This is a genomic window from Cobetia sp. UIB-001, from assembly GCF_044789135.1.
GTDB lineage: Bacteria > Pseudomonadota > Gammaproteobacteria > Pseudomonadales > Halomonadaceae > Cobetia > Cobetia amphilecti.
The window spans coordinates 3,222,144-3,279,814 of sequence record NZ_CP058244.1; the positions used below are offsets into that span (position 1 = coordinate 3,222,144).

The 57,671-nt window shown below is 64.0% G+C and carries 45 protein-coding genes and 1 pseudogene (1 of these 46 only partly in view); 19 read left to right on the forward strand and 27 right to left on the reverse strand.

Translation table 11 applies throughout. The features are described from left to right. The 4 genes from HA399_RS13450 to HA399_RS13465 form a co-directional block, all read right to left on the reverse strand. A protein-coding gene (locus HA399_RS13450) for a pyridoxal-phosphate dependent enzyme (protein WP_404325249.1) crosses the window boundary here: on the reverse strand, positions 1-422 show its 5' end (the start). Its footprint begins 688 nt before the window's first position; the window shows 422 of its 1,110 coding nt (coding positions 1-422); the start codon lies at positions 420-422; its stop codon lies off the left edge, out of view. A gap of 3 nt (positions 423-425) precedes the next feature. Further along, positions 426-1,886 (reverse strand): aminotransferase, encoded by a 1,461-nt coding sequence (locus HA399_RS13455; protein ID WP_404325250.1) that lies wholly within the window; start codon positions 1,884-1,886, stop codon positions 426-428. Between the two features lie 99 nt (positions 1,887-1,985). Next, positions 1,986-3,539, reverse strand: a complete 1,554-nt coding sequence (locus HA399_RS13460; protein ID WP_131432614.1) for an NAD-dependent succinate-semialdehyde dehydrogenase — start codon at positions 3,537-3,539, stop codon at positions 1,986-1,988. A 237-nt stretch (positions 3,540-3,776) separates the two neighbouring features. Next, entirely contained in the window at positions 3,777-4,325 is a 549-nt protein-coding gene (locus HA399_RS13465) for a hemerythrin domain-containing protein (protein WP_043331576.1), read from the reverse strand. A 312-nt stretch (positions 4,326-4,637) separates the two neighbouring features. On the opposite strand from HA399_RS13465, the gene HA399_RS13470 reads away from it, so the two are divergent. Further along, on the forward strand, positions 4,638-6,005 hold the full coding sequence (locus tag HA399_RS13470) for a replication-associated recombination protein A (protein ID WP_404325251.1): 1,368 nt from the start codon (positions 4,638-4,640) through the stop codon (positions 6,003-6,005). 131 nt (positions 6,006-6,136) lie between these two features. Here the strand turns inward: HA399_RS13470 and lolA are convergent, their stop codons facing one another. Both lolA and HA399_RS13480 read right to left on the reverse strand, forming a co-directional pair. Continuing rightward, a complete protein-coding gene (lolA, locus tag HA399_RS13475; protein ID WP_404325252.1) occupies positions 6,137-6,805 on the reverse strand; it encodes an outer membrane lipoprotein chaperone LolA in 669 nt (222 codons plus the stop codon). Between the two features lie 200 nt (positions 6,806-7,005). Next, complete coding sequence (locus tag HA399_RS13480; protein ID WP_404325253.1) at positions 7,006-11,076, reverse strand: DNA translocase FtsK 4TM domain-containing protein; 4,071 nt, start codon at positions 11,074-11,076, stop codon at positions 7,006-7,008. Between the two features lie 170 nt (positions 11,077-11,246). Between HA399_RS13480 and aat the strand changes: the two genes are divergently transcribed. The 3 genes from aat to infA all read left to right on the forward strand — a co-directional run bounded on the left by aat (position 11,247) and on the right by infA (position 13,415). Further along, entirely contained in the window at positions 11,247-11,963 is a 717-nt protein-coding gene (gene aat / locus HA399_RS13485; RefSeq protein ID WP_043333849.1) for a leucyl/phenylalanyl-tRNA--protein transferase, read from the forward strand. A 36-nt stretch (positions 11,964-11,999) separates the two neighbouring features. Beyond that, positions 12,000-12,803: an arginyltransferase gene (locus HA399_RS13490; protein ID WP_054555616.1), complete on the forward strand. Its 804-nt coding sequence runs from the start codon at positions 12,000-12,002 to the stop codon at positions 12,801-12,803. A gap of 393 nt (positions 12,804-13,196) precedes the next feature. Then, positions 13,197-13,415 (forward strand): translation initiation factor IF-1, encoded by a 219-nt coding sequence (infA, locus tag HA399_RS13495; RefSeq protein ID WP_024953359.1) that lies wholly within the window; start codon positions 13,197-13,199, stop codon positions 13,413-13,415. Positions 13,416-13,989: 574 nt separating this feature from the next. On the opposite strand, the gene clpA is transcribed toward infA, so the two are convergent. The 3 genes from clpA to icd form a co-directional block, all read right to left on the reverse strand. Then, positions 13,990-16,254 carry an ATP-dependent Clp protease ATP-binding subunit ClpA gene (gene clpA, locus HA399_RS13500; RefSeq protein ID WP_043333850.1) on the reverse strand — a complete coding sequence of 755 codons (2,265 nt, stop codon included), beginning with the start codon at positions 16,252-16,254 and terminating at the stop codon, positions 13,990-13,992. A 33-nt stretch (positions 16,255-16,287) separates the two neighbouring features. Continuing rightward, positions 16,288-16,689, reverse strand: coding sequence for an ATP-dependent Clp protease adapter ClpS (gene clpS / locus HA399_RS13505; protein ID WP_082388342.1), 402 nt, complete (start codon positions 16,687-16,689; stop codon positions 16,288-16,290). A 472-nt stretch (positions 16,690-17,161) separates the two neighbouring features. Continuing rightward, the gene (gene icd, locus HA399_RS13510) at positions 17,162-18,424 is read right to left on the reverse strand and encodes an NADP-dependent isocitrate dehydrogenase (protein ID WP_131432618.1); all 1,263 of its coding nucleotides are present in this window, start codon (positions 18,422-18,424) and stop codon (positions 17,162-17,164) included. Between the two features lie 100 nt (positions 18,425-18,524). Between icd and HA399_RS13515 the strand changes: the two are divergent. The 12 genes and pseudogenes from HA399_RS13515 to HA399_RS13570 form a co-directional block, all read left to right on the forward strand. Beyond that, positions 18,525-19,139 (forward strand): annotated as a pseudogene (locus tag HA399_RS13515) (pseudouridine synthase); the annotation flags it as partial. A 170-nt stretch (positions 19,140-19,309) separates the two neighbouring features. Continuing rightward, positions 19,310-19,759, forward strand: a complete 450-nt coding sequence (locus HA399_RS13520) for an NUDIX domain-containing protein (RefSeq protein WP_043333853.1) — start codon at positions 19,310-19,312, stop codon at positions 19,757-19,759. A 201-nt stretch (positions 19,760-19,960) separates the two neighbouring features. Next, on the forward strand, positions 19,961-21,142 hold the full coding sequence (mnmA, locus tag HA399_RS13525) for a tRNA 2-thiouridine(34) synthase MnmA (protein WP_054555617.1): 1,182 nt from the start codon (positions 19,961-19,963) through the stop codon (positions 21,140-21,142). Next, positions 21,139-21,774, forward strand: a complete 636-nt coding sequence (gene hflD / locus HA399_RS13530) for a high frequency lysogenization protein HflD (protein WP_404325255.1) — start codon at positions 21,139-21,141, stop codon at positions 21,772-21,774. Before mnmA ends, hflD begins: the two co-directional genes overlap by 4 nt. Positions 21,775-21,923: 149 nt before the next feature. Next, positions 21,924-23,291: an adenylosuccinate lyase gene (gene purB / locus HA399_RS13535; protein WP_404325256.1), complete on the forward strand. Its 1,368-nt coding sequence runs from the start codon at positions 21,924-21,926 to the stop codon at positions 23,289-23,291. A gap of 263 nt (positions 23,292-23,554) precedes the next feature. After that, positions 23,555-24,799: a cupin domain-containing protein gene (locus HA399_RS13540; protein WP_054555618.1), complete on the forward strand. Its 1,245-nt coding sequence runs from the start codon at positions 23,555-23,557 to the stop codon at positions 24,797-24,799. Then, on the forward strand, positions 24,796-25,227 hold the full coding sequence (locus HA399_RS13545) for a GNAT family N-acetyltransferase (RefSeq protein ID WP_404325257.1): 432 nt from the start codon (positions 24,796-24,798) through the stop codon (positions 25,225-25,227). The genes HA399_RS13540 and HA399_RS13545 overlap by 4 nt, the downstream gene beginning before the upstream one ends. A gap of 338 nt (positions 25,228-25,565) precedes the next feature. Further along, complete coding sequence (locus HA399_RS13550) at positions 25,566-26,318, forward strand: hypothetical protein (RefSeq protein WP_404325258.1); 753 nt, start codon at positions 25,566-25,568, stop codon at positions 26,316-26,318. 197 nt (positions 26,319-26,515) lie between these two features. Next, on the forward strand, positions 26,516-27,826 hold the full coding sequence (gene aceA / locus HA399_RS13555) for an isocitrate lyase (RefSeq protein WP_153636429.1): 1,311 nt from the start codon (positions 26,516-26,518) through the stop codon (positions 27,824-27,826). A gap of 371 nt (positions 27,827-28,197) precedes the next feature. Next, a complete protein-coding gene (locus HA399_RS13560) occupies positions 28,198-28,371 on the forward strand; it encodes a hypothetical protein (RefSeq protein ID WP_153636430.1) in 174 nt (57 codons plus the stop codon). Then, positions 28,368-28,871, forward strand: coding sequence for a glycine zipper 2TM domain-containing protein (locus HA399_RS13565; RefSeq protein ID WP_052384587.1), 504 nt, complete (start codon positions 28,368-28,370; stop codon positions 28,869-28,871). Before HA399_RS13560 ends, HA399_RS13565 begins: the two co-directional genes overlap by 4 nt. Before the next feature lie 551 nt (positions 28,872-29,422). Then, positions 29,423-30,400 (forward strand): lipid A deacylase LpxR family protein, encoded by a 978-nt coding sequence (locus HA399_RS13570; RefSeq protein WP_404325259.1) that lies wholly within the window; start codon positions 29,423-29,425, stop codon positions 30,398-30,400. A 158-nt stretch (positions 30,401-30,558) separates the two neighbouring features. Here the strand turns inward: HA399_RS13570 and HA399_RS13575 are convergent, their stop codons facing one another. Then, positions 30,559-30,843, reverse strand: a complete 285-nt coding sequence (locus HA399_RS13575; RefSeq protein ID WP_043333859.1) for a hypothetical protein — start codon at positions 30,841-30,843, stop codon at positions 30,559-30,561. A 493-nt stretch (positions 30,844-31,336) separates the two neighbouring features. Here HA399_RS13575 and HA399_RS13580 point away from each other — a divergent pair, with 493 nt between their 5' ends. Beyond that, positions 31,337-31,819: a peptidylprolyl isomerase gene (locus HA399_RS13580; RefSeq protein WP_043333860.1), complete on the forward strand. Its 483-nt coding sequence runs from the start codon at positions 31,337-31,339 to the stop codon at positions 31,817-31,819. 191 nt (positions 31,820-32,010) lie between these two features. Here HA399_RS13580 and HA399_RS13585 read toward each other — a convergent pair whose 3' ends face one another. The 5 genes from HA399_RS13585 to HA399_RS13605 form a co-directional block, all read right to left on the reverse strand. Beyond that, entirely contained in the window at positions 32,011-32,709 is a 699-nt protein-coding gene (locus HA399_RS13585) for a DUF3047 domain-containing protein (RefSeq protein WP_404325260.1), read from the reverse strand. A gap of 94 nt (positions 32,710-32,803) precedes the next feature. Continuing rightward, a complete protein-coding gene (locus tag HA399_RS13590) occupies positions 32,804-33,445 on the reverse strand; it encodes a CDP-alcohol phosphatidyltransferase family protein (RefSeq protein ID WP_404325261.1) in 642 nt (213 codons plus the stop codon). Between the two features lie 59 nt (positions 33,446-33,504). Next, entirely contained in the window at positions 33,505-35,268 is a 1,764-nt protein-coding gene (locus HA399_RS13595) for an ABC transporter permease (RefSeq protein ID WP_404325262.1), read from the reverse strand. Further along, positions 35,244-36,527 (reverse strand): ABC transporter substrate-binding protein, encoded by a 1,284-nt coding sequence (locus HA399_RS13600; protein ID WP_404325263.1) that lies wholly within the window; start codon positions 36,525-36,527, stop codon positions 35,244-35,246. Before HA399_RS13600 ends, HA399_RS13595 begins: the two co-directional genes overlap by 25 nt. Positions 36,528-36,594: 67 nt before the next feature. Further along, the gene (locus tag HA399_RS13605; RefSeq protein ID WP_404325264.1) at positions 36,595-38,817 is read right to left on the reverse strand and encodes an FAD-dependent oxidoreductase; all 2,223 of its coding nucleotides are present in this window, start codon (positions 38,815-38,817) and stop codon (positions 36,595-36,597) included. Between the two features lie 297 nt (positions 38,818-39,114). Here HA399_RS13605 and msrA point away from each other — a divergent pair, with 297 nt between their 5' ends. Continuing rightward, on the forward strand, positions 39,115-39,792 hold the full coding sequence (gene msrA / locus HA399_RS13610; protein ID WP_404325265.1) for a peptide-methionine (S)-S-oxide reductase MsrA: 678 nt from the start codon (positions 39,115-39,117) through the stop codon (positions 39,790-39,792). Between the two features lie 89 nt (positions 39,793-39,881). Here the strand turns inward: msrA and HA399_RS13615 are convergent, their stop codons facing one another. Continuing rightward, complete coding sequence (locus HA399_RS13615) at positions 39,882-41,201, reverse strand: MFS transporter (RefSeq protein WP_404325266.1); 1,320 nt, start codon at positions 41,199-41,201, stop codon at positions 39,882-39,884. 204 nt (positions 41,202-41,405) lie between these two features. Between HA399_RS13615 and HA399_RS13620 the strand changes: the two genes are divergently transcribed. Continuing rightward, positions 41,406-42,380, forward strand: coding sequence for a LysR family transcriptional regulator (locus HA399_RS13620; protein ID WP_404325267.1), 975 nt, complete (start codon positions 41,406-41,408; stop codon positions 42,378-42,380). Positions 42,381-42,499: 119 nt separating this feature from the next. Here the strand turns inward: HA399_RS13620 and HA399_RS13625 are convergent, their stop codons facing one another. From HA399_RS13625 to dnaX, 11 genes are all read right to left on the reverse strand, one after another. Then, positions 42,500-43,099, reverse strand: coding sequence for a C40 family peptidase (locus tag HA399_RS13625; protein ID WP_213114414.1), 600 nt, complete (start codon positions 43,097-43,099; stop codon positions 42,500-42,502). Positions 43,100-43,410: 311 nt separating this feature from the next. Next, positions 43,411-46,038 carry a YbeU/YbeR family protein gene (locus tag HA399_RS13630; protein ID WP_404325268.1) on the reverse strand — a complete coding sequence of 876 codons (2,628 nt, stop codon included), beginning with the start codon at positions 46,036-46,038 and terminating at the stop codon, positions 43,411-43,413. A 241-nt stretch (positions 46,039-46,279) separates the two neighbouring features. Continuing rightward, entirely contained in the window at positions 46,280-49,363 is a 3,084-nt protein-coding gene (locus HA399_RS13635; RefSeq protein ID WP_404325269.1) for an efflux RND transporter permease subunit, read from the reverse strand. Between the two features lie 3 nt (positions 49,364-49,366). Further along, positions 49,367-50,635, reverse strand: a complete 1,269-nt coding sequence (locus HA399_RS13640) for an efflux RND transporter periplasmic adaptor subunit (RefSeq protein ID WP_404325271.1) — start codon at positions 50,633-50,635, stop codon at positions 49,367-49,369. An 84-nt stretch (positions 50,636-50,719) separates the two neighbouring features. After that, on the reverse strand, positions 50,720-51,346 hold the full coding sequence (locus tag HA399_RS13645; RefSeq protein WP_404325272.1) for a TetR/AcrR family transcriptional regulator: 627 nt from the start codon (positions 51,344-51,346) through the stop codon (positions 50,720-50,722). Between the two features lie 369 nt (positions 51,347-51,715). Then, complete coding sequence (locus HA399_RS13650) at positions 51,716-52,195, reverse strand: YcgN family cysteine cluster protein (RefSeq protein ID WP_054555633.1); 480 nt, start codon at positions 52,193-52,195, stop codon at positions 51,716-51,718. Between the two features lie 69 nt (positions 52,196-52,264). Further along, positions 52,265-52,621, reverse strand: coding sequence for a YcgL domain-containing protein (locus HA399_RS13655; RefSeq protein WP_404325273.1), 357 nt, complete (start codon positions 52,619-52,621; stop codon positions 52,265-52,267). A gap of 115 nt (positions 52,622-52,736) precedes the next feature. Beyond that, entirely contained in the window at positions 52,737-53,918 is a 1,182-nt protein-coding gene (rnd, locus tag HA399_RS13660; RefSeq protein ID WP_404325274.1) for a ribonuclease D, read from the reverse strand. 200 nt (positions 53,919-54,118) lie between these two features. Beyond that, complete coding sequence (gene recR / locus HA399_RS13665; protein WP_043333870.1) at positions 54,119-54,745, reverse strand: recombination mediator RecR; 627 nt, start codon at positions 54,743-54,745, stop codon at positions 54,119-54,121. Further along, complete coding sequence (locus HA399_RS13670) at positions 54,745-55,077, reverse strand: YbaB/EbfC family nucleoid-associated protein (RefSeq protein ID WP_043333871.1); 333 nt, start codon at positions 55,075-55,077, stop codon at positions 54,745-54,747. The genes recR and HA399_RS13670 overlap by 1 nt, the downstream gene beginning before the upstream one ends. Before the next feature lie 181 nt (positions 55,078-55,258). After that, entirely contained in the window at positions 55,259-57,445 is a 2,187-nt protein-coding gene (gene dnaX, locus HA399_RS13675; protein WP_404325275.1) for a DNA polymerase III subunit gamma/tau, read from the reverse strand. Positions 57,446-57,671: the final 226 nt, after the last annotated feature.

Below are 57,671 nucleotides of genomic sequence, written 5' to 3' on the forward strand. Positions count from 1 at the left end.
TCACCCAGCGCCTCGATGGCACGCACCTTGTTGGCGGGCACCTGCTCGGAGAGACAGATGACCGCCCTCAGGCCACGGCGCATCGCGGCGTAGGCCAGGGCGCGACCATGGTTGCCGGTGGAGGCGGCGGTCACGCCGCGCTGGAGGCGCTCGAAGGCCTCCCCAAAGGCCTGCTCGGCCACGGCGGCCAGCAGATTGCTGGCCCCGCGCAGCTTGAAGGCGCCGGTGGGCTGGCGGGTCTCCAGCTTGAGCAGAATCTCGGCATCGAAGCGTCGCGACAGCGCCGGTGAAGGCACCAGCGCCGTGCGTTCGACACCCGTGGCCGTCGATGAATGAAACAGCCGCTGGCGCGCGGCATAGATATCGGCCAGCGCCAGCGGCGTTTCCCGTGTGCTCTTGAGCGGGGGTAAGGTCAATGCCATGACTTACTGATCACCAGAAGAGAGATCGCCATTGTCGACAAGCTCCTGATGCACCTTGTCCACGGCGCGACGCGCGCGGGCGACGATGTCATCGATTTCCTCGGGCGTGACCACCAGCGGCGGCGCGAAGCCGAGGATGTCGCCCTGCGGCATGGCGCGGGCGACCAGGCCTTCCTCGAGGGCTGCCGCGGAGATGCGCGGGCCGACCTTGAGCGCTGAGTCGAACGCCTTGCGCTGTGACGGCTGCGGCGAAAACTCCAGCGCCGCCAGCAGGCCGATGCCACGCACATTGCCGACGATGGGGTGATCGGCGAAGGCGTCCTGCATGGCGTTCTGCAGATAGGCGCCGGTCTCGCGGGCGTTGTCGACCAGGCGCTCGCGGCGGATGATCTCCAGGTTGGCGACACCGGCGGCGGCGCCCAGTGCATGGCCGGAGTAGGTCCAGCCGTGGCCGATGGGGCCGAATTCGCCGGTGCCCTGCTCCAGCACCTTCCACACGCGGTCACCGACGATGACCCCGGACAGCGGCTGATAGGCGCTGGTCAGGCCCTTGGCGATGGTGACCAGGTCCGGCTTGATGCCGAAGTGCTGGTAGCCGAACTGGCTGCCGATGCGCCCGAAGCCACACACCACTTCATCGCAGATCAACAGGATGTCGTGGCGCTTGAGCACGGCCTGGATGGCCTCCCAGTAGCCCTCCGGCGGCGGCACGATGCCACCGGTGCCCAGCACCGGCTCGCCGATGAAGGCGCCGACGGTCTCCGGCCCTTCGGCCTGGATCATTGCCTCGAGCTTCTCGGCGCACCAGGTGGAGAATTCACGCTCACTCATCTCGGCGCACTCAGCGGGACGGCGATAGTAGTCCGGCGCCTCGGTGTGCAGGATGCCGGGAATCGGCAGATCGAAGTGATCATGGAAGGCCGCCAGCCCGGTCAGTGAGCCTGAGGCGATGCCGGAACCGTGATAGCCGCGCCAGCGCGAGATGACCTTCTTCTTCTCCGGCTTGCCGATCACGTTGTGGTAATAGCGCACCAGCTTGAGCTGGGTCTCGTTGGCATCACTGCCGGACATGCCGTAATAGACCCTGGACATCTCGGGGCCGGCCAGTTCGAGAATCTTCTCGGACAGCGCGATCTGCGGCTCATTCGAGTGGCCGACATAGGTGTGGTAGTAGCTGAGCTTGAGGGCCTGCTCGTGGATGGCATCGGCGACTTCCGTGCGTCCGTAACCGATGTTGACGCAGTAGAGGCCGGCGAAGCCGTCGATCAGCTCACGCCCGTCACGCTCGCGGATGCGGATGCCTTCGCCACCGGTGATCACGCGGCCCGGTGCATCGCCCTGGGCGTAATCGCGCAGGTGGGTCGAGGCATGGAAGGTGACCTTGCGGTCACGGCGAATCAGCTCATCGGTCGAGGTCGCGTCGTCGAAGCTGGCGGCCTGACTCAGGGTGTTATCGGTGCTCATGTGACTCTCCGAATGCTCAACTAGGGGCGATCGACCGGTGGTGATGCTCAATGGCCACCGGTCGCCATGATCGACATGTGACAGTGAAGGATGTCCGTCTCAACTTCCGGAGGCGCTTTCCAGTCCACCCAGACAGTAGTACTTGATATCGAGATATTCCTCGAGCCCCTGACGCCCACCTTCGCGACCCAGGCCAGATTGCTTGACGCCGCCGAAGGGAATCGGCGCGCCGGTCATCTTGACGGAATTGACCGAGACCATGCCGAAGCGCAGGCCACGCATCAGTTGCCAGATGCGGCGCACATCGTGGGTATAGACGTAGGCGGCGAGGCCGTATTCGGTGTCGTTGGCCATCGCGATCACCTCTTCCTCATCGTGCCAGGCGGTGATGCCGGCCACTGGCGAGAAGGTTTCCTCGCGCCAGACGCGCATGTCCGGCGTGATGTCGGCCAGCAGCACCGGCATGAAGAAGTTGGGGCCCGGCGCCATGCTCTGGTCGCCGTGGATCAGCCGCGCGCCACGCTCGACGGCGTCATCGACGATGGTCTGCGCCTTGGCGACGGCGTCGCGGTGGATCAGCGGGCCAAGGTCGATCCCCTTCACCTGGCCATTGCCGACCTTGAGCTGCTTCATGATGCGCGCAAAGTGGCTCAGGAAGTCCTCGTAGAGGCTGTCGTGGACCAGGATACGGTCGGCCGCGAGGCAGTCCTGACCGGAGGTCTGGAACTTGGCATCGACGGCGGCGCGCGCAGCCTCCTCGGGGTCCATGTCCGGCCCGACGATGAAGGGCGCATTGCCGCCCAGTTCCAGCGAGACACGCTTGACGCTGTCGGCGCACTGCTTCAGCAGCAGACGCCCGACCCGGGTGGAGCCGGTGAATGACAGCCCGGCGACGCGCGGGTCGTCACACAGCTGCTTCGAGACCTCGGAGGCCTCGCCGGTGATGACGCTGAAGACACCGGCGGGAATGCCGGCGCGCTCGGCCAGCTCCGCCAGCGCCAGCGCCGAGAACGGCGTCTCGCCGGCCGGCTTGACCAGCACCGTGCAGCCCGCCGCCAGCGCGGCCGCAGCCTTGCGGGTAATCATCGCCAGCGGGAAGTTCCACGGCGTGATCAGCGCCGCGACACCGATAGGCTCACGCACGGTGCCCAGCGCGGCATTCGGGATATGGCTGGGAATGGTCTCGCCGAAGGCACGATTGCCCTCCTCGGCGAACCAGTGAACGAAGCTGGCGCCGTATTCCACCTCACCGCGCCCATCGTCGAGCGACTTGCCCTGCTCACGCGTCATCAGCATGGCCAGGTCTTCCTTGTGGGCGCGGATGAGGTCGTACCAGGCATCCAGCAGCTCGCCGCGCTGGTCGACGCGCAGCTTGCGCCATTCACGCTGGGCTGCATCGGCGGTGGCGATGGCGGCGTCGATCTGCGCCTCCTCGAGCCACGGCACCTGGCCGAGACGCTCGCCGGTGGCGGGGTCGAAGACCGCCTCCTCGCGTCCGCCTTCACCATGCACCCAGCAGCCATTCACGTAGGCGAGCTGGCGAAACAGGCGCGGGTCTTCCAGGGCAATGCCTTGGCTGGCGAACTGGGTGGGCTCGGACGTCGCTCCGTCCTGGGAAGTTGCCCACTGTCGTGCAAGAGATTGAGCACTCATCGCTTGTCTCCCGGGCCGCACGGCCGTCATCTGAGAAGGCGGAACACCGCCAAAGACAACGCCCACCGAAACGCGGCGGGCGTCATGTGATGACCTCAGTGTGGGGGAGATGAGACGTGGAGACTTTCGGAATACCCGCCAACGACTTGGCATTCTTTCTGTTGTGGCGGGCAAAGTGCGGATTCTTTCTGTGTGGCGAGTTCCTGACTAGACCGTTATAGATCGGACCGAAAGGGCTCAGGCGGTCACGACATCACTCTCGGTCAGCTCGGCGTAGAGTTCCGGGTAGGCTTCCTGAAGGCGCTCAAGCTCGGTGCGCGCATGCGGGATGGCATCGGTCAGCTGCTGCCATTCCTCATCACTGAGGTTGTCGCGCATCAGCGGGAACAGCTCCTGGCGCTCGGCACGTAGATAATCACGGTGTGCCTCCACATACTCGCGCAGGTCGGCATTGAACTGATCCATCGGGATGATCTGGTCCATCAGGATGCTGTCGAGATTGTCGGACAGCTTGTCCAGACGCTCGTGCAGGGTGCGATATTGCTGGATGAGGCGCTGACAGAGTGGCGCGGCGTCTTCGGAGCGTTCGCACAGCATCTGGGTGCATTGACGCTCCAGCGGAATGATGAAGCCCTGCATGTAATCGAGAATGTAATCCACCACCTCACGCATCATGCGAAAGTCGGGGCGCTCACCACTGACGAGCGTCTTGTGGCGGTGCGAAAGCACGTGCAGCAGACGGGCCATGTTGGCGTGGTCCTGGCGCAGCTGAGTCACATTGGGCATGACTTCCTCCTCCTTACGGAACAGGTGGCCGATGCTGGCAGACAGCGCTGCCGCCTCGGGCATTGCTACCGAATGTAGCAATGTCGTCACCTAGAAGTGTAGGACACATCCCCCGAGCGCCAGTTAGACGTTGGGTGGGATTGCCTAAATGAGCGTGTCATGCTGTCAGGAAAACATGACAGTCTGGTGCAATGCCACGCGCGGCCTGAGGCCGCTGACTGAGCGCGCCGACCCTGCTGATTTGTACAGGCCTGCAGGATCGGCCATGATGAGCGCAATACTGCCCCACGCCTGCCGGAGCCAGACTCGCCGATGGATCTTTTTGCCGATACCGCCTCGAATTCCCATGCGCCACTGGCCTTCCGCATGCGTCCCCGCACCCTGGATGACTACATCGGACAGACAGCGTTGGTCGGGCCTGACATGCCGCTGCGCCAGATGGTGGCCTCCGGCGTGGTGCGCTCGATGATCCTGTGGGGGCCGCCGGGGGTCGGCAAGACGACGCTGGCCGAGATTCTCGCCAAGGGCTGTGATGCCCATCTGGAGCAGCTCTCGGCGGTGATGGCCGGCGTCAAGGACATCCGCGAGGTGGTGGAACGCGCCAGACACTTCCAGGCCAGCGATCGCCAGACGGTGATGTTTCTCGATGAGATCCACCGCCTCAACAAGAGCCAGCAGGACGCCCTGTTGCCGCATGTGGAATCCGGCCTGCTGACACTGATCGGCGCGACCACCGAGAACCCGTCCTTCGAGGTCAACTCGGCCTTGCTGTCACGGGCGCGGGTCTATGTGCTCAAGGCCCTCGAGACGGACGACCTGATCGAGGTACTGACGCGCGCCCTGCAGGATGAGGTCAACGGCCTCGGCAAGCGTCATATCGAAACCAGCCGCGAGACGCTGACCCGCATCGCGCGCTCGGCCTCCGGCGATGCACGCCGTGCCCTCGGCCTGCTGGAGACCGCCTGTGACTTCGTGCGTCGTGAGCCCGACGCCCAGGGGGGAACGCGCGAGATACTCGAGGACAGCTCGCTGGAGGCCGTGCTGGGCCATCAGGCCTCCAGCTTCGACAAGCAGGGCGATGACTATTACGACCTGCTGTCGGCGATCCACAAGTCGATACGCTCCTCGCGGCCCGACGCGGCGCTGTTGTACATGGCGCGCTTCATGGATGGCGGCGGCGACCCGCTGGATGTCGTACGGCGCCTGACGGCGATTGCCTCCGAGGATGTCGGCAACGCCGACCCACGCGCCCTGCCGCTGACCATCGCCGCCTGGGACGCCTATCTGCGCCTCGGTGACTACGAGGGCCAGCGCGCCATCGCGCATGCGGCGATCCACCTGGCCATCGCGCCCAAGAGCAATGCCATCGAGGTGGCCTGGAAGGAAGCCAAGGCCTTCGTGCGCCAGCAGCCCCACTTCGGGGTGCCGGTCTACCTGCGCAATGCCCCGACCACGCTGATGAAGGAGCTGGGCATGGGCGAAGGCTATCGCTATGCCCACAACGAGCCCAATGGCTATCCGGCCGGCCGCTCCCACGATGCCTGGCCAGAAGAGCTGCCGACCCAGCAGTTCTATCGCCCGACCCAGCATGGTGGTGAGAAGCGCTTCGCCGAGATCGAGCGCTGGCGCCGCGAGCAGGACGCCGCCGCAGACCGTGGCGAGACGCCCGGACAGAGCTGATCAGCGGCGAATCCTGCGCGCACATGACTGCCATGTCGCGACTGGCACAGACAAGAACGCCCGGACCATCTGGTCCGGGCGTTCTTGTCTGGTCAAGCGTATTCAGGATTTGCGCTGCACCTTGGGCGTGATCACTGCTCGCGAATGACGTCGGCGCCTTGCGGGATCTGGAACACGAAACGGCTATCCTGCAGTGACGGGTTGTACTGCACGTTGCTGAAGTCGATCGCCGTGCGCTGGCCGGTGGAATCCGCCATCTGCAGCATGTCGAGCTGCTCGCTGTCGAAGGTCAGCTTGAGGCTTTCAAACAGCGTATCGGCCTGTTTGGGCGTCAGCGTGAAGGTCTCACGCGCGCCCTGCTGCTGACGCTTGACCGCATAGTTGGCGGTCAACTCACTGGCCCGACCGGACAGCAACAGCGCCGGCGTATGGGTGACACGCTCATCCAGCGGCTGCACGGTGACCTGCTCGAGGTCCGGATCATGCAGATAGACTTCCTTGCCATCCGACACCACTTCCTGACGGTACGGCGCATCGACGCTCCAGCGGAACTTGCCCGGGCGCGACAGCCACATCTTGCCCTTGGCTTCCTGCAGACGCTGACCCGAGGCATCGAGGATCTGCTGATCGAAGTCGGCAGCATAGGTCTTGAGCGGCTCCAGCAGGCGCGACAGACGATCGCCTGCCGATTCCTCGGCGTGCGCTGGCAGAGCGGCCATGCCCAACATCAGCGCGGTGCCCAACCCCTTGGCCAGACGAGCGGTCAACGAAGAAGCGAAAGAACGGGACAATGTCTTCATGAAACTCCTTGCGATGAGGAAGACCAGTGGCAAGCCTCGGCACCGAGGCCCTGCATCTGACCATCATCATTTCAGCGATTCGGGATGATTGCTGCCAATATCCTGCTGGCAGTGATCTGTTATCTGAGGTCTTTGACACGAAGGGGAGCAAAAAGCTCCCCTTCGTGTGTTTCAGCGTGCGGCGACCAGGCCTGCGGCGACTAGCCGCTGTGGTTGGGCGCGATCACTTCCCGCGAGCCATTGGTGCCCATCGCGGAGACGACACCCGCCATCTCCATTGCCTCGACCAGACGCGCGGCGCGGTTGTACCCGATCTTGAAGCGACGCTGCACGGCAGAGATGGAGGCGCGACGCGACTCGACCACATAGGCCACGGCCTCATCGTAGAGCGCATCCTGCTCGGCATCGCTGTCCTCGCCTTCGGCCTCGAGACCGGCCAACGCATCCGCCTGCACGCCACCGGTGAGGATTTCCTCGATGTACTCCGGCGAGCCGCGACGCTTCCAGTCATCGACCACACGGTGAACCTCGTCATCATCGACGAAGGCACCGTGAACGCGCGTCGGCATGCCGGCACCGGCCGGCAGGTAGAGCATGTCACCGTGACCCAGCAGGTCTTCGGCGCCGCCCTGATCGAGGATGGTGCGCGAGTCGATCTTGGAGGAGACCTGGAAGGCCATGCGCGTCGGGATATTGGCCTTGATCAGGCCGGTCACGACGTCCACCGACGGACGCTGGGTGGCCAGAATCAGGTGAATGCCCGCGGCGCGCGCCTTCTGGGCCAGACGTGCGATCAGCTCCTCGACCTTCTTGCCGACGATCATGAACATGTCGGCGAACTCGTCGATCACCACCACGATGTAGGGCAGCTTGGCGAGCACCGGCGGATGCTGGTGCATCTCCCAGGGCTGCGGCTCCCACAGCGGGTCAGCGATCTGGGCACCATGTGCCTCGGCTTCATCGATCTTGGCATTGAAGCCGGCCAGGTTGCGCACGCCCATGGCGGCCATCAGCTTGTAGCGACGCTCCATCTCGGCGACACACCAGCGCAGGGCGTTGGCGGCCTCCTTCATGTCGGTCACCACCGGCGCCAGCAGGTGCGGAATGCCGTCATAGACCGACAGCTCCAGCATCTTGGGGTCGACCATGATCATGCGCACTTCGTCCGGCGTGGCCTTGAGCAGCATCGAGATCAGCATCGAGTTGATGCCGACTGACTTGCCCGAACCGGTGGTACCGGCGACCAGCAGGTGTGGCATCTTGCCGAGGTTGGCCACGACAGGGGCGCCACCGATGTCCTGCCCCAGCGCCAGCGTGACCGGAGATTCCGCCAGCTGATAGGCATCGGAATCGAACACTTCACGCAGGCGAATCATGGCGCGGTTGGGGTTGGGGATCTCGATGCCGACCGTCGGACGGCCCGGAATCACCTCGACCACACGCACGCTCTTGACCAGCAGCGAACGCGCCAGGTCCGTCGACAGGTTGGAGATCTTGGACGCCTTGACGCCCGGTGCCGGCTGAATCTCGAAGCGCGTGATGACCGGTCCCGGCCAGACATCCGCCACCTCGGCCTTGACGCCATACTCGCGCAGACGCACCACCAGCAGCTCGGCCATCTGGTCGAGCTCTTCTTCGCTGTAGTTGGGCTTCTGGGCATCCGGCGGCGTCAGCAGGCTCAGCTGCGGCAGGTCCCCTTCCGGCTCGTCCTCGTGATCGGCACCTTCATGGCGCTGACTCTGCATGTGCTCCACGGTCCACAGGGTCGGGCCGGAGGGATCACTGGCAGCCGCCTGTGCATCCTCCGCCGTCGCCAGACGGCCACCGCCCGGCACCATGCCGGACTCATCCCCGTCATAGGCCCAGGAAGGACGCTCGGCCGTTGCGGGGGGCGCTTCCGGCGTGGCTGTCGGCGCCTCGAAAGGCGGCACATGCTCGGCCTGAGGCGCCATGGAATCCGGCTCCGCTGGCGCGACCGGCTCGGCCGGTTGATGAGGCGCTGCAGGCTGACGCGGCTCAGGGGCATGCTGCTGCGGCGTGGCAGACGGGCTGCTCGGCGCCGCAGGCGCGTCTGCCTGTGTCGGCGCGTTGCCCGTCGGCTGCTCGAAGGCATCATCCCAGGAGACGACCGCCTTGCGAGCGGGAGTCTCGGAGGAGGCCGCCGCGACACCGGCCGCCATCACACCCGCACCGGCTGCCAGCCCTGCGGCCGTGGCGAATTGACCACCACTGCCGGGCAGGGGCGCATCATCGTCGTCCCTGGGCTCCGGCGGCTGATTGCGGCTATCCGGCGCGGCATCGCTGCGCTCGCGCGCAAGTTGCGCGTCGCGCTCACGCTGCGCCTGCTTCTCGAGCTGTGCCTGCTTTTCAAGCTGCGCTTGTCGCTCTACCGCTTGCTGCTCGGCTTCGCGCTGTGCTTTCTGTTCTGCTTCGCGCTGCGCCTCCTGCTCTGCCAGACGTTGCGCTTCCTGATCAGCCAAGCGCTGCGCTTCCTGCTCGCGAGCCAGCTCTTGAGCCTGAACCTGAGTCTGTACCGGTGCCTTGTGAGCTTCGGCCTCGCTCTGCGCCTGAGCGCCTTGCGCCGTCTCGTGACGAGCAGTCTCATGACGAGCCGTATCGTGACGAGCGGTCGGCGCAAAGGCTGAGGCGGCGTCCCAGGCAGCAGGCGCAGCCGTGCTGTCGGAGGCTGATGCCGTGTCTTCGACGGCAGGGCCTGGCGTCGCCGCCTTGGGAGCCTGCGTCGTGACTGAGGCGTCAGCATGACGCTGGCGCTCGGCCTCAATGGCAGCGGCTTGCGGCAGACGGGAGCGCGTGACATCGGCATGCGCGACACGAGGCGCGGAGGCGGCCTCTGCCGCCACGGCGGTCTTCAGGGCCGCGGCCAGATCAACCCCTTCGATGCTGACATTGGCGCTCTGCACCGTCATGCGCTCGGTGTAGGCAGCGCCCGGCACCTTGGCGGAAGGCGTGGTTTCAGCGGTCTGCCACGGGATATCGGTGCTGCGGTCATCCGCGAAGTCATCGCGAGCACTGATGGCCTCGTCGGTGCCGCCATCCAGAGACGGCTCGACACGGCGCTGGCCGCGCGGCTCCGCGGCGATGCCTTCTGCCTCCTGCCGGCGACCAAGCAGAATCTCGTCGCTGTCCTCGTCCCACTCCTCCTCACGGGCACGCCGGCCCGGCAGCAGGCGCTGCCACCAGCTCAGTCTGGGGGCCGGGTCGCGATCCGAGTCATCCTCTTCACCGTCCTCGTGCGTCAGCGACTCTTCGGCGTAGGCTGCCTCGTCATCGTAGCCGTCCTGATCGTCGCGACGGCTGTTGAAGCGCTCGGCGAACCAGCCGGACACCCGCATGCAGCCATTGCCCAGCTCATCCATGACCGTCAGCCACGACATGCCGGTAAACAGCGTGAAGCCGCACAGGAAGCTGGCCATCGCGACCAGCACAGTCCCGCCCATGCCGATCAATGGCGTCAGTGCCCCGGCGATGCCCTTGCCGAGAATGCCGCCCGCGCCGTTGGTCAGCTGGCTGTCGGGGCTGTAGAACTGGATATCGCCGATGACGCAGGTCGCCATGATCAGCAGGAACAGGCCGCCAGCGCGCACCGCGATGGTCGTCGGATCCCACACCAGCTCTGTACTGGGCTGACGCATCAGACGCCAGGCACCGAAGCCCAGCATCGCCGGCCACCACAGGGCACTACCGCCGAACAGCGAATACAGTACGTCTGACAGCCAGGCGCCGATGCTGCCCATCCAGTTGCTGGGCGTCAGCTCAGGGCCGCTGTAGGACCAGCCGGGGTCCGTCGGCGCATAGCTGAACAGCGCCAGCAGCATGAAGACGCAGAGGCTGAGCATGAGAATGACCACGCCTTCACGGCTGACGCCCTGCAGGGTGGTGGTCAGGCGTGATGGTGGTCGCGCTGCCTTCTCCGCACGCTGCTCGGCGCGGATGGCCTGGCGTTCGGCGCGTTCGGCCTGACGCTCGGCGCGGCGCTGGGCTGCAGGGCTCTCTTCCTGCACGCGCGGCTTGTTTCTGGCCTTGGCAGCAGGCTGGCCGCTGGCATCCTTCCTCGCGGGCTTGCCGGAGACGCGCGGCGTCTTGCGTGCCGGGCTGGACTCAGTGGCCGAAGCACCGCGCAGACGCGCGAAGAAGCCCGGCGAGTCCGCTTTCTGACGGGCACGCTTCCTGGGTGTTGCTGCCGCACGGCGGCTACGGGTTTCAGGCTTGGCCTGTTCCCGACTTGTCTTTCTGGCACTCTTGGCAGTCAAGTCGCCATCCCCCTTGCACCTTGTGGGCGATTTTCCATGTACCTTCAGCCGGTTATCATAACCATTCGATGGCAGTGACGTCATAATTGCCGATTCACGTCTGCTCATGACGCCAAGGCGCCAGGAGCCCATTGCTCCGTGCATGTTCCCGAACCGACAAGAGGCTGCCCATGCTTCCCTGGCTTCCCCCTGCCCCTGTCCGCTTTCCGCATGCTTCCACCGCCCTGAGCGAGCCCGATGGCCTGCTGTGTGCAGGGGGCGAACTCAGTCCCGAGTGGCTGCTGGCGGCCTACCCCCGCGGCATATTTCCCTGGTTCAGCCCGGGTGACCCCATCCTGTGGTGGTCACCGGACCCACGCATGGTGCTCAAGCCAGAGGAAGTCCGTGTACGCCGCAGTCTGGCCAAGCGCCTGCGCAATGCAGGCCTGAGCTACAGTATCGACCGCGACTTTACCGGTGTGATCAATGCCTGTGCCAGCATTCCTCGCGATGGCCAGGCAGGCACGTGGATATTGCCAGAAATGCAGCAGGCCTACATCGCCCTGCATGCCATGGGACATGCCCACAGCGTTGAAGTCTGGCAGGGCGATTCTCTGGTGGGCGGCCTGTATGGCGTCGCCTGTGGACGCATCTTCTTCGGCGAGTCGATGTTCTCGCGCGTGCCCGATGCCTCGAAACTGGCGCTGGTGATCTTGTGCCAGGAATTGAAGGCACGGGATTTTCCGTTGATCGACTGTCAGATGCATACTCCGCACCTGGCAAGTCTTGGCGCCCGCAGCATCGCCCGCAGCGATTTCATCAGCTATCTTGACCAGTATGCCACTGGCCAAGGGCATGAGGGCAAGTGGTCACTGACATCCTGGCCCACGCAGCACGCCCGGGAATGATGGCCACGGCAATTCCAAGAGGGAGATGATGCAACGGTGAGCAGCAATACCCCCAAGCAACCGCAACGCGATCTGCGCTTCTTTCTGACGGTACCGCACGCCTGCAGCTATCTGGAAGGCCGCCAGGCGACCACGCTGTTTCTCGATCCGCAGGAAGCGCCCAATTCCGGTGTCTATGACGCCCTTGCCCTGCTCGGCTTTCGTCGCAGCGGCTCTCATCTCTATCGTCCGCATTGCGGTGATTGCCGTGCCTGCATTTCCGTACGCGTGCCGATCGCCGACTTCACGCCCAACCGCACCCAGAAGCGTCTGGTGCGTCGCAATGCCGACCTGGTCATCGAAGAGGGGCCGGCACTCTTCGACCCCGAGCATTATCGCCTGTACGCCCACTACATCCGCAGCCGTCATGCGGATGGCGACATGTTCCCGCCCAGTCATGAGCAGTATCGCACCTTCCTCACCTCCCGCGATGACTATGCCCGCCTGGTGAGCTTTCGCCTCGACGGCCGTCTGGTGGCCGTCGCCGCCATGGACCGCATGAGTCATGGCCTGTCCGCCATCTATACCTTCTACGATCCGGATGAGTCACTGAATCAGCGCTCGCTGGGGACCTACGCGGTGCTGTGGCAGATTGAGCAGGCACGCCGCGAAGGCCTGACCCACCTCTATCTGGGCTACTGGATCCGTGATTGCCGCAAGATGAACTACAAGCAGCATTTCCAGCCGCTCGAGTATCTGGACGGCAGCCACTGGCGGCGACGCATACCGGCCAACCATACCGACAGCCATCTGCCACTGAGCCTGGTCAAGCAAGGCGCGTCAGTGACATCCGGCGAGTGACGCGCTGAGCTCATTGCATAGGCTCATTCCAAGGGCTCATTCCAAGGGCTCATTCCATAGGCTCTTTCGACGCGCTCTCCAGGCGCCCTCTCGACGCAAGCGCTCCGACAACGCTAAGGTGACGCGACGCTCAGCCGGCAGGGGCTCACCAGACAGCGCCGAGTGCCGACCAACCGCCTGCCGAGAGTTGCCCCGGCGCAAGATGCCGATTTTTATCTTCCTCCTGAGCTGCCCACAGGCGCTCAAGGAGCGTACAATCGCGCTTCGACTTTGCCTTGCCGCCGCCCTTACGGCACAATATCGCGTATCGAAGTCCCGAATCGGGCACTTTTTGTGCTGAGGCGGCTCGGAACTACCAGCAGTATTCCCTGTAATAAGTGAGGATCAGCCTATATGGCGCGTGAAGATCATATTGAAATGGAAGGCGTCATCGTCGACACCCTTCCGAACACCACTTTCCGTGTTGAACTGGAAAACGGCCACATCGTGACCGCTCACATCTCCGGCAAGATGCGCAAGAACTACATCCGCATCCTGACTGGCGACAAGGTCAAGGTTGAGCTGACTCCGTACGACCTGTCCAAGGGCCGTATCGTCTACCGTTCGCGCTAAGCACGGTCAGACTGCCCTGCCGGTTGCCATGCCATCGATCACTCTGCACGTCCTGGACCTGCATGCGATCATCATGACACCGGCTGGCTGAACCGGTCGTTCCCGGCACCTCAGGCACCAGCGTCACCTCCGCCTGAACCCTCCGCCCGGACCCGGAACGCATCGAGGTTGCAAGACTTGCCCTTCGCGGCGAGACACCCGCCACCTCGATGGCGTATGCCTGAGTATTCCGATGATGCCGCCTTGTCCCATGAATGCGTCTTGAGCCCGAACGCCAATCTGGTCTTCGCTCCCATTCAATGATGACAGGCGGCTCATCCCCGCTGGGCATCTTCTCCCCCAGTACGCATTTACTTCCCCCGATACGCATTCGCCTCCTCCAGTACTCATCCAACTCCCCGCCCTTCCCTTGAGGATGGCGAGCCCCTTCGCGTGCGCGCGTGTCCAGCTTGAGCAATCAGCCCCATGCTCACTACGTGCGGACAGCTTGCTGACTGACGGGCATAAAAAACGGCCAGTGCTTGAGCACTGACCGTTCATGTCGCCCCTTCAGGGCAGCAAGCTGAGCGTCAGATCACGCCATTTCCGCTTCCGTTTCCAGGTGCAGCTCGCCGTTGTCGACCGTGACATGCACGATGCCGCCCGACTCGGACAGGTCGCCGAACAGGATCATCTCTGCCAGCGGCTTCTTGAGCTTCTCCTGAATCACACGTGCCATCGGGCGAGCACCCATTGCCGGGTCATACCCGAGGGTCGCCAGCAAGTCGCGCGCCTCATCAGCGACATCCAGCTGCACGCGCTTCTCATCCAGCTGCGCCTGCAGTTCGACCAGGAACTTGTCGACCACATTGCGCACCACGGCGAGATCCAGCGCGCCGAACTGGATGATGCCATCCAGACGGTTGCGGAATTCCGGCGAGAACGTCTTGCGGATGACTTCCATGGCGTCCGTGGAGTGATCCTGGTGCTTGAAGCCGATGGAGCGACGCGCCACCTGCTCGGCACCCGCATTGGAGGTCATCACCAGAATGACGTTGCGGAAGTCCGCTTCGCGACCGTTGTTGTCGGTCAGGCGGCCGTGGTCCATCACCTGCAGCAGCAGATTGAAGACTTCCGGGTGTGCCTTCTCGATCTCATCCAGCAACAGCACGCAGTGCGGCTGCTTGGTGATGGCTTCGGTCAACAGACCGCCCTGGTCATAACCGACGTAGCCCGGCGGTGCCCCGATGAGGCGCGAGACGGTGTGACGCTCCATGTACTCGGACATGTCGAAGCGCACCAGCTCGATGCCCATCAACGCCGCCAGCTGACGGGCGACCTCGGTCTTGCCGACGCCTGTCGGGCCAGCGAACAGGAAGCTGCCCACCGGCTTGTCCGGCGCCTTGAGGCCAGCACGCGACAACTTGATCGCCGCGGACAACCCGGTGATGGCGTCGTCCTGCCCGAACACCAGCATCTTGAGATCGCGCTCGAGATTGGACAGCAGCTTCTTGTCGGAGCTGGAGACCGTCTTCGGCGGAATGCGGGCGATGGAGGCGACGATTGCCTCAACCTGCTCGGTATCGATGGTGTCGACGCGGATGCTCTCCGGCAGCAGGCGCTGGTGGGCACCGGCCTCGTCGATCACGTCGATGGCCTTGTCCGGCAGCTGACGGTCGTTGATGTAGCGGTCCGCCAGACGCACTGCCGTTTCCAGCGAGGCATCGGTGTACTTGATGGCATGGTGCTCCTCGAAGCGACCACGCAGCCCCTTGAGGATACGGATGGTGTCATCCACCGACGGCTCCATGACATCGACCTTCTGGAAGCGACGCGCCAAGGCGCGGTCCTTCTCGAAGATGCCACGGAATTCCTGGAAGGTGGTGGAACCGATGCAACGCAGCTCGCCGGAAGACAGCAGCGGCTTGAGCAGGTTGGAGGCATCCATCACGCCACCGGACGCGGCACCCGCACCGATGACGGTGTGAATCTCGTCGATGAACAGAATCGAGTTCGGTTCCTTGCGCAGCTCCGCCAGCAGCGACTTGAGACGCTTCTCGAAGTCACCGCGGTACTTGGTGCCGGCCAGCAGCGCCCCGAGATCCAGCGAGTAGACCACGGCTTCCTTGATGACGTCCGGCACGTCCTCCTCGACGATGCGCTTGGCGAGACCTTCCGCGATGGCAGTCTTGCCGACGCCGGCCTCACCGACCAGCAGCGGGTTGTTCTTGCGGCGACGCACCAGAATCTGCACCACACGCTCGAGCTCGCCATCGCGGCCGATCAGCGGGTCGATCTTGCCCAGACGCGCCTGCTCGTTGAGGTTGGTGGCGTAGTTGGTCAGCGGGTTGTTGCCGCCCTCGCTGCTCGCCTCTTCGCTCTCTTCATTCTCGACCGACGCCTGGGGCGTCTGGGTGTGACCCGCGACCTTGGAGATGCCATGCGCGATGTAATTGACCGCATCCACACGCGCGACATTCTGCTGCTTGAGGAAGTAGACGGCCTGACTTTCCTGCTCGGAGAAGATGGCCACCAGCACGTTGGCGCCGGTCACTTCACTCTTGCCGGAAGATTGCACGTGGAAGACGGCACGCTGCAGGACGCGCTGGAAGCCCAGCGTCGGCTGCGTCTCGCGGTCTTCCTGCTCTTCCGGAATCAGCGGGGTGGTGGAATTGATGAAGTCCTGAAGGTCGACTCGCAGCTTGTCCAGATTGGCACCACAGGCGCGCAGGACATCGGCAGCGGAGGCATTGTCCAGCAGTGCCAGCAGGAGGTGTTCCACGGTCATGAATTCGTGGCGTTTGGAACGTGCCACGGTGAAGGCCGTGTTCAGGGTCAGTTCAAGTTCTTTGCTCAACATGGCAAGTCCCCTCTAGGCCGCGTCTTGGACGGATCACTCCGCCCGGTCGATGTCGCACAGCAGCGGATGCTGGCACTCTCGAGCATATTGATTGACTTGGTGGCATTTCGTTTCCGCGATGTCGCGACTGAAGATGCCACAGGTTCCTTTTCCCTGATGATGGACAGCGAGCATGATCTGTACTGCCTGCTCCTGATCCTTGTTGAAAAAGGTGGTCAGCACCTCCACGACGAAGTCCATCGGCGTGAAGTCATCATTGTGCAGAACGACCTTGTACATGGGCGGTGGAGCCAGTTCAGGCTCAGCGGTCTCGAATGCCAGATCACCTTCGTGGTCTTCCTGGTATCCGGGTTCCTGAGCCGACGGGGCCTGATTGCTGATCGACAGTGTCTCCAGAAAGGGAGGACTGCCGCGCGATGTCTCTGTCTTGAACATAAGGGGCTGATCCGGTGAACACAAGCCGTGACGAAGCAGATTGCCTCAACGCGCCGCGGAGAAGGTCAAGCGCTGCCACGTCGTCTCAATGTGGGTGTGATAAGGAAAAGATGGGGGCTTGTCGATCTGGTTGCAAGCTTTAGTCGCGCACGCCTGAGTGTACACGTTCATGCCTGCATCGCGACGCTCTGACATGAATGCGGACATTTGCATGCATTTTCGCTCACATACGCGACAGACACCTCTCGACAGGCGTCGCCAACTGGCGACCCATCCAAGCGTCTCGCCGCTCGATGAACCCCGGAATGCTACCGCGCAGAACGCCCAGGAGTGGCAATCGTTGGCAGCAGACTGAGCGCGCAACCGAGAAGCTTCCATCTCAAACGCAAGAAGGCCCCCGGACATGTCCGGGGGCCTTCTGCTGAAACCTGTCACGCAACCTGATGCCTGGGCATCAGATCAACGCCGAGTCTCAGGCATCCATGTTGTCAGCAACAGCCTGACCGAACTCGGAGCACTTCAGCAGCTTGGCATCGTCCATCAGGCGATGGAAGTCATAGGTGACTTCGCCCTTGGCGATGGCCTTCTCGACGCCTTTCAGCACGAGATCAGCCGCTTCGACCCACCCCATGTGACGCAGCATCATCTCGGCAGAGAGGATGACGGAGCCCGGGTTGACCTTGTCCTGGCCAGCGTACTTCGGTGCAGTACCGTGAGTCGCTTCGAACATGGCGACGGTGTCGGACAGGTTGGCACCCGGCGCGATACCGATACCACCCACTTCCGCCGCCAGAGCGTCGGACAGGTAGTCACCGTTCAGGTTCAGGGTGGCGATGACGTCATATTCCGCCGGACGCAGCAGGATCTGCTGGAGCATGGCGTCAGCGATGACGTCCTTGACCACGATGTCCTTGCCGTTGTTCGGGTTCTTGAAGGTCATCCACGGGCCGCCATCCAGCAGCTCGCCGCCGAACTCGTCCTTGACGATTTCGTAGCCCCAGTCCTTGAAGGCACCTTCGGTGAACTTCATGATGTTGCCCTTGTGCACCAGGGTCAGCGACTCACGGTCGTTGTCGATGGTGTACTGGACAGCCTGACGGACCAGACGCTTGGTACCTTCTTCGGAGACCGGCTTGACGCCGATACCGCAGTTCTCCGGGAAGCGGATGTTGGTGACACCCATCTCTTCACGCAGGAACTTGATGACCTTGTCGGCTTCCGGCGTTCCCGCCTTCCATTCGACACCGGCATAGATGTCTTCGGAGTTTTCGCGGAAAATGACCATGTCGACGTCAGCCGGCTTCTTGACCGGGCTCGGCACACCAGTGAACCAGCGCACCGGGCGCAGGCAGGTGTACAGATCCAGCTTCTGACGCAGAGCGACGTTCAGGGAGCGAATACCACCGCCCACCGGAGTGGTCAGCGGACCCTTGATGGAAACGACGTAATCCTTGACAGCCTCGAGAGTCTCTTCCGGCAGCCAGGTGTCAGCATCATAAACGTGAGTGGCTTTTTCACCGGCGTAGACTTCCATCCAGTGAATCTTGCGCTCGCCGCCATAGGCCTTGTCGACAGCAGCGTCGATGGCAATCTTCATGGCCGGAGTCACGTCCACACCGATACCATCGCCTTCGATGAACGGGATGATCGGATTATTCGGAACGTTGAGGGTATTGTCGGAATTTGCGGTGATCTTGGCACCGCCTTCCGGGACGACAATCTTCTGGAACCCCATTGATAACTCCCCTGTCATGGATTCAGTGGAGGCGCGAGTATAGCACCCGTGCCGCTTCTCACAGTAGGCTTATACGGCAGCCGCGACAAAAGTCTAAACCATGTCTCTCATATATATGCTTCACAAGCCTTACCGCGTCCTGACCCAGTTCACCGACCGCGATCAGGGTCGCCAGACACTCGCTGACTTCATCGACGTGCCGGATGTCTATGCCGCCGGGCGCCTCGACTATGACTCCGAGGGACTGCTGCTGCTCACCAGTGATGGCGCGCTCTCCCACCAGATCGCGCACCCGAAGAAGAAGCAGCCCAAGACCTACTGGGTGCAGGTGGAAGGTGCCCCTGACGAGCAGGCCATCGCCGCGCTGCGAGCCGGCGTCGAACTCAAGGATGGCATGACCCGACCGGCCAAGGTCAGGCAGATTGAGCCGCCCACGTTGCCAGACAGGCAACCCCCTGTGCGCTTTCGTGCGAGCATTCCGACCCACTGGCTGGAGATCATCATCAGCGAAGGTCGCAATCGCCAGGTGCGCCGCATGACCGCCCACGTCGGCCTGCCGACCCTGCGCTTGATCCGCGCGGCCATCGGGCCGTGGAAGCTCGACGGCCTTGCCCCCGGAGAATGGCGCAGCGAGGAAGTCGAGATGCCTGCGCCACCTCGCCGCGAGTCCCGCTCGCCACGCCACAAGGGCGCGACTGGCAAGCCGGGCGAGCGCCGCACTGGCAACGCTGGCCCCCGGGGCAGTGGCGATAGAGGCAACAGCGCGGGCAAGAGCGGCAAGGGTTCAGGTCGGGGTTCCGGCCAGACTGAAGGCAAGGGTTCAGGCAAGACACCCGGCGCCCCCTCTCGTCGTCTCTCATCCCCCAAGAAAGGAAGGAAATCCTGATGGCTGCTCGCTGGACCCCGAATGTCACCGTCGCCTGTGTCGTCGAACGCGCCGGGCGCTACCTGATCGTCGAGGAAGACAAGGGCGGGCCCTGCACGGTGTTCAACCAGCCGGCCGGCCATCTCGAACCGCATGAGCGCATCATCGACGGCGTGCAACGCGAAGTCCGCGAGGAAACCGCCTGGCGCATCCTGCTGACCGGCTATCTCGGCCTCTATGTGCACGTGGCCGAGGACGGCACCCACTTCCACTCCCACAGTTTCGAGGCCGCCGCCCTTGAGCACCTGTGCACGCCGCTGGACCCTGACATCGTCAGAACGCACTGGCTGTCGCTTGAGGAGATCGAGCAGCTCGAGGACATGGGCCGCCTGCGCAGCCCGCTGGTGACCCGTCGCATCCGCGACAGCCAGCGTGGCAAGCGTTTCCCACTGGATGTGCTGCACGATTGAGCGATTGCGCGCGCCGGAAGTCCGCCGCCGGGCGTGCTGTCGAGCGGCGCATCTGGCCCAGTGCGGCAGACGGCGCAGGCGGGGTGAATCCCACTCCCGCATTCAGGTATAATCCCGCCCATTCAAGCGGCGCCAGAATGACGGGTCTGCCGCCTCCCCTGTTTGTGACAACCCGCGGCCATGCGGGTGACGAGAGAACTGATGACCGCTGAAACCGGTACCGGAACCAAGGTCATCGTCGGCATGTCCGGCGGTGTCGACTCCTCCGTCTCTGCCCTGTTGTTGATGGAGCAGGGCTACCACGTCGAAGGCCTGTTCATGAAGAACTGGGACGAAGACGACGGTAGCGAATACTGCACCGCCCTCGAAGACCTGGCCGACGCCCAGGCCGTGTGCGACAAGCTCGGCATCAAGCTGCACACCGCCAACTTCGCCGCGGAGTACTGGGACAACGTCTTCGAGCACTTCCTGGCCGAGTACAAGGCTGGTCGCACGCCGAATCCCGACATCCTGTGCAACCGCGAGATCAAGTTCAAGGTCTTCCTCGAGTATGCCGAGATGCTGGGTGCCGAGCTAATCGCCACCGGTCACTACGTGCGTGGCGGCGTGCGTGATGGTCTCCCGCGCCTGCTCAAGGGCCTGGACACCAACAAGGACCAGAGCTACTTCCTGCATGCCGTGCCGCAGGCGGCCATCGCACGCACCCTGTTCCCGGTCGGCGAGCTCGAGAAGCACGAAGTACGCGCCATCGCCGAGAAGCATGAGCTGATCACCGCGCGCAAGAAGGATTCCACCGGCATCTGCTTCATCGGCGAGCGGCGTTTCGCCGACTTCCTCAAGCAGTACCTGCCCGCTCAGCCCGGCAAGATCGAGACCCCCGATGGCGATGTCATCGGCGAGCACATGGGCCTGATGTACTACACCCTCGGCCAGCGCCAGGGGCTGGGAATCGGTGGCCTCAAGCGCTATCCGGACGCGCCCTGGTTCGTGTGTGCCAAGGACCTGGAGCGCAACGTGCTGATCGCCGTGCAGGGCAAGCACCACGACCTGCTCTACACTCAGGCGTTGAGCACCGAATCCGTCGACTGGGTCGCGGGCGAGCCGCCGCAGACCGACGCCAATGGCGAGCTGCGCATTCGCTGCAAGAACCGCTATCGCCAGGAAGATCAGGCCGCGACCTTGATCGTCAATGACGGCCAGCGTGTCGAGGTGCGTTTCGATGAACCGCAACGCGCCGTCACGCCCGGCCAGTCCGCCGTCTTCTATCTCGGCGACATCTGTCTGGGCGGCGGCGTGATCGATGCTGCCTGGAAACTTCCGGCGGCGGACGCCAGCGCTTCCACCGCCCCGCTCTCTGGCCCCGAGGAGTCCGCCGCGCAATGACCAGCGTGCCGATCCGTCCCGTCACTGATACCACTACCCGCCAGGCACTGTCGCTGGCGGGTGTCTTCCAGGCAGCCGCGCTGGTCGATGAGCTGGCCCGCCACGGCCAGTGCGATGAGCGCGCCTGGGAAACCCTGGTCAATGCCACGCTGGATACCAATCCGGAAAGCTTCGAATCCATCTACGGCGGGCACCATAACCGCCTGCGGCTCGGCATCGACACCGTCAGTGCGGTGATGGAACGTCGCCAGGTCTCGCCCGTGGTGATGCGTTACGGCTTCTCGCTGGTGATGCTGATGAGCAAGCTCAGGAAGGACCCGGACATGCTGGACAAGCTGGGCGCGGGCCTGACGCGCATCCAGGGCCAGGCCGAGCACTTCGGGCCGACCCATGAGAACGTGATCGCAAGTCTGGGCGAGCTTTACCAGCAGACCCTCTCCACCTTCCGCTACCGGATCGTGGTGCAGGGCGACCCCGGCCTGCTGCAGCAGCGCATGATGCCGGAACGCATCCGCTGCGCCCTGCTGGCAGGCGTGCGCTTCGCCCTGCTGTGGGACCAGCAGGGTGGCCGTCGCTGGAAGCTGGTCTTCCAGCGCAGCGCGCTCAAGAAGTCATTGCAGCAGCTGGGCTGAGCCCGCCTCCGCGCTCGCGCCAGCGCGTCACCTGACGCACCAGATTCACACCCGAATTCGCTTCAACAACGCTGGAGCCCATCAACCGGGCTCCGAGACACTTGAACCGGCAGCGCGATATGTCCTGCCACCATCGGAAGATTCTCATCATGCAGCTGTCCGCCCTCACCGCCCTGTCTCCCGTCGATGGCCGCTATGGCGCCAAGACCGAGGCCCTGCGCGAGCACTTCAGTGAATTCGGCCTGATCCGTGCCCGCGTCATCGTCGAGGTGCGCTGGTTGCAACGCCTGGCCGCCCACGCCGAGATCGCTGAAGTGCCGGCCTTCTCCGCGGATGCCAACGCCGTGCTGGATAGCATCGTCAGTGAGTTCAGTGTCGAGGATGCCCAGCGCATCAAGGACATCGAACGCACCACCAACCACGACGTGAAGGCGGTCGAGTACTTCCTGAAGGAAAAGGTCGAGAGCAACGCCGAACTCAACGCCGTCACCGAGTTCATCCACTTCGCCTGCACCAGTGAAGACATCAACAACCTGTCTCACGCCCTGATGCTGCGTGGCGGCCTGGACAACGTGCTGCTGCCGCAGATGCGTGAAGTGACCGAAGCGATCGTCGCGCTGGCCCACCAGCACGCCGAACAGCCGATGCTGTCGCGCACCCACGGCCAGACGGCCAGCCCGACCACCCTCGGCAAGGAAATGGCCATCGTCGCCGCGCGCCTGCGTCGTCAGCTGGCGCAGGTCGAACGCATCGAGATGCTCGGCAAGATCAACGGTGCCGTGGGCAACTACAACGCCCACCTGACCACCTATCCGGCCATCGACTGGGCGGCCAACGCCGAAACCTTCGTCGAGAGCCTCGGGCTGACCTTCAACCCGTACACCACCCAGATCGAGCCGCACGACTACATCGCCGAGCTGTTCGATGCCATCTGCCGCTTCAACACCATCCTGATCGACTTCGATCGTGACGTCTGGGGCTACATCTCGCTGGGCTACTTCAAGCAGCGTACCGTGGCCGGCGAGATCGGCTCCTCCACCATGCCGCACAAGGTCAACCCGATCGACTTCGAGAACTCCGAAGGCAATCTGGGCATCGCCAACGCCGTGCTGGGCCATCTGGCACAGAAGCTGCCGATCTCCCGCTGGCAGCGTGACCTGACCGACTCCACCGTGCTGCGCAACCTGGGCACCGGCCTGGCGCAGGGTCTGATCGCCTATCAGGCGACCCTGAAAGGCATCAGCAAGCTGGAAGCCAACCCGGAGCGTCTGAACGCCGATCTGGACAACAGCTGGGAAGTGCTGGCCGAGCCGATCCAGACCGTCATGCGTCGTTACGGCATCGAGAAGCCCTACGAGAAGCTCAAGGAGCTGACCCGTGGCAAGCGTATCGACCAGGCCGGTTTCGCCGCCTTCATCGAGACGCTGGAACTGCCGGACGACGTCAAGACCGAGCTGAAGGCACTGAGCCCGGCCAGCTACATCGGCAACGCCATTGCACAGGCCAAGGCGCTCTAAGCGGCGCAGGTCACTGCAAGTCTGATGACGCCGGGGCCTCTGCTCCGGCGTCATGCATTGCGTATTAGACAGCATGCAGCACGCTGCACGACACACTGGATTCACGACCACTGACGCTCTTCGTCAGTGGGCACGACATGCCACGCTCTCAAGGCTCGGCATGGAACGCATCGCCGTCTGCCATCCGGCAAAGCGGCTTCAACGACGTCATCGCGAGACCGCTGCCCCCTGACAGGCTGCCGTTCGCGTTCGAGAGGTTCTGCATGAGCACATCCCCCGCCCCCCGCGACACCGACACGCCTCTGGCACTGTTGGGCGGCCTGAGCATCCGTGAATTCCTGCGCGATTACTGGCAGCAGAAGCCGCTGCTGATCCGCGGAGCCTTCGCAGACTTCGAGACGCCGCTGGAAGCCGATGAACTGGCCGGTCTGGCCTGTGAAGATGGCATCGAAGCCCGTCTGGTCGAGGAAAACGGCCCGGACAAGGCCTGGCAGGTCAGCCACGGTCCCTTCGATGAAGCGACCTTCGCACGTCTCGACGCCAAGGACGACAGCCAGTGGAGCCTGCTGGTGCAGGCGGTGGACCATTACGTCCCCGACGTCGCCGCGCTGTTCGAGCCCTTCACCTTCCTGCCGCGCTGGCGTCTCGATGACATCATGATCAGCTACGCGCCGACCGGCGGCAGCGTCGGCCCGCACCTGGACAACTACGATGTCTTCCTGCTGCAGGCCCAGGGCCAGCGTCATTGGCAGCTGGGCGGCATGCATGGTGACGACGCCGAGATCATCGATGGCATCGACCTGCGCATCCTCAAGCACTTCGAGGTCACCCCGGGCGAGGACTGGGTGCTGGAACCCGGCGACATGCTCTACGTGCCGCCGCGCCTGGCGCACCACGGTGTCAGCCAGTCCGATGACTGCATGACCATCTCCGTCGGCTTCCGTGCGCCTTCCGCCGATGAAGTCGTCACCTCCTACGCCGACTATCTGGGTGCCAGTCTGCCGGAATCGCTACGCTACCGTGACCAGGGCATGGCACCGGTCGCCAATGCCGGCGAGCTGGACGACGCCTCGCTCGAGCGCGTGCGTGAATTGCTGCTCAGCACGCTGGACAACCCGACCCAGCTGGCACAGTGGTTCGGTCGCTACATGACCCAGCCCAAGTATCTGGAGCAGCTCGCCGCCCGCGAACCGGCCCTCAAGACCCATGAGCTGGTCGAGTATCTGGAAGATGAAGGCGTACTGGTGCGCTCCCTGGGCTCACGCTTCGCCTTCCGTCACGGCGAGAATGGCACCAGCACGCTGTTCGTCGATGGCGATGGCATCCTGGCCCCTCAGCCGCTGGCGGAAGCGCTGGCCTCTGATCAGCGCCTCACGGCGGTGTTGCTTGACTACACCACGGCAGACCTTGATCGCAGTGCCGTGGTCAGCCTGCTGACGGCGCTGATCAACCGCGGCAGCCTGATACTGGAATGTGACCTTCAGGACGAAGAGGACGATGAAGAATGAGTGACGCCATGATCAGCCTGGAGCGGGGCGACTGGCAGACGTTGGGCAACGAGGCCAGCGAGATCCGCCGCATCGTGTTCATCGAGGAACAGCAGGTGCCACAGGATGAGGAGTGGGACGGGCGCGACGACGTCTGCGAACACTTCCTCGTGCATCTGGATGGCCGCACCGTCGGCACGGCCCGTCTGTTGCCGGACGGCCATGTCGGCCGTGTCGCCATCCTCTCCGAAGCGCGCGGACTGGGGCTTGGCCAACGCCTGATGGAAGCGGTCATCCATGCTGCGCACCAGGCTGGCCATGCTGAAGTGCTACTGGATGCTCAGACCCATGCGCTGGAATTCTATCAACGCCTCGGCTTCACGGCTTACGGCGACGAGTTTCTCGATGCCGGCATACCGCACCGCAGCATGCGCTTGATTCTGAACTGAATTTTAGCGTCTTCCTTACAAAAACCGGCCCCATTTGGGGCCGGTTTTTTTGTGCCTTGAATGTTCTTGTAGTCTGGCTACAACCCGCTCCTTGACCAAGTCATCATTCCCCAAGGCCCATGAATACTGACATCATGACGTCATTGAGAAATATTAAAACGACTGTTTGCCAGCAAGAATTCCACAACGTTGAAACTGGTATAAAACGATCGTTTTAATGCGACCAAGGAATGAAAGACAGCACTCAATTTCGGAGCGATGCTAGAGATCAGGTCATTTACGCTGCACTGCGACATGACACGCTGCCCGACTCGGCACCGCCTTCAGGAGATTCGCCCATGCTCACCTCAGACTCACGAACGCAGACCACCCTGATGGGCGGTAGAGGTGACCAGGTACTCGGGCAGCCTGAGGATGCCGCTCTGGCCGAGCAATGGCACAACGCCGAGATCCGCACGCGGATTCTCAAGCTGGCACGTCCCCTCAAGGACCTGCTACCACCGCAGACAGCGGAGTCGGTGGCGGCACAGGCGCAGACGATCTGCCATCTGAGTCGCGACCAGCGCTGGCAACTTCCCGGCGAGCAGTGGCAATTGCGCTCACAGGGCAGCGGCTGGCAGCTGAAGTGCAATGCGCAGCCGGCAACAGCTACCGAGACGCAGGACGCGCCTGACCAGCTGGCGCTTGCCGGCCTCACCGATGACGTGACGGGGATGCAGCTGAGCAACCGCCCGCTCCCCCGGGCCCTCTGGACACTGGCCGCCGCGCGGCATCGCGGCGAACGTCATTCGGTGCTGGCCATTGCCCAGATCAGAAGCGTGCGCGAAGCGCTGTGCTGGGGAGAGCTGATCTCACGGCTGCGCGCGCCGGACGGCAGGCCACCGCGCATCGCCCTCACCCTCAGCCACTGCACGTTACCCACGCTGGAAGCCAGCCTGTACTTCCTGATGCCCTGGTTGGACAGCATCACGCTGACAGCGGCACCCGGCCTGGAAACTGCCTGCCTTGGCGTGATCAAGGCTCGCTTCAGACTTGCTGAGCCAGCGGAGCTCGACAACGCCACCGACGACGCCTTCTGTCGCACGGCGTGACTCCACTGGTGACGCCTGAAAGATCAATAACAACAACAAACTGTCATGCAGCAACTCAAGACGCAGAGCACCGACACTCCCATTTCACGCGTCGCTCTCGCGTCGACCGCCAGACGAAAGACAAGTGAACAGACACAAGACACAGACAACACGCCAGGGGCTGAGCCCCGACGACGAAGCCATCAGGAGATGCCACCATGAGTCACACACGTGCCGATCAGATTGCCGCGCTCGAAAAGGACTGGGCCGAGAATCCGCGCTGGAAAGGGGTCACTCGCCCCTATTCCGCCGAGGATGTGGTGCGCCTGCGCGGTTCCGTTCCGGAAGCCAATACCCTGGCGACCCGCGGTGCCGAGAAGCTCTGGAAGCTGGTCAATGGTGATGCCAGGAAGGGCTACGTCAACTGTCTGGGCGCCCTGACCGGTGGCCAGGCCATGCAACAGGTGAAGGCCGGTATCGAGGCCATCTACCTGTCCGGCTGGCAGGTCGCCGCCGACAACAACACCAGTGAAGCCATGTACCCGGATCAGTCGCTCTATCCGGTGGATTCCGTGCCGACCGTAGTCAAGCGCATCAACAACACCTTCCGCCGCGCCGACCAGATCCAGTGGCAGAAAGGGGCCAATCCGGGCGATGCCGGCTTCGTCGATTACTTCGCGCCTATCGTGGCGGATGCCGAGGCCGGTTTCGGTGGCGTGCTCAACGGCTACGAGCTGATGACCGCCATGATCCGTGCGGGCGCCTCCGGCGTGCACTTCGAGGACCAGCTGGCCTCGGTCAAGAAGTGTGGCCACATGGGCGGCAAGGTACTGGTGCCGACCCAGGAAGCGGTGCAGAAGCTGGTGGCCGCTCGCCTGGCTGCTGACGTGGCGGGTGTCCCGACCCTGGTCATCGCGCGTACCGATGCCAATGCCGCCGACCTGATCACCTCCGATGTCGACGACTACGACAAGCCGTTCCTGACCGGTGAGCGCTCCGACGAAGGCTTCTATCGCGTCAAGGCCGGTCTGGATCAAGCCATTGCCCGCGGCTTGGCCTACGCGCCCTACTCCGACCTGATCTGGTGTGAAACCGCCAAGCCGGACCTCGAGGAGGCGCGCCGCTTCGCCGAAGCGATCAAGAAGGAATACCCGGACCAGCTGCTGGCCTACAACTGCTCGCCTTCCTTCAACTGGAAGAAGAACCTCGACGACGCCACCATCGCCAAGTTCCAGCAGGAACTGTCGGACATGGGCTACAAGTACCAGTTCATCACCCTGGCCGGTATCCACAACATGTGGTTCAACATGTTCGATCTTGCCTACGACTATGCGCAGGGCGAAGGCATGAAGCACTACGTCGAGAAGGTGCAGGAAGCCGAATTCGCCGCAGCCGAGAAGGGCTACACCTTCGTGGCGCACCAGCAGGAAGTCGGCACCGGTTACTTCGATGACATGACCAACGTCATTCAGGGCGGCAACTCCTCCGTCACCGCGCTGACGGGCTCCACGGAAGAAGACCAGTTCTAGGCCGCTGACATCACGGTATGGCACCTCGACATGACACCTGGACATGGCACCTCGCAATGGCAGGATTGCGCGAGGTGCCACCCGCAGACTGACCGAAGCCCGCTCACGCGGGCTTTTTCGTGCTTTACGCCTTGAATTCCCGCCATGGATGCCCGCCGCGAATGTCCGCCGCGAATGTCCACCATCAGCAACGGATGCCCTGCCGCTGACATTCACGCGGCATGGCTCAAGAAAAAATGCTCACGCGGAAGTGCTTACGTGGCAGCACTCATGCGCCGGTACTCACGTGGTCGGTACTCACGTGGTAGCACTCACGCGACAGGGAAGTGCAGAAGTTGCGTCACCTCAGCGTTTCAGGTCGGGAACCCGTCATGGTCGACGTGGTCTATAATGTTAAGAAACAGTGTTCTCGCACGCCCGTCGTGACAAGAACCTGCTGGCGGCCCAAGGAAGTGATCGCCTACCTGAGCCTTGCTCTCTCAGCACTCAGCATTCTCCATCACAACCTCAAGCTGCACCGCATCATGCGAGGAGATACACCATGACACTCTCACTGACTCACAAACGATCGACTGGCGCACGCCGCTGGCTGCCCGTGATCGCACTCGGCGTGCTGACGCTTGGCGGCTGCGCGAACAGCGACATCTACTCCGGCAACGTCTACACCGGCGATCAGGCCAAGCGCGCACAGTCCGTCAGCTACGGCACCATCACCTCGCTGCGCCCGGTGCAGATCCAGGCACAGGATGAAGGCAGCGGCGTGCTCGGTGGCCTGGGTGGCGCGGTCGTCGGCGGCCTGCTCGGCAGCCAGATCGGCGGCGGCTCCGGTCGTGCGATCGCCACTGCCGCGGGTGCCATCGGCGGTAGCGTGGCCGGCAAGTCGATCGCTGACAATGTCGACCAGATCGACGCCTACGAGATTGAAGTCCGCCGCGATGCCGGCGACAGCCTCATCGTCGTCCAGAAAGCCGACACCGCCTTCTCGGTTGGCCAACGTGTCCGCCTGGTCGGCTACGGCGCCAACCTGAGCGTCGCGCCTTACTGAGTCTCTCGACGGCTGGCGCTCCCTTGCCGGGGCGCCAGCCGCTTTGTTTCTGCGCCCTTCAGTGGCGCCTGTCGCATCCCTGCGCGGGAAACGCCGCCACGCTCTCCCCCATCTCGCCTGGCTCACGCATCCCCGCCTCTCTCGCGTCTCTCACACCTCTCGCGCTACTGCATCTCCCACACGCCCCACCCCCTCGCTTCGCTGCGCATCTCCTCCCTCGATCTCACACAGGCACGGCTCGCCGCAGTGGGGATAGGCAGATTGCCTATTGATTAACAGGCTATGAAATCGGGATTTTTTGTGCAAAGTTATACGCCTGCAGCCTAACTTGACTCTGTACACAACTACCCGTCCCAGGAGTTGCGATGCGTCCCGTCACTGCCCGTCCGCCAGGTTCTCGCCCAGGCACCCGCAAGCTGTCTTGTGTCACGTCTTCTTCAAGAAACGCTCCCCGCGCTTATCCCAGTCCAGTCAATGAGAACCCTGGCGGTACCGCCGCCTCATGCCACGCCCCGCAGATGACGCCGGCCTTCTCGACCCGGCGCCTGGGCATGGCATTGATCATGCTGGGAGCGGTGGCATTGGCCCCCATGGTGGAGGCAGCCGAGGACGAGGGTGGCGTGCTGTCATTGAAGGTCGAGAACGACATTCTCACCTCCGGCGATGATGGCCATTACACCAACGGCTTTGCGCTGAGCTACACCTTCAAGACACCAGAGCAGCACTGGTCACGCTCATTCGCGGACTGGGTGCCGGGCTTCAGCGCGGCGCGACTGGACGCCACGGCCTACCGCTTCGGGCAGCAGATCTATACCCCCAATGACATCAAGCGAGAGCAACCGGATCAGGATGACCGCCCCTACGCGGGCTACCTGTTCGGTGGCGTCTCGCTGTTCGCCGGTGAAGAGGGAGATGACTGGCGACGGGTGGATACCTTCAATCTGGATCTCGGCATCGTCGGCCCGGCCTCGGGCGCCAAGGAGGCTCAGAAGGCGGTGCACAAGCTGACCGGCAGTGATGAGCCGGAGGGTTGGGACCACCAGCTGCACAACGAGCCGGTGATCAGCACCGGCTGGCAGACGCAGCTATGGCTGCCGGCCAGGGCCGCAGGGCTGGAGGTGGAGTACGGCCCCTCAGCTTCCGTGGCGCTGGGCAATCTCTACACCTATGCGGGCGTCGGTGGCGGGGTTCGCATCGGCCAGGGGCTGACCCGCAGCTACGGGATACCGACCGTGGCGCCGGCCCAGGGCGGCCGACAGTACTTCCATCCCGACGGTGACTTCGCCTGGCACCTGTTCGCCAATATCGAGGGCCGCGCGATGGCCTACAACATGCTGCTGGATGGCAATGGCTTCGAGGACAGCGCCTCGGTGGACCGTCGCCCACTGGTCGGCGACCTGCAACTGGGCTTCGCGCTCAGCTGGCAACGCTGGCAGCTGGCGTTCGTCAACGTGTGGCGCACCCACGAATTCGAGACGCAGCAGGAGAGCGATCAATTCGGCTCGCTGACGCTCTCGACCTGGCTATGACTCGGCGCTGAGCTGCAGGCGGCACTGACAAGACGCGATGGATGAGCAGAGCCTGATGAGAAGTGTCTGATGAGCAGAAACAGAAAGGCCGGGCAGATAGCCCGGCCTTTCTGTCTGCGGGAAACGTCATGCTTCCCGGAAGGTTGCCGCTGGTGAGATCAGTGCATCTTGACCTTGCTCATGCCCCAGCAGATCAGCTTGCCGCCGATCAGAACGATCAGCGCCAGCACGATCAATGCCATCAGCATGGAAACGGGATTGACGATGAAGGTCGCACCCAGGATACCCAGGGCCACGCCCCAGACGTAGCGGTCACCGCTATCGATGCTCAGAGCCTCCGGCAGGACACGCTTGACGGTGGCACCCAGCGAGCCTTCCCAGCGGTTCAAGCACAGCATGAAGATCGCAGCGAAGCTCACCAGCCAGATCAATGTCACGGTCATCGAAATTCTCTCCTGAAAAATAGGGTCGCATGGCGCCTGAGTTGTCATTTCCCGTCAGGCGACGGGACAGAGTGTGCAGAGCGAGGCCACCTCGGGCCGCGCGTCAGAATCCGCAATATCCGAGTAGGCAGAGTAACCAGACCCTGTGGCCCTCGCAAGCCATCGCCCCAACCTTGTCTGGCCGCCAGCAGCAAGGCCGCTGTGCGCTGACAGGGCAACCCCGCCAGACACCTGATAATCCAACCGTTTTGCCCCTTTCCTCACCGATGGCGTCGGGGGTGAGAAAAAACCCTGCCTCAGGGTTGAAATGCACGCCTGCGAGCGTCACCTATACTTTCAAGACAAGGTAACGTGCGCTGGATTGCCTGTCAGGCAATGTCATCAGCGGGCCAGGAGCCACGTGATACGCGGCTTTTTTCCAGTTTCCCCCCTGACAGTCACCTCAGGGGCACGTTACCATTGACGTTCATATACCTATCGAAAGGCTCTCATCATGCAAATCGCCCAGAATGCCGTCGTATCCTTCCACTACACCCTGACCAACAACGAAGGGGAAGTGCTGGATAGCTCCGAAGGTCGCGAGCCGCTGGCCTACATCCACGGCGCTGGCAACATCGTCCCGGGCCTCGAGAAGGAACTCGACGGCAAGACTTCCGGCGACGAGCTGAAAGTTGCCGTCTCTCCGGAAGAAGGTTACGGCGAAGTCCAGGAAGCCCTGGTCCAGGAAGTGCCGCGTGAAGCCTTCCAGGGTGTCGAAGACATCGAAGCTGGCATGCAGTTCCAGGCGCAGACCCAGGGCGGCCCGCTGATGGTCACCGTCACCAAGGTCGAAGGCGACACTGTCACTGTCGATGGCAACCACCCGCTGGCCGGCGAAACCCTGAACTTCGACGTGCAGATCACCAACGTGCGTGAAGCTTCTGCCGAAGAGCTGGAACACGGCCACGTTCACGGCGAAGGCGGCGTGGAGCACTAAGCTCCGCCTCTTCCCTCATCTGAGGCATCGCCCCGGATGAGCGCCTCCCACTCTGTGGGAGGCCGGAACCGAAAGCCCCGCGACTGAGTCATCAGTCGCGGGGCTTTTTCGTGTCTGGCTTCGTGTCGGCCTGACTGGCTTGGCGCGCTTGTCAGCCCATTACACCCAGCTCTCTACCCCAGGCTCCCGGATCAGGCACCGCAGCTGGGCGGCGTGGCATCGTTGGAAAGGCTCAGACCACGAAACAGCGCCGTGGCATCACCGCCGGCATTGTCACCGTCAGCCATCAGCGCCAGCCCGGCAATCTCGCTCGGCTTGCTGCCAAACAGTGACGCGTAATCAGCACGCAGATCACGCACCTCCGCCACCCACTGCCCCACCTTCTCATCACCGGATTCAACGGCCAGCAGCACGGCACGATCCGTGAAGGCATTGTCCCAATGGCTGCCTTTGGCTTGATTGCTGGACCAGACGTAATTGATGGCCTCGACCTGCCACGGCAGGATACCGGTCTTGTTGACCACGTAGAGACGTGCCGGATAGTCATCGCCGCCCTTGGTCTTCTCGTTCACGCTCGGGTAGATGCCATCCACCTGCCAGCACCATTTCAGATAGGGCGTCTCTTTGAGCGAGATATCCTGCTCCAGATAGCGCGCGGACGCCTGGCCCTGGGCGCGCGCCTCGAGCGCAGGCCTGCCGTCGCGCTCCACCACGCGATAGGCCGTCTGGCCTTCGAAGGTCTTCTCGCCCCAGGCAAGAATCTGTGCAGGCGAGAAGGCCCTGTCAGCCGCGTGGGCCACCGAGGGCAGTAGCGCCGCCAGCAGGCCGCTGGAGGCGACTGCCGCGAACAGGGGCAGGAATGACGGCAACTGACGGGAAGCAATCTTCATTGGCAGGACTCCGAGGCGCCTGAGCAAGGCAAGTGAGCAAGGCGAGTAAAAAAGATGACAAGTCATGTCACCGGAAGGCCAGGTTCGCAGCGCATCAACTCTGGTCGGTGCCGTGATGCTGATCCTGGGCTCGCAAGGTGACATACCCTCCCCATACGCGCGTCAGCGTGGTCAGGATGCATGCCGCGGCGAAGATCCACGCCAACCACGCGAAATGCTGTGGCATCAGGCAGGCCAGTACGAAGAAGGCGATGGTCTCGGTGCCCTCGGTCAGGCCATCCAGATAATAGAAGGCCTTGCGGGTGAAATTGGGCCGCTCCAGCTGATGCTTGGCCGCCATGATGGCAAAGGCCAGAAAGCTCGAGCCCGTGCCGACGAAGGCGAACAGCAATGCCACCGCCGCCATCGCATTGGCACCAGGGTCGGCCAGTGCGAAACCCACCACCACGGCGGCGTAGAACAGGAAATCGAGACAGATATCCAGAAAGCCACCGGCATCGGAGCTCAGGCCGGCATGCCGCGCCAGCGCGCCATCCAGCCCGTCCACCACGCGATTGATCAGGATCGCGACCAGCGCGAGCCCGAAATGCCCATAAGCCAGCAACGGCAACGCCAGCATGCCGATGGCGAAGCCCGCGAGGGTCAGCTGATCCGGATGCAGACCGCGCGCCGCCGCACTTTTCGCAAGACGTTTCAGAGGCGGCTGTACCCAGCGTGAGGTCCACTTGTCCAGCATGTTGCATCTACTCCCATGAAGTCGTTGAGGTCATCGTCATTTCAGCACCTGACAGGCGCTCAGCCGCGCGTCGGCGAGACCGAGCGCCCGGCAGGTATCGCACGCGCCAGCAGGTAGACCAGCAGCGGCAGACAGGCCTGCAGGCAGGCGGCCACTGCCGTCAGGCGTGGGTCGGCTCCCGTCGCCAGCGCCAGGGTTTCGGTGGTCAGGGTCGGGACACGCCCGCCGCCCAGCACCACCGTCGGCACGTACTGCGCGATACTGACCGCGAAGGCCACTGCCCAGCTGATGGCCAGCGGCCTGAGCATAAGACGCAGGCGGATACCGATCAGCACCTCGAGGCGTGAACGCCCCAGCAGGCGTGCCGCCTGCTCGAGTCGGGTATCGAAGCGTGCCCAGGGGCCGGCCAGCGTCAGCCAGGCGTAAGGCAAGGCGAACAGCAGATGGCCGATCACCACTCCCGCCCAACCGGGGCTGGCCCCCAGGCTCAACCAGCCGACCTGAAAACCGAACAGGAAGCTGGCCTGCGGCAGCAGCAATGGCAGATAGAGGCAGACCACGAAGCCGCGCAGGCGGCCACTTTCCCGCTCACGCTCGAACACCGCCACGCTGAGGATGACGGCCAGCGTCGCCACCAGCAGTGCCAGCCACAGGCTGTTGCTGAAGGCATTCCCCAGGCCAGCGAGGGCCTGTTGCCAACTCTCCCAGCCCCAGCGAGACGGCAACAGCGCAGGGAAGAACCAGCTTCTGGCCACCGATTTAACGCCGATCACCACGAAGGCGAGCAATGAGATCAGCGTGACCACGCCCAGCACTCCGCGCGCGACACGCCCGAACAGGGCTTCACTCGCCAGCGCCAGGCGGCTTGCGCGCGCCGGGTGATGGCTCAGTACCCAGTCGCGATGCCAGGTGAGCAGAGCACGCCCCAGCGCCGCGCCCAGCGCCATCATCCCGATCACCAGCAGGGCCAGCATCAGAGCGCCGACACTCGCCGGCAGGCGCGCCGTCGGGTCACTGTCACGCCACAGCTCGATCAGGCGCACCGCCAGCGTCGGCGTACGCGTCGGCCCCAGCACCTGCGCCACATCCACCACCGCCAGCGAATAGGCCAGCACCGCGCCGATGGGCAAGGCGATCGCGCGCATCACCTGTGGCATCAGAATGCGCCAGCGCAGCTGAGGGATGCTGTAGCCGAGCGCCTGGCCTGCCTGAAGCTGCGCCGTGACCGGCAGGCGTGACAGCGCCGTCTGCGCCATCAGCATCAAGAATGGCGCCTCCTTGAGCGCCAGACCGACCGCCAGCGAGATGCCGTGGGCATCCGGCAGCGGATACTGCGGCGGCACCAGCACCTCGAAGGGCGCCAGCAGCAGGCGCATCAGCACGCCACTCGGGGCGGCCAGCCACAGCAGCCCCAGTGCGAGCGCCAGATGCGGCATCGCCAGTATCGGGGCCAGCAGGCGCTCCATGCGCTCGCCGAAGCGAGTCCCGGCGGCCGCCGAGACCCACCCCATGGTCAGCAGCACCGCCAGCAGCGTACCGCCGAGGCCACTGACCAGCGTCAGTCGAAAGCCGTCCGCCAGCCCGGGCAAGGCCCACCAGCGTTGCCAGGCGACCGCCGAGACTTGCTCGAAGCCCAGCGTCGGCCACAGCCCGAAGGCCGGCGCGACCAGACCGGCCAGCCCCAGCGCCGTCGGGCCGAGCAGCAACAGCAAGACGCCCCAGCGCAGCACGCGGGCGGGCGTCAGCGGTGCATGACCAGTGGCGGGGGCGACACGCCAGCGATCAGCGACCCATTGCGTCAGTTGCGATAGCGTCGCGCCCACTCGGCCTCCAACGCGTCGGTCCAGCTCGGGTGTGGCTCGCTGAGCGGAGTGCCCAAGGCCTCGGGCGACATGCTGCCGGGCAGCTGCGGCAAGGCCTCGAAGGCGGCGCGCTCTTGCGGCGGCAGGCGGGCGACATCCAGCACCGTGTCATCGCCCCAGCGTGAGGGGTCGGCCTTGGCGGCCTGGGCCTCGGCGGACATCAACTGATTGATCCACACCAGTGCTGCGGCCTTGTGCGGTGCACTGACCGGAATCGCCAGATAGTGCACATTGCCGAGGGTGCCGCCGTCATGGATATACGGCTCGATGGTCGGTGGCAGCCGCCCTTCCTGACGGGCATTGGCCACTTCCTGGGGCACGAAGGTCAGTGCGATCCACACGCTGCGCTGAGCGAGCAACTTCATCTGCTCTTCGGCACCGGCTGGCTGACGCTCGCCCTGCGCCCACATCAAAGGATGCAGCGCATCGAGATAGTCCCACAGCGGTGCGGTCACCTCAGCGAACTGAGCATCACTCCCCACGGGAGATGCCAGCACCTCGCGCTGCTCCACTGGCATCAATTCAATCAAGGCCTGCTTGAGGAAGGTGGTGCCGTGGAAGCTGGGCGGCTGTGGATAGGTCACCCGCCCGGGATGCTCTCTGGCCACCTCCAGCAGCGCCTGCATCGAGCGCGGCGGCGATTCCAGCAGCGCGGTGTCGTACATGAAGATCAGCTGCGCACGCCCCCAGGGCGCCTCCAGACCATCGGTGGCGAGTCCGAAATCGCGCGCACCGATCTCCTCGAGCAGATAGTCACTGTTGGGCAGACGCTCGACGAAGGGCCCCCACACCAGCTCGGCCTGCTTGAGCGCACGGAAGTTCTCGCCGTTGATCCAGATCACATCGATGCTGCCGTCGCGGCGCCCGGCCGCCTTCTCGGCCAGCAGGGTCGAGACGCTCTCGGCGGTATCGGCGATCTTGACGTGGCGCACCTCGATGCCATGCCGCGCCGCCGCTGTCTCGGCCTGGGCGCGCAGATAGGCGTTGGTCGCCTCACTGCCGCCCCAGGCATGAAAGTCGATACGTTGACCGCGCGCGCGCTCGGCGATCACCTGCCACTCGAGCGAGGCGAGCTCAGGGGTCGGGCGCCCGGCCTGCGCGTCGGCGGCATACGCCAGAGAAGCGGCCCAGGGACTGGCAGTGACGCCGGCCAGCAAGACCAGCGAGCCGCCCATCAGCGCCAGGGCACGACGGCGACCCGCCAGATGATTCGTCTTCATGAAGGGCTTCTCCTGATGGAAAAATGCCGCGACCCTGCACCTGCAGGCCCGCGGCATGATTCAGCAATTACTGTTTTTCGACAGCCACAGTCCGCTCGGCAGCATTTGCCTTGAGGGTCTTGGTCGGCTCGAAGCGGCCGTTGCGGCGCCAGGTGAAGTAACGGTCGAGCACCTTGAGCACGCCTTCCGGCTTGTGGGCATTCTTCCACATGCCTGCTGCGGCCTTGTTGGCCTCGGACAGCGTCGGATAGGGATGGATGGTGGACAGGATCTTGTTGAGACCGATGCCATGCTTCATCGCCATGGTGAATTCGGCCAGCCATTCCCCTGCCGAGGCGCCGACCAGCGTCACGCCGAGGATGCGATCACGCCCCTTTTCGGTGAGCACCTTGACGAAGCCTTCGGTGGCCCGCTCGGCCAGCGCGCGATCGCTCTCGCCCATCGCGTAATGGGTGACCTCGTACTCATAGCCTTGGGCCTTGGCTTCGGTCTCGTTGAGGCCGACACGTGCCACTTCCGGCTCGGTGTAGGTGACCATCGGCATGATACGGTAGTCGACCTTGAAGGTCTTCAGGCCACCGAACAGCGCGTTGACCGCCGCGTGCCACGCCTGGTGACCCGCCGCATGGGTGAACTGGTACGGACCGGCCACATCGCCACACGCCCAGATGTTCGGCTGCAGGGTCTGCAGCGACTCGGAGACATCGATGGTGCCACGCTCGGAAACCGCGATGCCCAATGCCTCGAGGCCGAAGCCTTCGACATTGGCTTCGCGACCGATGGCCACCAGCAGCTCATCGAACTCGATCCAGCTTTCCTCGCCTTCCGGTGATTCGACCACGATGTTACGCATCGGCTCGCCGTCCTTGCCGGTCAGTACCTCAATGCGAGTCGCATTGGAGTTCACTCGCAGATCGACACCTTCACCCGAGAGCTGTTCATGCATCAGCGCGCTGACTTCTTCGTCTTCACGAGGCATCACACGGGGTGCGCCCTCGATGATGGAGACCTGGCTGCCGAGACGCGCGAAGCTCTGACCCAGCTCCATACCGATGGGGCCAGAACCCAGCACCACCAGACGCCTGGGCTGCACCTTGAGGTCCCACAGGTTCTCTGAGGTCAGCGGCGTGATCAATTCCATACCCGGGATAGCTGGCACACGCGGACGGGCACCGGTAGCGATCACCACGTTGCGCGTGGTCAGCACGCGGCCATCGACTTCCACCTCCCAGGGCGTCTTGAGCATGGCACTGCCGGTATGCACTTCCACGCCGAGGCCTTCATAACGTTCGATGCTGTCATGCGGCTCGACGCTTTCGACCACGTCATGCACATGGCCCATCACCTTGGCGAAATCGATTTCCGGCTCGTTGGCGGTGATCCCGAATCGCGCGGACTGGCGAATCTCATGGGCCGCACGTCCGGCACGAATCAGCGCCTTGGAGGGCACGCAGCCGGTATTGAGACAGTCGCCACCCATCTTGTGCCGCTCGATCAGCGCGACACGCGCATTGACGGCGGAGGCGATATAGCTGGTGACAAGTCCGGCGGAACCGGCACCGATGACGACCATGTCGTAGTCGAAGGTCTTCGGCTTGGTGAAGCCCGCCTGCTGCTTGCGCTTGCGCAGCACGCCGACGATCTTCTTGGCGATCAGCGGGAACAGGCCCAGCGCGATGAAGGAGGCAATCAGTCCCGGCGAGAGGATGCCGGACAGGGATTCCAGCTGGCCCAGCTCACGCCCGGCGTTCACGTAGATGGCGGTGCCCGCCAGCATGCCCAACTGGCTTGCCACGTAGAAGGTGGCCACGCGCATGCGGGTCAGGCCCATCACCAGATTGACGATGAAGAACGGGAAGACCGGCACCAGACGCAGCGTGAACAGATAGAAGCCGCCTTCGCGCTCGACGCCACGATTGAGGGATTCCAGCTGACGGCGGAAGCGCTTCTCGATGCTCTCGCGCAGCAGAGTGCGGGAAATCAGGAAGGCCAGCGTCGCACCGATGGTGCTGGCGAAGGAGATCAGCAGCAGCCCCCAGCCGAAGCCGAACAGCGCGCCCCCCAGCAGCGTCAGCAGTGCTGCACCGGGCAGCGAGAGTGCCGCCATCGCCACGTAGACGACGAAGAAGGTGCCCGCGACCTTGTAGGGTGATTCCGCGAACAACGCCTGGAATTCGGACTGGCTGGCCTTGAGGCTCTGCAGGGTGAAGTAATCCTGTGCCCCGCTGGCGAAGAACACCACGATGGCAGCGACGATGGCGCCCAGAAGCAGTAACTTGCGTTTATTCACTGGCGATTTCCTTTTCGATTCCTGCCGTCATGGGCATGTCATTGGGATGTACCGTGTCCTTACGAGGCATGTCGCTGACTGGATGCACAGATTCGCGTAGCGGGGTGAATGGCAGTGGCTTGATCACGACAACGGTAACGTTTCATTCTGCATGTTCGCATCCATCCCACGTTTATTCGCGTAGAAACCTGATACAGGCAGTGAGGAATCAACAGCGCCAGTCGCCTCACGGCTCACCGAGACATGGAGATTTCCGTGTACTCATCTCGAAGGAATGACGCCTTTCCCGGAGACACCATGACCCGATACACGCGAATCCCCTTCCCTGCGCTCAGACGTCTCACGCCACTGGCAAGCCTGCTCGGCGGCCTGCTGCTTGTCGGCCACGCCCATGCCTTCGACCCGCAGACAGCGCCCAAGGGCGTCGCCGAAGGTGTCGCTCAGGGCCAGGAAGTCGCCATCTTCGCCGGTGGCTGCTTCTGGTGCATGGAAGGCCCCTTCGACAAGCTTGACGGTGTGATCTCGACCACCTCCGGCTATACCGCCGGCGAACAGGACAACCCGACCTACAAGCAGGTCTCCTCAGGCGGCACCGGGCACACCGAAGCGGTCAAGGTGGTCTATGAGCCGGAAAAGGTCAGCTACGACACCCTGCTGGAGGTCTTCTGGCACAACATCGACCCGGTCGCGGTGGACCGCCAGTTCTGTGATGCCGGCACCCAGTACCGCAGCGGCATCTACCCCCTCGATGAGGCCCAGCGAGACGCGGCAGAAGCCAGTCGCGATGCGCTGAAGGACAGGTTCCCCGAAGGGATCGCCACCGAGATCGAGGCGGCAGGGCCCTGGTATGCGGCCGAGGACTACCATCAGGACTTCTACAAGAAGAATCCGGTGCGTTATCGCTTCTACCGCGCCGGCTGTGGCCGCGATGATCGTCTGGAGGAGATCTGGGGTGACGACGCGCCCGCACACTGATCTCGCCCTCCAGGCCCTCTGAACGACAACGGCTCGCCATCTGGCGAGCCGTTGTCGTAGAGGGCCCTAAGTCTGTGCTGCTCTCAGGCTCAATACTGCGTGGTGGCCCGGCGCCAGCACAGGATCGCCAGCGAGAAGGTCACCGCCAGCACCAGTACGCTGGCCGCCACCACCCCGGGCCAGCCGGCAGCCTGCCAGAAGGGTTCCAGCCAGAAGCCACCGAGACTCGCGCCCAGATAGTAGGCGGTCAGATACAGCGCACTGGCACTGGCCCGCGCGCCTTCGGCATTGCGTCCGACCCAGGCCGAGGCAGTGGCATGCGCGAGGAAGAAGCCGAAGGCATTCAGGCTCAGGCCGATCAGCATGCCGATCAGCGAGTGACTCAGCGTCAGCAGCGTGCCGAGCATCACGATGCCGGTGCCCAGCATCATGGTCAGCGCCTGACCGCGTCGCTGAGCGATCGCCAGCGCGGCCTCACCGTCCTCAGCCGCACCTCCCGGCACCAGGCGCCGTGCCAGCCGGCCGGACTGGGAGGCGCCGAAGGTGCCCGCCAGATAGGTCAGGAACAACAGCCCCAGCCATTGACTGCTGAGCGACCAGGGCGCCTCACTCAGCCGGAAGGTCATGTAGCTGTAGAGATTGACGAAGATGAAGAAATTCAGCCCGCCGAGCAGGAACACCGGCCACAGCCGAGGGTTGCGCAGATGGCGACCCAAGCCTGCCAGCATGCTGCTCAGCTTGAGCGGCTGGGCGACGAAGCGTCTCTGGCGCGGCAGCAGCTGCCATAACGCCCCCAGCACCAACAGGCTGACGCCGCCGATGGCGGCGAAGCTGGCCTGCCAGCCCCAGTGCTCCGCTATCACGCCCCCCGCGACCCGCCCCGAAATGCCGCCCAGCGAATTGGCACTGATGTAGAGCCCCACCGCCATCATCAAGGCGGGTTGCTCCATCTCGTCACTCATGTACGCCACTGCCACCGCCGGCAGGCCGCCGAGCAGAAAGCCCTGCAGTGCGCGCACCGCCAGCAGCGACCAGAAGCCCTCGGCGAACAGTGCCAGCCCTGAACAGGCCACCCCGCCAGCCAGGGTCCACAGCAGGATACGCCGCCGCCCCAGCGCATCGGACAGCGGGCCGAACACCAGCAATGCCAGAGCCAGCGTCAGGGTGCTCACCGACAGGGACAGACTCGCCTGCAGCGAGCTCAGGCCCAGATCTGTCGCCAGCAGCGGCAGCAGCGGTTGCACCAGATAGAGGTTGATGAAGACCACGAAGGAGCCCAGACACAGTGCCTGGGTCATGCGCCGCCAGTCTCGCCCGCGCGCCTTGAGCGGCTCGGGCAGCTCGGACTGCGCGGTAGAGACCGAGGCGGCGGAATCGGGGGAAGAAGACGCGGAAAGCGATGAAGCCATCAGGTACCTGCACTCAATCAAGCATGGGGATGGCGCCAGTCTGCGCCGCGCGCTCGCATCAGTAAAATAGCTCGACATGATACTGGCCATCAGCAAAGCTGATGGCCGTGGCGACACAGGGATGTCGCAAACTGCGCCGAGAGGAAGCTGCGCTGATAAAGGACTCCGCGACGAAAAGGACCTCGCGATCAACAGGACCCCGCGATGAAACTGCCCTTCGATCTGCGTGCACTGGAGATTTTCGTCAGTGTCGTCGAGCACCAGAGCTTCACCACTGCCGCTCAGTCACTCAGCCTGGCCCAGTCAGCGGTCAGCCAGTCGATCGCCGGGCTCGAAAGCCGGCTGGGCACGCAACTGCTGGTCAGGGGCTCACGCGGTCTGCGCCTGACACCGGCCGGCGATACGCTGCTCGAGCATGCCCGGCCCCTGCTGCAACAGGCACAGCGCGCGGCACTGGCGATGGCGGAGCTCGAGGGGCTGGTCAAGGGCGAGGTGCGCATCGGCGTCTCCTCGATGCTCGGCTCCTACTACTTCCCGCCGCTGTTGATGGCATTCAAGGCACGCTATCCCGACATCAAGCTCAGCGTGATCGAGGGCGGCACCCTGAGCCTGCGCCGGATGATCGACAATGCCGAGCTGGACCTGGGCGTCATCGTCGAGGATCAGCTCGGCACCGACACCCACGGCCTGATTCGACGCCACTTCCTGAGCGAGGAAATGGTGGTCTGCCTGGCGAACGATCATCCGCTGGCCGCCCGCGCGCAGATCAGCGTCGGGGAGTTCTTCGCCGAGGAGCTGGTGGTCTTCAAGCGTGGCTACTTCCATCGCGACTTCATCGAGCGCCTGGCCAGCCAGCATGGTCTCGCGCCGAGCATCGCCTTCGAATCGAACCTGATCGCCCTCAACAAGGCGATCGTCGCGCGCGGCTTCGGGATCACCACCTTCCTCAAGCGTGTGGTCGAGGACGACCGTGAAGAGAGCAACCTGACCGCCGTCTCCTTCGATGAGCCCGCCTGGCTTGAGCTGTCACTCGCCTGGCGCCGCGAGCGCGGCCTGTCACGCGCCGAGCAGGCGCTGGTCGATTTCGTCATTGAACACTCGGCAGCCGGGAGGCCCGCCCCGGATGCCTTGAGCGCTGATGATCAGGCCCGCAGCATTGCACTGGAGCCTCCTTCCTGAGCAGTGGCTGACATTTGCCGGGGCTCACAAACGACAACACCCGGCCAGGGCCGGGTGTTGTCGGGGAAGGTACTTGTCTCTTCAAGAGCTTGTCTGTTTCAGTGCCAAGCGTGATCGGCTCACTGGCTGCGCATGGCCAGCTTCATCTGCATGGCCTCGTAGGGCATCGGGCGACGCGACTGCCAGTAGTGCTGGGACCAATAGACGTTGTCGAGCCGTGACAGCTTCACGCCTCGCGAGGTGGAGGCATGCAGGAAGTAGCCGTTGCCGACGTAGACACCCACATGGTTGTAGCGGCGTGAGGGACGGAAGAAGACCAGATCACCCGGCTTGAGCTGCGACTTGTCGATGCGCTTGCCACGCTTCACCTGGTCGGTGGTGGTGCGCGGCAGATCAATACCGAAGCCATCACTGAAGACATGCTGCATCAGGGCGGAGCAATCGATGCCGCGGGTGTTGGTGCCCCCCAGACGATAGGGCGTCCCGGCCCAGCGGTCATGCTCCTCCAGCAGGACATCGCGGATGCTCGGCCCTGACATGGCAAAGTCCTGCGACTCGGCGGCCGGCTGGGACGCGGACTGGCGATAGCGCTTGAGCTTCGGCAGTTCCGGCAGGTCCACATCGTAGTAGGCTACATCATTGGACGGTGTTGAGTGACTGGCACAGCCTGCCACACCCAGTGGCAGGATCAGAAAACAGCATAATAACGCGTGGCGCATCCAGCATTCCTCGTCGTGGGCCCGGCGCTGGAAGGGTGAAGGTGAGCAGCGCTTGCGGACGGCGATAACCATTGATGCATGACGATGATCGTTGATCGATCAGGGATAACACGGCGACTATCTGACAAGGTGGGCCGGATCAGGCAGCAGCACACCTTGCAACACGATGACGACAGTCAGATGACAAACTCGAGTCGTTCGCAGGATAGTAGTTCATGTTTCCGCAAACCGTATGCCATTGCCGCACAAGTTAGACCAAAGCATCAGAGAAAGTGCCCTCTGCCGCTCACCCAACCTGAATTGAATCCCGCTCAGTGCAACGTGCGAGCGTCTCCGCTCAGCACATCCAGATGCAACGCCGGCCAATGCCCCGGGCGCGCGCCCGGAAAATCGAGACTTGACCAGGCACCTGCCAGCGGTGGCGCCGCCGTCAACCACTGGATGAGCGCATCGCGGAAGCCGCGCAGGAAGCTGTCACGCTGGTCGGTGTCGCCCATGAAGAAGGCATAGCCGGCGAACAGCCCTCGGGCATATTCCTTCCAGCTGCCGTAGTGATCACGCGCCATCGCATAGGCGCTGTCCAGATAGGCGGTGAAGGTCGCATCGTCCAGCCAGCCCAGCTGTCGCCCGGCAATCGCAAGATCCACCATCTGGGCGATGTCCCACGCCGCCATGTCCAGCTCGTTGCAACGCGCCTCGTTGTCCCTGACGCGACGCAGACGGTCCAGATGCACCTGCTCATCATCGCCGCGCTCGGCGCTTTCCAGCACGTCGATCTCATTGTCGAGGCGGGCGCGATTGAGGGTGTAGGGGCCGTAATTGATCTGGTATTCGTCCCGATCACCGGCATCGCGCAGGAAGTCGAGGAAGCCCTTGAGCGCCTCGGCATTGGCGAGGCCATAATGGCCTTCGAGCCAGCCGCTGAGTTCCTCGACGCCCCGCCCGTACTCGACCATCGGCTCGCCCCAGCACGGCGTATTGAGCGGACCGCTCAGCGCCAGCGCCGTGAAGCGATCCAGACTCGGGCGCAGCCCCGGCTCCTGCCAGTCGCTGGCGCGCCAGTCGAGCCAATGGAACAGGCTGCCGGGGTCATCGAGATGCCAGCGGATCTCGTTGACCAGCGGATGATCCTCGAGTTCCGGCACCGCGGATTCCCACACCGCCCAGGCTTCCAGCAGACGCATGGCGTCCGGATAGTAGCGGCACAGGGCACTGCGCAGGCGCTCGGCACACTGGGCCAGCTCATCGGCCGGGAAATCACCGCTGTCCTGCACCATCAACAGATAGAAGGCGTACTTCTCGGCCATCACCACACTGGCGGGATAGCGATGACAGACGGCCAGACGCTGTCGGCGTTCCAGCTCGACGGCATCGGCACGCCCGAAGGGCGTCTGGGGGTCGGGCAAGGCACCACGCGCGGCATCGGCGGCCAGCTGGTTGAGATGATGCGCCTGCGCCGGCAGCCAGAAGCGCGCCATGCCCTGCACGCCATCGCGGGTGTCCAGCGCCAGCGTCTCGTTGAGATATTGGCGTGCCTCTTCGCGGCGCGCCGTATCGACCTCGGCGACAAGGCCCTGGCGATAGAGCAGGTCCGGCTCGCGGATACTGGCGATGGCCAGCACCCAGTGGCGGCTGTCATTGCGCCACGCACGAATCGCCGTGCGGCAGCGCTCACGCTGGGCGGCAGGCAGCAGCGCATGCAGCTCGCAACGCAGCGGCGTCAGCGGCGATGCCATCAGCGGACGCCAGTCACTCTCGGTGTCGCGGGTCAGATCGACACCCTCGAACAGACTGCGACCGCGCTGATAGGCGCGGGCCACGCCCTGCCAGTCGGCATAGCGGCGCACCAGCAGGTCGATGCCGTGGGCGGCGAAGTCCTCGCCCTCCTCACGACTCAGCCAGCCGGCACATAGCCCGGCGAAGGCGAGATCGACCAGACGCAGCCAGTCCCAGGCGGCGAATTCCAACGGCTCGCCACGATCGAGATACTGCAGCAGCAGCTCGCCATAGGCCGTCGGTGACGGGGGCTTTTCCAGCCCGCCATCGGCGACGTCGATGCTGGAGGAGGCATGCGCGGGGGCGCCCTTGCGCCCTTCCGTCTTGCGTTCGGCCTCTTCCTGAGCCGCATCCGCTTCCAGCTCATCCAGCCACTTGGCACGCTCGCTGTCGCTGGCCGTCATCAGGCGTGCGCTGTCGATGTCCCAGCCATAGCGATGCCCCTGCGAGGCCAGCCACAGCAACAGTCGAATCAGCTCATCACGCCCGGTGATCGCCCAGGTCTCGGCCAGCCAGCGCGTGACGTCCGGCCAGTGCGCCGCGGCGTCAAAACCGCTGGCACCGTCTTCGTGCGGGCCGCTGTCATCGGTGGTCAATGTCTGACCGCCGAGCCACGGCGAGAAGATGGCGCGCGCCATCCAGACCCGGTCGCGCTCGCCCTGAGGCCAGAGCTGCGTAACCGCCACCGGAGGCTGTGCCTCCAGCGCCTCCTGCAGACGCGGCCAGGTGACGCCGGCGTCTTCATGCTCCAACTGGGACAGCGCGAGGCTGGCCTCGAAGAAGCCATCATCGCCTCGCGTCCAGCCCGCATCGCTGCGCGAATGGGCCAGGGCCTTGAGCCAGTCATCCAGCGAGGTGAAACGCCCGCCGATCGCCGTGAGCAGGCGTATCAACCAGGCACGCGTGCGCGCCTCTGACAGCCAGCCGGCGGTACGTGCCAGCGCCAGCAACTCCAGCGCCTCCAGCTGGTGCAGCGGGTCCGGGGTGTCATTGGGGAAGGCCTCCAGCAGACGCCATCCCAACTCGCCCGCATCCGGGACTTCCTGGGCCTTCAGACGCGCGCACGCCTGGGCCGGTGTCCACACCGTTTCCGGCGCTGCACTGAAACCCCAACCGCACAACACCAGCTGTTGCCCCCACCAGGCACTCAGGGGTTCGACCAAGGCACACCTCACGACTCGATAGGATTCGACTGACGCAACACTTGCGACCGGGCAACTCGCAACCGGCGGCGCATAGTGTAACGGAAAGGGGCTTGCGGCGATGCCCCTCACGCAGGATAGCGAGCACGAACCACACCATGACGCCCGATGACAAAGGCACTGTCATCGGGCGTCATGGTGTGGGTGGCCGCGACTGCGCAGACCAAGATTACCGCATTCTCATCACATCAGGATCATCACATCAGGATGTCTTCATGGAGTTGTTGCCGGTCGGGATGCGGAAGAAGGCGCAGTACGCCACCGGCAGCACCACCAGCGTCAGCAGGGTCGCCACGCCCAGCCCGAACACGATCACCACCGCCATGCTCGAGAAGAAGGCATCCGGGAACAGCGGAATCATGCCCAGCATGGTGGTGATGGCCGCCATCGACACCGGGCGCACACGACTGACGGCCGCCTGCACCACCGCCTGGAAGCGATCCTCCTGCTCATCGAGCTGCACGTTGATCTCCTCGACCAGCACGATGGCGTTCTTGAGCACCATGCCGATCAGACTCAAGGTGCCGAGCAGCGCCATGAAGGTGAACGGCGCGCCGAACACGATCAGACCACTGACGATACCGATCAGCGTCAGCGGCACGATCGACCAGATGGCCAGCGCCTGACGCAGGTTGGAGAACAGCAGCACCGTAATCACGAACATGCCCAGCAGCCCCATCGGCAGCGAGGAGAACAGCGCCTCCTGAGCCTCGGATGAGGTTTCGTACTCGCCGCCCCACTCCAGGTGATAGCCCTCGGGCAGCTCGATGGCCTCGATCTTGGGACGGATACGCCCCAGCACGCTGGCGGCCGTTTCGCCGGACAGCGGCATCGGCTCTGCGTAGACCGCCAGCATGCGCTGACGATCGCGACGCTTGATCAGCGGGTCGCGCAGCTCTGTCTCGAGCGGCCCCATCACCGAGCCCGCCGGCACGTAGGTCTCCTGCTCATCGCTCCAGACGTTGAGGCTCGCCAGGGTATCGAGGTCGAAGCGCTGACGCTCTTCACCGCGCAGCAGAATCGGGATCAGCTCGGAGCCTTCGCGATAGACACCGACGCTCTCGCCGTCGCTGTTGATCAGCAGCGCCTGATGCAATGAGTCACGCGTCACGCCGACGCGCCGCGCCTGATCATCCAGGAATTCGGGCTCGATGCGATTGACGCGATTGCGCCATGACAGACGAATGCTGTCGGCCAGCGGCTCCTCCTCGAAGACGCGACGCACCTTGCCCGCCAGCTGACGCAGCACTGCGGGGTCTTCGCCGTAGAGGCGCGCCTCGAGACTCGCCTTGGCCGAGGGCCCGACCTGCAACGCCTGCACCTTGTATTCGACCTCAGGATACTCGGCGCGCACCAGGCGTATCACCTCCTCCATGCGCGCTTCGCGACTGGCCCGGTCCCGGGTCTCGACGATCAGCTGCCCGAAACTGGCATAGCTGTCTTCCGGCGAGTAGGTCAGCGTGAAGCGCTGGGCGCCCCCGCCGGTGACGCTGGTGACATGATTGACCTTGTCCATCTTGAGCACCTGCTGCTCAAGGTCGGCGATGCGCGCTTCCGTCGCCAGCACATCGGTGCCTTCCGGCATCCAGATATCGACGAAGAACAGCGGTGTCGAGGCATCCGGGAAGAAGGCATTCTTGACCTGCCCGAAGCTCATCACGGCCGCCACCAGCAACGCCACCGCGCCTCCCAGGGTCAGCCAGCGCAGGCGAATCGCCCAGCTCAGCAGGCTGCGGAAGCCACGGAAGATGACGCCACGATAGGGGTCTTCCTCCTGATTCTCATCCGTGTCACTGCCTGCCGTCTCCCGCGCTTCGCGGAAGAACATGTCGAAGAAGAACGGTGTCAGCGTCAGGGCGGTGATCCAGCTCAACAGCAACGAGTAGCACAGCACCCAGAACAATGACCCGACGAACTCGCCGGTGGCATCCGGCGACAGACCGATGGGCGCGAAGGCGGTGATCGCGATCACCGTGGCCCCCAGCAGCGGCATGCGGTTCTGGTTGACGACCTCGAAGGCGGCCTGGCGCTTGGTCTTGCCGCGCTTGAGGCCGATCAACATGCCCTCGGTGACCACGATGGCGTTGTCCACCAGCATGCCCAACGCGATGATCAAGGCCCCCAGCGAGATCTTCTGCAGCTCGATGCCATGAATCGACATCATCACGAAGGTGCCGAGAATGGTGATCAACAGCACCAGCCCCATCAGCACGCCGCTCTTGACGCCCATGAATACCAGCAGCACCAGAATCACGATGCCGACGGCCTCGGCCAGGTTGATCAAGAAGCCGGACACCGCCTCATCCACCACCTGCGGCTGGTGATAGACCGTGGTCAGCTCCATGCCCAGCGGCATGCGCGACTCAAGCTCGCCAAGACGCTTGTCGACCAGCGCACCGACCTCGACCACATTGACGCCAGAGGCGAACGAGATGCCCAGCGACAGCGCCGTCTCACCATCGGTGTGATAGAGGCGCGACGGCGATTCGGTGTACTCGCGGCTGACCGAGGCGATATCGCCGAGACGAATCAGGCCACCATTGCCGGGACGACCGACCACCAGACGCTCCAGGTCCTGCACGCTCTGGAACTCGCCACTTGGCTGCAGTTCCAGCGACAGGCCGTTCTGACGGATACGCCCGGCGTCACCGACCACGTTCTGGGCATTGAGCAGGTTGGCGAGCTGATCCGGCGAGATGTTCAACGCCTGCATGCGATCACGATCCAGCGCGACGATGACCTGCTCGCTGCGCGCGCCGACGATGGAGACCTTCTTGACCCCCTCCACCAGCGTCAGCTCGCGCTGCAGGAAGTCGGCCTGGTCCTCGAGATCATGCGCCGAATAGCCCTTGCCGCTCAGGTTGTAGAGCAGCCCGAACACATCGCCGAAGTCGTCATTGACGATCGAGGAGCCACTGCCGGGCGGCAGGCTCGACTGGGCGTCATTGATCTTGCGGCGCAGCAGGTCCCAGTACTGCTGCATCTCGCCTTCGCGCACGCTGCTCTCTAGCTCCAGCGTGATCTGGGAAAGACCGGAGCTGTTGACCGAGCTGACGCGCTTGAGATTGGGAATCTGCTGGATCGCCTTCTCCAGCGGCAGCGTGACTTCCTCTTCCACCTGCTTGGGCGTCGCGCCCGGATACTGGGTAATCACCACCGCGTTGCGAATGGTGAACTCGGGAAATTCCAGCTGGCCGAGGCCGAAGAAGGAGGTCACGCCACCCACCGATAGCAGCAGCACGACCATCCAGCTGATGACCTTGTGTCTCAGGAAATAATCGACCATGGATCAGAGCCCCGCTTCCTTGACCCAGGGGCGCACAGGCTCCCCGGCTTCCATGCGACTGGCGCCCGCCGTGACCAGACGGTCACCGGCACTCAGTTCTCCCGTGATCACCAGCCCTTCGCCGGTGGCCTGCAGTACCGTGACCGGCACGGCCTCGACGGTACCCTGGGCGCCAGCTTCCTGCTGCTTGCCCTCGCTCTTGCCCTCATTCTTGCCGTCGTCTGAGCCGGTGTCCGTGGTGGCGTCATTGTTGATCGGTGCGCTCGCCTGGGCGTCACCGCCCTTGGGCACATAGCGCCACACCACAGCCTGGTTCGGGCTTTCCTCCCGGGTGACCACCGCCTCGATCGGCACGCGCCACTGGCCCTGGGTCGCCGCCGTCAGCTGCTGCATGTCCAGCTCCACGGTGGCGCTCATGCCTGACAGCACGGTGATGTCCTGCGGCTCCGGCAGCGTCAGGGTGACTTCATAGCTCAGCGAGCCCTCGCTGGCGCTGGTGTCGTGCTCCTTGTAACGGGCCGGGTAGCGCGACTCGCCACTGCCGAAGCGCACCCAGGCCAGGGCGGCATCCTCAAGGCGTCCGGCCTCGGCACGCTCACGATCGATGGCGCGCACCTGACGCTCCGGCATGTTGAAGATCACGTCGATCTGCCCCGGCTGCTGCAGCACGGCGATGGTTTCCTGGGCGGCGACCACCTGATAGTTGTCCACCGGCACGCGCGCGATCACCCCGTCATAGGGCGCCTTGAGATAGGTGTAGCTGAGCTGGTCCTGCGCCTGGGAATACTGGGCCTGCGCCGACTGGAATTCGGCCTGCGCCTCATCGAAGCGCGCCCGACTGATGGCGCCCTTCTCCACCGAGTACTTCATGCGCTTGTAGGTCGCCTGCGCCAGATTGAAACTGGAGCGGGCATTGTTGAGCTCACTTCTGGCATCGCGATCATCCAGGCGCGCGATCAGCTCGCCCTTCTCGACCTCCTGGCCGGCCTGGACCTTGAGTTCGCGCAGCTCACCGCCGATGCGGAACGACAGGTTGGAGCGCTCCGAGGCCTCGACCACACCGGGGTAGCGCTGGATGACACCGCCGCCTTCATCCGACAGCGACAGCAACTTGACCGGATGCACCTTCTGCTTCTCCAGCGGCGCCTCTTCCTCGCTGCAGGCCGCAAGCCCGAGGGCCAGCACGAGTCCGGCGAACAGCTGAAGGACGCGGCCTCCCCGCCAGGCGAAAGGAGTACGCAGGTGTGGCTTGGCACCAGGTCGAAGTTTCATCAGCGGGCCCTTGAGTCGTTGGAATAAAATGGCACAAGCGAAAATCTGTCATCTGTCCGGCGTGCGCTGCGGGGCTGGCTGCCCTCACTGGCGAAGCGCGATCGCGTCCCAGGCCATCTCGAAGGCCTGGTCGAAGCTGGCATCACTGATGGCCGGCAACTGGCAACTGGAGCCCTGCAGCAGGCTGTAGATCGACCGGAACATGAACACCTCGATGAGGGCGAGATCGATCTGCTTGAGGATGCCGGACTGCTGGCCCTGTGCGAAGGCGTCCAGCAAGGGCGCGGCGCGCTCCTGATTGGCCACCCTCAGGGCGTCCTGCATATGGGAAGAGTGCAGAAACTGATCGTGAAAGAGGAACAACGCAGGCTGACGGCGCCCCAGCGCCACCAGGGCATTCCACACCCGACACAGTGCCGACTTCAGCTGCTGGGCGGCCGGCGACAGCGGTGACGGCTCGGCCTCGAATGCCTCTGCCGGCTCGGCCTGGAAGGCCTCGATGGCGACCGCGATGATGCGCCGGCTGACCTCACGAAAGGTCGCCTCCAGCAGGTCATCCTTGTCGCGGTAGTAGAGATAGAGCGTGCCGGGCGACATGCCGGCGGCACGTGCGATGCGCGCCACGGAGGTCACGGCAAAACCATGCTCGGCCACCTCATGCAGCGTGGCTTCCAGCAACGCCTGCTGCTTGTGTTCATCACGATGGCGCATGGCCCGTCTGCCTCTGGTCTGGTCTGGTCTGTTCAGCTCAGTTCTGGTCTGATCTGGTCTTGAGCGAATCCTCACAAAATAAATGAACGTTCATTTATTTACAACCAGACATTGCGCGGCCGAGTGCGTGCACGCGCCTCGGCCATGCAAATCAGCTTATGCAAATTATCTTATCTAGCAGATCAAGCCGTGACTGAGGGTCAGAGGCGTCAAATACAAGGCCACTGAATGCCTGACTCGAAATGCCTGACTCGAAATGTCAGGCACGGAATGCCAGATACAGAATGTCAGAAACAAGAAAGCGCAGCTCATTGAGCTGCGCTTTCTAAAGGCATCCACCTGAAATCTGACACGCGCCCGCGGCGCGCCTCAGCTCTCGGGATCGATGATCGCGATGATGTGGTCTTCCAGGTCCTGCTGGCGTACCGATACCTCGGAGACGGCAAAGCGTGACACCGAGACCCCGGCGCGCTTGACGCTCTTGGCATCCCCGGTCAACAGCGGGTGCCATTCGGGCAGCTCACGTCCTTCATTCAGGCGACGATAGCCGCAGGTTTCCGGCAGCCAGCGCAGCTTGCCCACCGTCTCGACATCCAGCGGGATGCAGCCCGGCACGCGCGTGGCGCGATTGGGATAATCGCGGCAGCTGACCTTGCGCACATCCAGCAGGCGACAGGCGACATCGAGTACCGCGATATCACCACTGTCTTCATCCTCGAACTTGAGCAGGCAGCATTGGCCACAGCCATCGCACAGCGCCTCCCACTCGGCGGTATTCAGCTCCGAGAGTGCGTGGCGCTCCCAGAAACGCTCACGCTTTCCGCCGTCAGGCTGCGGAACATCGCTCATCTTGCTCTCCTCGCCCTGCCGGGCAGCAGGGTCGTTTCATCAGTACGGTCTTGTCTGCCGGACAGGGCGTCAGTAATGCGTTTCCGGCGGCGTCACGCCAATCTCCTTGAGGAGATTTTCCTTGGCCGGCGGCATCTGCAGATAGAAGCCCTGCTCGCGAATCTTCTCGAGCACCGTGGTGCTGGCAACGCGCGCCAGCGGCTTGTCGGCACGAATCAGCAGTGTCATCAAAGGTGTCGGCGTGCCGAAGATGCCCAGCAGGGATTCCGGCACATCCTTGAGTCCACGCGCCTTCTCGACGTAGAGATACATCTCGTCCTTCTTGGCGCTCTTGTAGATCTCGCAGATCATCTTGTCGTCTGTCATCGGGCTACCCATCATCTTGCAGCGCTTGCGCGCATCAGTGGGCTCTCGCGTCACTGGCATGACCCGAGAGCTCACTACCGGTTTCTGGCCTGTTTCTGGCCTGTATTGCTGGCAGGCCAGGCTGCGCGAGCCTCGCGCATGCCCCTTGCAGTCTGGCCCACGAAAGCGGCGAGCGTCAGCTCTCGAGCGCCTTGGCCAGGCGCGCGGCCAGCAGCTCACCGCGCCAGCCCTGCGGCAAGGGCAGCGGCTCGCCCTCGTAATCGGCGATCACCAGCGCTTCCATGTCACGGCGCTTGCCGAGAATCTCAGGCTTGAGCTGCTGTGCCTCGGCCACCGCATTGACCTCACGCTTGAGGCGCTTCATGCAGTTCTTCCACTCCGGCGCCAACGGCGACGGCGGCACGCGCGGCAGCTGACTGTCATCGATCATCGCCACGTCCTTGAGCAGCGTCAGCACGGTGTCCCCGTGGCGCTTGATCTGCGGCGGATGCATGCCATCGACCTTGGCCAGCTCGAAGCGATTGGTCGGCAGTCGCTCGCAGATCCCGAACAGCTGCGCATCGGCCAGCAGGCGTGAACGCGGCACGTCGCGCAGACGAATCTGCTCCTCGCGCCAGTCACACAGCACCTGCCAGGCGGCCAGGCCACGCGGCGAGAGTTTCCACAGGCTGCGATGACGCTTCCAGTACTCCGGGTCCGGCGTGGCACCGCCGCTGCTGCCCGGGTCCCGGCAATCCTCTTCAAGCCACGCCATGCGGTCCAGCTCGAGCAATGCATCACGCTGCTCGGACCACACCTGCGGCAGGAACAGCACGTCCAGCGCGGCGTAATCGCACTGCGCCTGACTCAAGGGGCGCTTGAGCCAGTTGGAACGCGTCTCTTCCTTGGGCACGGTGACGCCCACCACGCGCTCGACCAGACGCTGATAGCCCATCGAGGCTTCGCCGCCGGCCAGGCCTTCGGCGATCTGGGTATCGATCAGCGGCGTCGGCGCCACGCCCGCCCAGCGCAGGAAGACTTCCATGTCCTCGCCACAGGCGTGCAGCAGCTTGAGCGGACCCTCTGCCCCCAGCAGACGCTTGAGCGCCTCGCTGGCCGGCACCACGGTGGGGTCGATCAGGAAGATGCGCGGCGTCTTGCCGTCCGCACCGGGCAGCTCGCCGTCACGGGCGGCCATCAGCTGCACCAGTGCCGGAATCGGGAAGAAGGTCGACTCGCGGATGAATTCGGTGTCCAACGCCAGCCAATCGGCGCCTTCCAGTTCTGCACAGGCAGCGGCCAGCGCCTCGGGGGTCTCGACCCAGACGGCCTCGAAATCGAGTTCTGACAGCAGTGCGGTGGCGGGTTGATCACTCATCAGCAAGGAAATCTCGTGGTGACAGGCTTGCCCGGGCAAGCGGAAATTGAAGGTGACGGGCACTCGCCAGACACCGGGCGGTAAACGACCGCGGGCGTGGTGGTTCCTGACCACCACGCCCGCAGACGTGCTGCTGTAGTTGCTTTGATACCGAAGCTGCCTTGATACCGGTGCCGAACAGCGTCGGCACCGGTATCGCATCAGATCTCGCCGAGGGTGAACGGCAGACGGCCGCTGAAGGCACGACTGAGCGTGCCGCCATCGACGTATTCCAGCTCCCCGCCCATCGGCACGCCATAGGCCAGACGCGTCAGCTTGAGCGGCTGCCCACCGTGCTGCACATCGCGAAGCTGCTCGGCGATGTAATGTGCGGTGGCTTCGCCCTCGACCGTCGGGTTGGTGGCCAGCACCAGCTCCTCGATCTGGCTCTCGCGGACGCGGGTTTCCAGCGCATCCAGCCCGATATCCTCGGGCCCGATACCATCCAGCGGCGACAGATGGCCGTGCAGCACGAAGTAGCGCCCCACGTAGCCACCCGCGCCCTCGATGGCGAGCTGGTCGGCGGGCGATTCCACCACGCACAGCACGCGCTCATCACGCCGCGGACTCAGGCACAGCTGACAGACCTCTTCCTCGGTCAGCGTGCGGCAGCGCGCGCAATAGCCGACGCGCTCCAGCGCCTCGCCCAGCACGCCGACCAGACGGTCGGCGCCCATGCGATCACGCTCCAGCAGATGCAGCGCCATGCGCTGTGCCGTTCGCGGGCCAACGCCCGGCAGCACGCGCAAGGCATCCAGCAACTGATCTACCAGCGGCGAAAATCCCATCAGAACGGCATCTTGAAGCCGGCCGGAAGGTTCATGCCAGCAGTCGCCTCTTCCATCTGCTTCTTGGAGTTGACTTCGACCTTGCGCACCGCGTCATTGACGGCGGCCGCCAGCAGATCTTCCAGCAGCTCCTTGTCTTCTTCCATCAGGCTCGGATCGATCTCGACGCGCGCGACGTCATGACGACCGTTCATGGTGACCTTGACCATGCCCGCGCCGGATTCGCCCTGGACTTCCGCCTTGGCGGCTTCTTCCTGGACCTTCTGCATGCGCTCCTGCATTTCCTGCGCCTGCTTCATGATGTTACCCATACCGCCTTTTCCACCGAACATGGCTCACCTCATCAATAACGTGTTGAACATGACCTAACGATAAATGCTGTCTGGCGGACGTGCCATGTCGTGGCACCTCCGGCCTGTGGTGTGCATGCCTTGTCGGCACACGCACCGCGAATCCGGGAAAGCGTCAGCGATGCCCGGCACCGCCGACGCTCGGTCGAAACTGCCCAGAGCGTCAGAAATCGTCCGGCTCGAAGGAGTTGACGCTTTCCTCGATCAGACGTGCGCCCAGCTGTTGCTCCATGGACTGGATATGCGGGTCAGCACGCAAGGCTTCAACCGCACGCACGTGACGTTCACCCAGCAGACGAATGCGACGACTGTGCGGCGTTTCCAGACCTTCCGGCAGGGGCGCGACGCTGATCTCCAGCACACGCTCCACACCCTGGCCCGCCAGCGCCTTGCGAATGCGATCCTGATGGACGTCGGCCATCATCGCCGACTGAGCGGGGTCCAGCCTCAACTTGAGGTGGGTGCCGTCATCGTGCTCGACCAGGCAATGCGCGCCGATATTGCGCGTGATGCCGCCCAGTCCCAGCGCGGGGAACAGCTCCAGCCACGCCGCGTGATTCAAGCGACCATCGGCACTCGAGGCGCTTGGCGCCGGTGTGGGAGCAGCCGCGGGTGCCGGCACCGGTGCGGGAGCAGGCTCCGGTGCGGGAGCAGGCTCCGGCAGCGGTTGCGCTGCCACGGCTGGCTCGCTGGCGACCGGCTCGTTTGCGACAGGCTCAGACACGACCGGCTCAGGCGCCGGCGGTGCAGCGGGCTCGGGCTGTGCTGGCGCTGAGTACTCAGCGGGCTGCGGCGCTGCTAGTACTGCTTCAGCGGGCTGCGGCGCTGCCATTTCAGCGGGCTGCGGGGCCGATGACTCAGCAGCCTCTGGCTGTGCTGGCGCGGAACCGAAGGCGGCACTCAGGCGTGACATCGCCGAGCTTGGCGCAGCGGGCGCCTGTGCGGGAGCTGCCGTCTGTTCTGGCGCTGGCGCCGACACTGGCGCGGCCGCTGGCTGGGGCACGTCTTGCGCTACGTCGCGAAAGCCGGCATCCCGGGCGTCCTGCGGAACGTCCTCCGTCGCCCACGGTGGCGGCTCGTCGGCCATCGGCGGCTGTGCTTCGGTCGCTGGCGCGGCAGGCTGGGGCGCGGGCGCTTGCTGAGGCTGAACCGGGGCTTCTTGAACAGGAGCCTGCTGAACAGGCGCCTGGGCTTGAGCGCCAGGCGCGTTCGCACCCTCCGCCTGGCCGGTCATCGGCAGCGGCGTCTGCGCCGGGCGCGGCACGCCCTGCGGGCGGAAGGCCAGCATGCGCAACAGCGTCATTTCCAGTGCGGTGCGCGCATCCGGGGCGTTGGCCATGTCGCCACGCCCCTGCAGGGCGATCTGGTAATAGAGCTGCACGTCTTCACCGGTGAAACGGCTGGCCAGCGCCAGCAGCGCATCACGGTCGCCATGCCCGTTGTCCAGTGCGCTCGGCACCATCTGGGCGATCGCCAGACGGTGGAAGACGGAGGCCATGTCATCCAGCACCCCGCCGTAGTCCGGCCCCTGCTCGGCCAGTGTCGCCACCTCCGCCAGCAGACTCGCGGCGTCCAGCGAGGCCAGACACTCCAGCAGCGCCAGCACGTGGCGGTGATCCAGCGTGCCGAGCATGGCGGCGACATCTTCGCGCCGCACCTGGCCATGGCCGAAGGCGATCGCCTGATCGGTCAGACTCATGGCGTCACGCATCGAACCATCGGCGGCCTTGCCGAGCAGCCACAGCGCGTCTTCCTCGAAGCTGACTTCCTCGCGGGCGAGAATGTCGGAGAGGTGCTCGACCACGCGCACCGGCGGCATGTTCTTGAGCGTGAACTGCAGACAGCGCGACAGGATGGTGACCGGCAGCTTCTGCGGATCAGTGGTCGCGAGCAGGAACTTCACGTGGGGCGGCGGCTCTTCCAGTGTCTTGAGCAGCGCATTGAAACTGTGGGTCGACAGCATGTGCACCTCATCGATGAGGTACACCTTGTAGCGGCCCTGGGTCGGCGCGTACTGGACGTTGTCCAGCAGCTCACGCGTGTCCTCGACCTTGGTCCGCGAGGCGGCGTCGACTTCGATCAGGTCGACGAAGCGGCCCTCATCGATCTCGCGACAGGTGCCACATACGCCACACGGCCTGGAGCTGACGCCCTCTTCGCAGTTCAAGCACTTGGCCAGAATGCGCGCCAGCGTCGTCTTGCCGACACCGCGGGTCCCGGTGAACAGATAGGCATGGTGCAGGCGCCCCTGATCGAGGGCATTGACCAGCGCACGGCTGACATGCTCCTGACCGATCAGTTCGTGAAAATTGCGCGGGCGCCACTTGCGCGCCAATACCTGATAGCTCATTGAGCGGGGCATTCCTTGGGCGATCTGAAACATGAGCTGAAACCTGCACGACCCGGCTGGGCTTAACCCCCGACGGTCGACAGACGGAGACCGATGACGAGGCCTCGCTGAGAATGCGCTCATTCTAGCGACTTGCCGTGTGGCTTCAAAGCGCGATGCCACTTGCGCAGCAGGATTGAGGGCGCGAGGCCGGGTGACAGGCGTGGTGCGCCCCCGAATTGCGGGC

What these genes read in the sequence shown, in the direction of transcription:
- HA399_RS13455 (WP_404325250.1), bottom strand. Translation starts at nt 1,886, where the DNA reads ATGAGCACCGATAACACCCTGAGTCAGGCCGCCAGCTTCGACGACGCG.
- HA399_RS13460 (WP_131432614.1), bottom strand. Translation starts at nt 3,539, where the DNA reads ATGAGTGCTCAATCTCTTGCACGACAGTGGGCAACTTCCCAGGACGGA.
- HA399_RS13465 (WP_043331576.1), bottom strand. Translation starts at nt 4,325, where the DNA reads ATGCCCAATGTGACTCAGCTGCGCCAGGACCACGCCAACATGGCCCGT.
- HA399_RS13470 (WP_404325251.1), top strand. Translation starts at nt 4,638, where the DNA reads ATGGATCTTTTTGCCGATACCGCCTCGAATTCCCATGCGCCACTGGCC.
- lolA (WP_404325252.1), bottom strand. Translation starts at nt 6,805, where the DNA reads ATGAAGACATTGTCCCGTTCTTTCGCTTCTTCGTTGACCGCTCGTCTG.
- aat (WP_043333849.1), top strand. Translation starts at nt 11,247, where the DNA reads ATGCTTCCCTGGCTTCCCCCTGCCCCTGTCCGCTTTCCGCATGCTTCC.
- infA (WP_024953359.1), top strand. Translation starts at nt 13,197, where the DNA reads ATGGCGCGTGAAGATCATATTGAAATGGAAGGCGTCATCGTCGACACC.
- clpA (WP_043333850.1), bottom strand. Translation starts at nt 16,254, where the DNA reads ATGTTGAGCAAAGAACTTGAACTGACCCTGAACACGGCCTTCACCGTG.
- clpS (WP_082388342.1), bottom strand. Translation starts at nt 16,689, where the DNA reads ATGTTCAAGACAGAGACATCGCGCGGCAGTCCTCCCTTTCTGGAGACA.
- icd (WP_131432618.1), bottom strand. Translation starts at nt 18,424, where the DNA reads ATGGGGTTCCAGAAGATTGTCGTCCCGGAAGGCGGTGCCAAGATCACC.
- HA399_RS13520 (WP_043333853.1), top strand. Translation starts at nt 19,310, where the DNA reads ATGGCTGCTCGCTGGACCCCGAATGTCACCGTCGCCTGTGTCGTCGAA.
- mnmA (WP_054555617.1), top strand. Translation starts at nt 19,961, where the DNA reads ATGACCGCTGAAACCGGTACCGGAACCAAGGTCATCGTCGGCATGTCC.
- hflD (WP_404325255.1), top strand. Translation starts at nt 21,139, where the DNA reads ATGACCAGCGTGCCGATCCGTCCCGTCACTGATACCACTACCCGCCAG.
- purB (WP_404325256.1), top strand. Translation starts at nt 21,924, where the DNA reads ATGCAGCTGTCCGCCCTCACCGCCCTGTCTCCCGTCGATGGCCGCTAT.
- HA399_RS13540 (WP_054555618.1), top strand. Translation starts at nt 23,555, where the DNA reads ATGAGCACATCCCCCGCCCCCCGCGACACCGACACGCCTCTGGCACTG.
- HA399_RS13545 (WP_404325257.1), top strand. Translation starts at nt 24,796, where the DNA reads ATGAGTGACGCCATGATCAGCCTGGAGCGGGGCGACTGGCAGACGTTG.
- HA399_RS13550 (WP_404325258.1), top strand. Translation starts at nt 25,566, where the DNA reads ATGCTCACCTCAGACTCACGAACGCAGACCACCCTGATGGGCGGTAGA.
- aceA (WP_153636429.1), top strand. Translation starts at nt 26,516, where the DNA reads ATGAGTCACACACGTGCCGATCAGATTGCCGCGCTCGAAAAGGACTGG.
- HA399_RS13560 (WP_153636430.1), top strand. Translation starts at nt 28,198, where the DNA reads ATGGTCGACGTGGTCTATAATGTTAAGAAACAGTGTTCTCGCACGCCC.
- HA399_RS13565 (WP_052384587.1), top strand. Translation starts at nt 28,368, where the DNA reads ATGACACTCTCACTGACTCACAAACGATCGACTGGCGCACGCCGCTGG.
- HA399_RS13570 (WP_404325259.1), top strand. Translation starts at nt 29,423, where the DNA reads ATGGCATTGATCATGCTGGGAGCGGTGGCATTGGCCCCCATGGTGGAG.
- HA399_RS13575 (WP_043333859.1), bottom strand. Translation starts at nt 30,843, where the DNA reads ATGACCGTGACATTGATCTGGCTGGTGAGCTTCGCTGCGATCTTCATG.
- HA399_RS13580 (WP_043333860.1), top strand. Translation starts at nt 31,337, where the DNA reads ATGCAAATCGCCCAGAATGCCGTCGTATCCTTCCACTACACCCTGACC.
- HA399_RS13585 (WP_404325260.1), bottom strand. Translation starts at nt 32,709, where the DNA reads ATGAAGATTGCTTCCCGTCAGTTGCCGTCATTCCTGCCCCTGTTCGCG.
- HA399_RS13590 (WP_404325261.1), bottom strand. Translation starts at nt 33,445, where the DNA reads ATGCTGGACAAGTGGACCTCACGCTGGGTACAGCCGCCTCTGAAACGT.
- HA399_RS13600 (WP_404325263.1), bottom strand. Translation starts at nt 36,527, where the DNA reads ATGAAGACGAATCATCTGGCGGGTCGCCGTCGTGCCCTGGCGCTGATG.
- msrA (WP_404325265.1), top strand. Translation starts at nt 39,115, where the DNA reads ATGACCCGATACACGCGAATCCCCTTCCCTGCGCTCAGACGTCTCACG.
- HA399_RS13615 (WP_404325266.1), bottom strand. Translation starts at nt 41,201, where the DNA reads ATGGCTTCATCGCTTTCCGCGTCTTCTTCCCCCGATTCCGCCGCCTCG.
- HA399_RS13620 (WP_404325267.1), top strand. Translation starts at nt 41,406, where the DNA reads ATGAAACTGCCCTTCGATCTGCGTGCACTGGAGATTTTCGTCAGTGTC.
- HA399_RS13625 (WP_213114414.1), bottom strand. Translation starts at nt 43,099, where the DNA reads ATGCGCCACGCGTTATTATGCTGTTTTCTGATCCTGCCACTGGGTGTG.
- HA399_RS13635 (WP_404325269.1), bottom strand. Translation starts at nt 49,363, where the DNA reads ATGGTCGATTATTTCCTGAGACACAAGGTCATCAGCTGGATGGTCGTG.
- HA399_RS13640 (WP_404325271.1), bottom strand. Translation starts at nt 50,635, where the DNA reads ATGAAACTTCGACCTGGTGCCAAGCCACACCTGCGTACTCCTTTCGCC.
- HA399_RS13645 (WP_404325272.1), bottom strand. Translation starts at nt 51,346, where the DNA reads ATGCGCCATCGTGATGAACACAAGCAGCAGGCGTTGCTGGAAGCCACG.
- HA399_RS13650 (WP_054555633.1), bottom strand. Translation starts at nt 52,195, where the DNA reads ATGAGCGATGTTCCGCAGCCTGACGGCGGAAAGCGTGAGCGTTTCTGG.
- HA399_RS13655 (WP_404325273.1), bottom strand. Translation starts at nt 52,621, where the DNA reads ATGCCAGTGACGCGAGAGCCCACTGATGCGCGCAAGCGCTGCAAGATG.
- rnd (WP_404325274.1), bottom strand. Translation starts at nt 53,918, where the DNA reads ATGAGTGATCAACCCGCCACCGCACTGCTGTCAGAACTCGATTTCGAG.
- recR (WP_043333870.1), bottom strand. Translation starts at nt 54,745, where the DNA reads ATGGGATTTTCGCCGCTGGTAGATCAGTTGCTGGATGCCTTGCGCGTG.
- HA399_RS13670 (WP_043333871.1), bottom strand. Translation starts at nt 55,077, where the DNA reads ATGTTCGGTGGAAAAGGCGGTATGGGTAACATCATGAAGCAGGCGCAG.
- dnaX (WP_404325275.1), bottom strand. Translation starts at nt 57,445, where the DNA reads ATGAGCTATCAGGTATTGGCGCGCAAGTGGCGCCCGCGCAATTTTCAC.